The sequence below is a fragment of the Flavobacterium sp. 28YEA47A genome, assembly GCF_041262125.1.
GTDB lineage: Bacteria > Bacteroidota > Bacteroidia > Flavobacteriales > Flavobacteriaceae > Flavobacterium.
Genome location: NZ_JBGCCI010000008.1, coordinates 173,015 through 221,243, shown reverse-complemented (window position 1 = coordinate 221,243; position 48,229 = coordinate 173,015). Strand labels below are relative to the sequence as shown.

The window sequence follows — 48,229 nt, the reverse complement described above, 5'->3', positions numbered from 1 at the left end:
TGCCAGTCAAGTTCTCCTTTCTCGTCCATCTTCCATACCCAGTAGTCGAGGTCACCTGCGGCCTCCTCGGTCTTGTTTCCTGTCTTTTGGGATAAGGAACTTCCCGCGAGTATGAACCCGTAGTCGGGAGTTGGCTGTGCATCAAATAAATATTCGGAGTGCTTTCCCCCGTAGGATTTCTCCCAGAGGATGTCTTGTGCATGAAGAAATACATTAAAAAGTAATGTACAGGGCAATGTTAGGCAAAGTCTTGTTTGCATTATATGTGTAATTAAAAGTTAGAACGAAATTAATATCTGATGTGTAGCCAGATGCATTTTTAGTGGAATGCCATGCCGCTGGGAGTATAATGTACCAGTCATAGATGTACGAAAAATAGTAAACTTTTCCTTAGCCTCTCTGCTGGCTATGAGAATTTTATTAACAATTGGACTGTGCGATCCTGTTGGTATCTGTCACCAACAGACTGCCAACAGGGGGCTTCCATTGATATTAATATCTTGTTGGAGGATTTCAAACATATTACGGCTTGATGTGCTGTATGAACAGAGGTACCATAATACAGCGGATAAAGATAATCGGTTCGATGTTTCCCGAAAAACTGACATTTGACGGGTTTGGATATTGAACCACAAGAGTGTACGAAGCGCTAAGGCTTATGTTGTTATTTGATAAGAGATTGCGAAATAAAAAAGGACAAACCAAAATTTTGATTTGTCCTTTTAAAGTGACCTCGACTGGATTCAAACCAGTAACCTTCTGAGCCGTAATCAGATGCGCTATTCAGTTGCGCCACGAGGCCTTAATGCGGGTGCAAATATAGGAAATTATGTTTATCTTGCAAATCAATTTTTAAATTAAATGTAAATAAAATGTCAATAGAAAAGTACATCCGTGATATTCAGGACTTTCCAAAACCCGGAATTGTTTTTAAAGATATAACACCACTTTTAGCCAATCCGGAAGCCTCAAAAGTGTTTTTGGAACTGTTACTCAATGGTTTGCCTGATGTGAAAATCGATAAAGTGGTAGGAGTAGAGAGCAGGGGATTCTTTTTCGCCACACTTTTGGCTTATAAATTAAATGCAGGTTTTGTTCCGGTAAGAAAACCAAAAAAGCTTCCGTTTACGACTATTTCAGCTACCTATGACTTGGAATATGGGCAGGATACGTTAGAAATCCATACGGATGCCATACAAAAAGGCGACAAAGTATTAATACATGACGACGTATTAGCCACAGGTGGAACTGCAAAAGCAGTATGTGAATTGGTAGAAAAATTAGGAGGAGAGATTGTGCAATGTAATTTCCTGATGGAGCTTACATTCCTTAACGGACGAGAAAAAATCAAGCAATACGATATTTTTTCTCCTTTAAAATATTAATCCAATGCATGAATGGTAACATAATATTTCCATGCTACTATCGCTTTTTGGAATTTTGTTGCTTTAGCCAAATCCAAACCTTGCTTGGTATAATTAGGCAATAGCCATTTATTTAGTTTTGCTAATATCTTAAACATTACTTTTTATCTTAAAGATACAAAAAAAGCTGTCTATTGACAGCTTTTTTTATTTGTTCTTTGATTATCTGTTTCTAGAATCTTTTTCCATTTGTTCTTCAAATTGTTTGGCATACACCTCCATTTGCTGCTCAAAAACTTCCATTTTTTTCTCAAACTCTTCCATTTGCTTTTCAACATCTTTTGTATAGGTGGCTTCAACTTGTGCGGCAAATTTTTCCATAGCTTCTTCAAATTTTGCTATTTCACCTTCTTTTGAATTCATTTCCGCTTCGAATTTTTTTATCTGCTCGTCAAATTTTTTCCAGGCAGCGCTATTTTCGTCATAAGGCGTGGTTGGAGGTGTTGGAGGTGTAGGTAATTGTGGAAATGTTGGCGCATTTGGTAATGTTGGTATATTTGGCATTACTGGAGGAGTAGGAGGTGTTGGCATTACCGGCATTCCAGTCTTATATGTCATAGCTACTGGCGATGAATTATTTTTGAATTTTCCGTAAACAGTTGGCGTATTAAAACTTCCGTAAACAGCCGGCACATTTGAAACAACAACTTTATCGTCTTCTTTGCTTAAAAGGAAGGGTTGTATTGGCTCATCGCTTTTTAAGTATGAATTGCCCGAGTTTCCGCTTTTATCCTTGTAAGTTGTTTTGATGGCAATAATCTCCTTGTCTGAATTTCTTTTGATTCTGGAAAATTTCAAGTCGATTCCGTGATTGTTCTTAAAGATTTTTGATTGTGCTTTTAGATAATCATCAGTAGAGTTTTTATCTACTCTGACTTCATAATTGTTTCTTTGTTGAGCCTGAACTTGTTCGTCTTCTTTTTCCTGCGCAACGGTTTCTACCTGGAATTGAAGCATAAAAATAGTTAGCAAAGGCAATACGATTGCATACTTCCAGGAATTCCTCTTTTTGGATTGATCTGTGTTTAACATAACGATTCGTTTTTTGATTAATGATTGAAAGAAATGATTAGTAATTGGAATGCATTGATGAGGTGCACTTACTTTTAATAATGTTTTTTGATAAATTATACGATCTGGAACGGCTTTTAGTGCTATTGAATCGGCAATAAATTCTAAATTCTGTGCTATGGCTTTTTTATGCAGCCAGGCAAAAGGATTAAACCAAAATATAACACAGAATAGCTGGCTGATAATCATATCCACAGAATGCTTTTGCGAACTGTGTACTTTTTCATGTTCTAATATATTTTCCAGTTCTTCTTTTCTAAAGCGTTTCGAGTTATAGACAATGTAGTTGAAAAAGGAAAAAGGGGATTGTATTTTATCGGTATCCAAAAATTTAAAACCTCCATTAAGCTCTACCGCCTGGTTTCGGATGATTTTTCGCAAGGCCCTAAAATCCCGGATAAATTTCCCTAAAAAGAAAAGCATTCCTATAAGATATATGCCGATTATAACATACATCCAATTGATTTCAAAGGCCGGTTCTTCAACCATAAGAGGTTCAGTAGTTATAACAGAATTTTCAGCTTCAGTAAAAGAAGGAGAACTTAATTCTTCACCAGCATTTGGAATCGTTTCAAAAGCAATCGGCGCTTTTGCTGTTTCAATTGGAATATAGCGTGCTGTAACTGCTGGTTCAATCGATACTGTTTTTACCAAAATCACCTTAGGCAAAAACAAAGAAGTTGCTATTCCAGCCAAAAGAAACCATCTGTTGGCAGTAAAGAATGTTTCTTTCCTGAGCAGAAAATAATAGGCCAGGAAAAAAATGGCCAACAAGGCAGATGTTTTAGCAAAATAGAAGATGAAACTTTCCATACTTATTTCTTTTTTTCGATCATATCTAAGATCTCGCGTAGCTCGTCAGCAGAAATTTTTTCTTCTTCAGCAAAAAACGAGACCAGGTTTTTATAGGAGCTGTCAAAATAATTAGTAATTGCTGTTGTCATAAAACGCTTTCTGTAATCTTCCAATGCTACGATTGGATAATACTGGTGTGAATTTCCAAAAGCAGTATGCCCAACAAATCCTTTTTCTTCTAAAATTCTCACAATAGTAGAAAGTGTATTATAGTGTGGCTGATCTTCTTTGATTTCAGCCATTATCTCTTTTACAAAAGCCTTTTCCAGCTTCCATAATATTTGCATTACTTCTTCTTCTTTGTTTGTCAATTTCTGCATCTCATTTTGTTTTTATGGCTTTCTCCTGAATATTTTTTTTGATTTTATTCAGGAGATAATCCAATTCCTAACTCTAACAAGACAAACGTACAACTAATTTTTTAGTTTGCAAACTATTTTATTAGTTAATTAACGTAATTTTTAGTTTTTTATTGTAGGACTATAAAAAGATACTCACGAAAATAATGATTTTTTGTGAGTTATGTGCTTGAAAAACAGAAGAATAATTTAAAATTGATTGATTGCCAAAAAACTCCATGTTCATGCTTTGCGCCTCCGCGCCTTTGCGTGAAATAGTTGCTCGCAAAGGCGCAGAGCCGCAAAATTCCTAATAATAGAAATAAGAACTTACCTATCAGGTATAAGTTTCCAGATAGTGATTAAAATTAATTTATTTGGTTTTTGCGACTATTCTTTTCAGATACAATATGCTAACGCAGGAGAGAAGGCCTAAAATTCCCATTACCAACCAGTTTGTAGTATAGCTATAACGGGAAATGATTCCTAATCCCAATTTGGCACTCGTAATATGTGCCAGACTAAAACTCATCGTGAATAGGGCCATATATCTGCCTTCATGCCCTTTTGGTGCCCGGCTCATAGCAAATGAATTTGTAAACGGGAAGTTTAGCATTTCTCCAAATGTCATAAAAATCATGCTGACAATCAGTATACCGGCCCAATTATCAAAAAGAAGTACAAAAAAGCTCAGGCTTAACAGAAAAGTTCCCCACAGTATGAGTTTTAGGCGGTTGACCTGTTTTCTTTCGAGAAAAGTCACCATTGGCATTTCCAAAAAGAAGATAAGCAGCCCGTTTAACGACATTAACAATCCGGTTTGGAATTCTGTAATATGATACCATTCAGAATGATAAAGTGGCAATGTAGAGAACAGCTGTAAGAAAATCAAGGCTGTCAAATAACTTCCGAAAAGGAATATCCAAAAAGGGCCATCCCAAAATACAGATTTTACAACAGCTTTTTCAGCATCATGATGGTCTTCATGGCTAGCTAGTTTCTTTTCTTTTACCAATGTCGCAAAAATCAAGATGGAAATAATACAGGAAGCGCCATCAACCCAAAACAAGCCTTTATAGCCAATTCCCATGATAATCAGTCCTCCTAATGCCGGGCCGGCAGCAAAACCTAAATTAACGGCAAGACGCACCAGCGAAAATGCCCGGGTTCTGTTTTCAGGCTTGGCATAAGCTCCTAAAGACACATACATGGCGGGACGAAACATATCTGCGATGAGCATGATTCCAAACATGGCAAAGCACATTCCTATAAATGAGGTAACAAACTGTACGAAAATTAATAACAACCCACTGGTAAGCAAGCTGAAAATCATTATTTTGTAAAAACCAATCTTGTCGGAGAGCTTACCGCCAATCCAGGAACCAATCATGGAACCCAAACCAAAAAATACCATAACCGTCCCTATATGGTCATAATCAAAATGAAGATCTTCTTTCATGTATTTCGAAAGGAACGGAAGAACCATTGTTCCCGTCCTGTTGATAAAAGTAATGAGGGCCAGTATCCAGATTTCTTTAGAAAAACCTCTAAAGGAATCAATGTAGCGCTTGAAGGCTTTTTGGAGCATCAGATTGTGAGTTTTCGACACAAAGTTACAAAGTTTGCTTCCCTTTTTTTGGAAAGCGCAATCGATAATTTTGCTTATTTTTGCATAAAAATTGAAATTTATGAAAAGCTTCCTGAGCCTGCTATTTTTATTAGTATCGACAATTTTGTTTGCGCAAAAAAGTTTTGATAAAGAAGCTGTTGTTAACTTTCAGAAAGAGTTAAATGCTGAATATGCCGACTCTGTAAAAAGTCCGCTACTTAAGAAAGATTTGAAAACCTTCAAAGCGTTGGATTTTTACCCGATAAACGGAAAGTTCTTTGTTAATGCAAAATTCATAAGGACACCGGATGAAAAGCCTTTTGAAATGCCTACGTCTACTTCAAGAAAACCAATGTATGTAAAGTATGGTGAAGCTCATTTCGTAATAGATGGGAAAAAATTCAAGGTGAATCTATACCAGAGCCTGGATTTGAAAAAAATAGAAGAATATAAAGATGCGCTTTTTCTGCCTTTTACTGACCTGACTTCAGGAGTTGACAGTTATGGTGGCGGAAAGTATATCGATTTGAAAATACCGCAAGGCGATACTATCACAATTGATTTTAATATGGCCTATAATCCCTATTGCGCATACAACCATAAATATTCATGCCCGATTCCTCCACAAGAAAATGATCTTGCAATAGAAATCAGGGCAGGAGTGAAAAAATTTAAAAAATAAGCTTTGTTATACAATCTTCACACGCATAAATTCTCAAACCATCCCGATTGCCTGGAGCTGGTCAATCAATATCCTCAGGAATTTGATGCCGCAATTCCATTCTATTCAATAGGAATACATCCGTGGTATATTGTAGAAGATAGGATAGAAGAAGATCTTGCGATTATAGAAGATAAAATACAAGCTGCGAATTGTCTGGCTGTTGGCGAATGCGGATTGGACAAAAGAATTGAAATTCCGTTTAGCTTGCAGGAACAGGTATTCCGGAAACAATTGGCTTTAGCTGAAAAATACCAAAAGCCTGTCGTAATCCATTGCGTAGCTTCGTTTCAGGAATTAATGGCAATCAAGAATGATATAAAGAGTACGGTTCCGATGATTATCCACGGGTTCTCAAAAAACGAGCAGCTGGCAAAACAACTTTTAGACAATGGGTTTTATCTTTCTTTTGGGAAATATCTGCTGAGAAATCCCGAATTGGAATTGGTTTTCAAAAGCGTTCCAGATAATCGTTTTTTCTTAGAAACAGATACGATTGAAGAAACTATTGAAGAAGTATATGCCTTAGCTTCAAAATATAAAGCTATAAACGAGGAAGATTTGCAGAAAATCGTACAACGGAATTTTAAAAACGTTTTTAAAAAATAAATACAAAATAAATTATAGAAAATGGCGCAGTGGACAGAAAGAGCCGAATTGTTGTTCAAAAAAGAAGGTCTTGAAAAATTAAAAAATTCAAATGTATTGATTGTTGGAGTAGGTGGTGTAGGATCTTTTGCAGCAGAATTTATTGCCAGAGCAGGCGTTGGAAAAATGACGATTGTTGATGGTGACGTTGTTGATATTACAAACATTAATCGCCAGCTTCCTGCATTGCATTCTACCGTTGGCAAAGCGAAAATAGATGTTGTAGGCGATCGTTTGATGGATATTAATCCGGAATTACAGCTTACGAAAATAAAAGAATTCCTTTCGCCTGAACGAGCTTTTGAAATTGTTACCAATGAATTTGACTATGTCATGGACTGCATCGACAGCGTGACACCAAAGCTAAACCTGATTATCGCTTCCAAGCGTAAGAGAGTAAAAATCGTCAGCAGTATGGGAGCCGGAGGAAAAATGGAAGCTGCCAAAGTAAAAGTATCCGATATCAGCAGGACTGAAAACTGCTTTTTGGCAAAAACGATCAAAAGAAGGCTAAAAGAAGCAGGAATCGATAAAGGTGTAAAAGCTGTGTATTCTTCTGAAATTCAGGACCCGAATAGTTTACGAATTACGGATGGTTCTAACTTCAAAAAATCATTTTACGGAACTAATAGCTATATGCCGGGATTGTTCGGACTTCATGCAGCAGAAACAGTTATCCGATATCTATTGAAAAAGGAAGACTAAACTCCTAAACCTACAACACAACACACAATGATAAAAACTGTAATTTTTGACATGGACGGAGTTATCGTTGATACGGAACCCGTTCACAGATATGCCTATTTCCAACATTTTGATGAACTAGAAATTTCTGTAACCGATGATCTGTTTGCTACTTTTACCGGAAATTCCACACGTAATGTTTTCCAGAAATTAAAGCATGCTTTTGACCTGGACCACGATGTGGAGGATTTGATACAGAGAAAAAGGAATATTTTTAACGATGCCTTTGATACCAAAAAAGACCTGCATCTTATAGAAGGTGTTGAAGATTTGATAAAAGACCTTTACCAAAACGGCATACAGCTAATAGTAGCTTCATCAGCTTCGAAGGTAACAATAGAACGTGTTTTTAATCGTTTTAAGCTACATCAGTATTTTTCGGATATTGTGAGTGGTGAAGATTTTCCAAAGTCAAAACCTCATCCGGCTATTTTTGAGTATGCAGCTTCTTTAGCAATAGGAAAGAAAGACGAATGTATTGTTATAGAAGACAGTACCAACGGTATTGAAGCATCCTACGCGGCCGGAATTTTTTGTGTAGGTTACAGAAGCGCGAATACCAAGCTTCAGGATTTGTCAAAAGCAGATGTGATTATCAATCATTTTAACGAGCTAAACGCCGAAAAGATTAAGAATTTAAAGTAAAATAAAAAATGGTTAAGACCGTAATTTTTGACATGGATGGTGTTTTAGTCGACACTGAACCTGTTCATTATGATGTGAGTTTATTGCAATTTAAAGATTTGGATATTGCAGTTCCGGATGAAATGTACCACACCTTCACAGGAAACTCAAATAAAATGATTTATCAGAAAATCAAAGATAATTTCCAATTAGCACATGAAGTAGAAGAACTGATTGAAGCTAAAAACAAGCTTTTCCTGGACGCTTTTGATAAGAAGGAAGATTTGTACCTGATGCCGGGAGTAAAAGAACTTATTATTGATTTATATAATAACGGAATACAGCTGATTGTGGCTTCTTCTTCGGAAATGGCTATTATCAATAAGGTTTTTGAGCGTTTTGGACTGAATCCGTATTTCACGCACAAAGTCAGCGGTGAAGATTTTCCTGAATCCAAGCCAAACCCGGCTATATTCTTGAAAGCAGCATCCTATTCAAAAGCGCCAATCAATGAGTGTATTGTCATAGAAGACAGTACTAACGGAATTACGGCTGCCAAAGCCGCAGGGATTTTTTGCATTGCCTATAAAGGTGAAAGTGGAAAAGGACAGGATCAATCGAAAGCAGATATTGTCATAACCGATTTCCGGGATTTGAATTTTGAGAAAATCAAAAACATAAATGCATAAAACAAAAACAGTCGGGTAATTTTATCCGACTGCTTTTTTATATACTTCAAGGCATCTTTCGCGTGCTTCTTTATGGTCGACTATAGGTCTGTAGTCTAGCTGTTCGAATTCAGGAACCCATTTTCGGATGTATTTAAAATCGGTGTCAAATTTTTTGACCTGTTCGCTTGGGTTAAAAATCCGGAAATAAGGAGCAGCATCAACACCACTGCCGGCCGCCCATTGCCAGTTTCCTATATTGCTGGATTGTTCATAATCCAATAATTTTTCTGCGAAATAAGCTTCGCCCCAACGCCAGTCAATCAGGAGATGCTTGCACAGAAAGCTGGCAACAATCATCCGTACGCGATTGTGCATGGTTCCTGTGGTATTCAATTGGCGCATTCCGGCATCGACTATCGGATAACCGGTAGTTCCTTCGCACCAGCTTTTAAACTCGGCTTCATTGTTGCGCCATTGGATATGGTCGTATTTTGGACGGAAACTTTCTGTAACAGTATTTGGAAAATGCCAAAGAATCTGCATAAAAAATTCCCGCCAAATCAGCTCATTCAAAAAGGTTTCTTTTCGGTGATTGAGTGCTGTCTTTACAATTTTTCGGATACTGACAGCGCCAAACCGCAAATGAGGACTTAAATGAGAAGTGCCATCCAAACCGGGAAAATCACGTGTTTCAGCATAATTCTCAATTAGCGTACCCGAAACATCATAATTATCGACCTTTATCTTTGATTTTTCAAATCCGATTTCTTTCAGTGACAGGAAAGGATAAGAATGTTGGGCTATCTGATCTAGCTTTTTTTCTGAAGCATAAGATTCGACAAGTTTTTGATTAAAATTTTCTTTCCATTTTTTAGAATAGGGCGTAAACACCACATAAGGTTTTCCATCGTCTTTGATTACCTCATCTTTTTCAAAAATAACCTGATCCTTAAACGTATGAAAAGCGATGTTTTTGGATTTTAAAAATGCGCCAATTTCTGCATCTCGTTTTCGGGCATAAGGCTCATAATCGTGATTGGCGTATAGGGCAGTGATTTCAGCGTTTTCCAAAATCAGTTTTTTAAAAACCTCTAACGGATCATCATGAAACACAGCCAGTGATTTATGATTTTGTTTTAGGTTGGCCTGTATGTTTTCGAGCAATTCAGAGATAAATGTCACACGAGCATCATCTTTAGGAAGCTCGGAAAGAATATTTTTGTCAAATATAAAAACAGGAAGCGTAGTAGCATCTGATAATGCTTCAAACAGTGCCTTGTTATCCTCTAATCGCAAATCGCGTCTGAACCAGAATATATTCATGATTTAAGATTTAAATTCGCCAAAAAGTTCTATGAGTTTATTTCGTCGGAACGCAAAGATTTCATCCAGTTTAGGTTTGACCAGAAAAGGATGTGCCAGTCTGCCCAAAATACCCATAGGCAATTTATAATGTACGATATCTTCCATTTCAACACCACCAGGGATCGCTTTTAGGAAATGCTTATGATGCCAAAAAGCATAAGGACCAAAGCGTTGTTCATCAACAAAAAACTTCTGGTCCTGTACATGGGTGATTTCGGTAACCCATTGCATAGAAATCCCAAAAAGCGGAGTAATTTTATAATGAATTATCTGGCCGGCAAACATCGCTTTTTCATCACCTGAAAGTGTATGGAATCCCATAGATATGGGAGTAATAAGTTCCAGATTTTTTGGATTGGCAATGAATTCCCAGGCTTCTTCAACCGAAATAGGAAGTTTTTGTGTTGTATGTATCACATATAATTTCATGCTACAAAAATACAATATTGTTTAATTGAAATTAAAATAAGTTAAACAAAATGAAGTTTTTTCTTAGTTTTATTTAACATTTAAATGACTTGAAATTCTTAAATTCGCAAAAATCAAATCTATAATTTATATGAAAAAGATAATTATTGCCGCCGGATTGCTTTTAATTACTTTGACGGCTGAAGCCCAGGTAAAAACTCCACAGGCAAGTCCAAAGTCTGACATTACTCAAGTTGTCGGATTAACAGATGTACATATTGAATATTCTCGCCCTAGTGCTAAAGGCAGAGCTGTTTTTGGAGACTTGGTTCCTTTTGGAAAAACATGGAGAACCGGTGCTAATGCCAATACTGTTATTACATTTAGCGAAGATGTAAAAATAGGAGGGAAAGACCTTCCAAAAGGAAGCTATAGCTTATTTACAGTTCCAAGAGCTGACTCATGGGATGTTATTTTCTACAAAGACACAAACAACTGGGGATTGCCGGCAGAGTGGAATGAAAATAAAGTAGCGTTAAGAACAACGGTAAAATCAGAAAACCTGAACAGAAATGTTGAAACTCTTACGATTGCAGTAAATGGAATCGGCAATGATTCAGCAAACCTTGAAATTTCTTGGGAAAAGACGCTTGTAGCTGTTAAATTCGATGTTCCTACACAAAAAACAGCAATGGCAAGTATTGAGTCTACTTTGGCAGGACCATCAGCAGATGATTATTTTGCTTCAGCACAGTATTTTTATCAGTCAAACGGCGACATGAACAAAGCCTTGACTTGGGTAAATGCAGCAATCGAGAAAACAAAAGGGGAAGCTCCTTTTTGGTTCCTAAGACAAAAATCATTGATCCAGTCAAAATTAGGAGATAAGAAAGGTGCTATCGAAACGGCTAAATTATCATTGGCAGCTGCTGAAAAAGCAAACAATGCTGATTATGTAAAAATGAACAAAGACAGCATCAACGAGTGGAGCAAAAAATAATCCCATAAAAATAATGAAGAATTTTATGTAAGTTGAGTAAATAGTATTTATTGGTCTTCAAATTGTTTTTTTTAAACATATAATTATGTAGATTATAGAGAATATATAAACAGTTGATAATTAAATTCTTGACAAAATTTGGTATATTTGAAGTACTAACAAACTTAAAAAAATATACATCATGAAAAAAGGATTAGTTTTTGTCGCATTTGCCCTGTCTTTTTCTATGTTTGCACAACAAAAACCAAGCAAACAATATAGAAGTGCTGAAACTGGAAAATATGTTACTAAAAAAGAAGCAACGAAAAGTCCAAAAACAACTTACAGTACTGATAGAAAAACTTCAAGTAAAAAATCAAAAAACTAAAAAAAAAGCCACTTAAAGTGGCTTTTTTTATGCTTTGATCTCTTTAGAATTTTTGAAATACTGTATACTTACTGAAATGATGATCGTAATCAGAACTCCGATAAAGTTGAGCCATAAGTAGCTTAATTTTTCCTTACCCGGAGGGAAAATGTATATCGCAAAATAATAGATTACAAATATCGCGATCTGGCTGAATACAGCTGCCCAGAACACGGCTTGTGCCTTGACGTATTTCACATAGAACGCAACCAGGAAAATACCCAGTATAGTACCGTAAAATATAGAACCAATAATGTTTACAAACTGGATCAGGTTTTCGAATAAGGTTCCGAAACAGGCAAACATAATGGCTATTGCGCCCCAAAGTAGTGTAAAGCCTTTTGAAGCTCTCACAAAATGAGCTTCGGATTTCTCTGTTTTTATGTTTCTTTTATAGATATCGATTACAGTTGTTGAAGCCAATGAATTGATTCCGGCAGCGGTCGATGACATGGCTGCACAAATAATCACGGCTAATAATAACCCGACAAATCCTTTTGGCAGGTAATGTATTATGAAATGAATAAAGACATAATCACTATCTGTAGTTTTATTCTTTTTATTCGCTTTACTGATTAGAACTTTGGCTTGTTCACGAATCGTTTTTTCTTTTTCTCCTAAAGCAATAATCCTGTTTTTAAGTACCTTATTGTCTGTTTCTATATTCAGCTGGTTGACATAAGCCAGGGTTACTTCTTTTTTCTCAGCGGCTATATCGACCAATTGGTTTTCCAGCTGCTTGTAATCGCCTGCGTATACGGATTTTTCGATGCTTGCCTTGCTGTTCGGGTTAAAGTTAATCGGAACCGACTGGAATTGGAAAAAGACATATACCATAACACCGACCAAGAGAATAAAAAACTGCATTGGTACTTTAAGAAGTGCATTAAAAACAAGTCCCATCTGGCTTTCTTTCACCGATTTTCCAGATAAATAGCGTTGTGCTTGTGATTGGTCTGTTCCAAAATAAGAGAGGGCTAAAAACAAACCGCCTGTGATTCCCGTCCAAACCGTATATCTTTTTTCCTTATCTAACGAAAAATCAAGAATATTCATCTTATCGTTTACGCCTGCAATCTGCAACGCATTATTGAACGAAACTTCTTTTGGAAGAAGGCTCAAGATGATGAAAAAAGCAATGAACATTCCTGACATGATGATAAACATCTGCTGTTTTTGGGTAACGTTAACGGCTTTTGTACCGCCTGTCATCGTATAAATAATAATTAGTATACCAATGACAATATTCATTAGATTCAGGTTCCATCCTAGTATGGAGGATAATACTATGGCAGGTGCATAAATTGTGATTCCTGTTGAAAAACCTCTCTGTATCAGGAATAATATGGCAGCTAGCGAACGGGTTTTAAGGTCAAAACGCTGTTCCAAAAACTCATAAACCGTATATACTTTGAGTCTGTGATAAATAGGGATAAAGGTAATACAGATGATAATCATCGCCAACGGCAGTCCAAAATAGAACTGTACGAAGCCCATACCATCATTAAAAGCCTGTCCTGGCGTAGAAAGAAAGGTAATAGCGCTGGCCTGGGTTGCCATTACAGAAATCCCTACGGTATACCACGGAGTTTCGTTGTTGCCCAGAATATAATCTTGTACGTTTTTACTGCCTCGCGTTTTCCAGGCACCATAAAAAACGATGAAAAAAAGCGTAATGATTAAAACTACCCAGTCAATTGCCTGCATTTATGAAAAATATTGCATTATAAAATAAAAAATTAGAATGTACAGAGCATTCATTACAAGCACCAGAGTGTAATTTCTTTTCCAGCTTCTTAATTTCTTTTCTTTCATTAATTTATGATTTGTCCTTTTTTCCTATTGAAATAAGATTGGTAAACAGCTTAAATGCTCCCGGAACTCCTGCCGGAAGTTCGCGGAAAAAGCTTAATCCTGTGTAAATATAATATCCTTTTCCGTAATTTGCGACTAAAAGGCTTCCTTGTTTTTCAGTTTCCCCTAAATCTTTCATGCCCAATATAGGCGTAAATTCAGAAGCCCATTTGTCAGGAAAATACAATCCTCTTTCCTGAACCCAACCCTGAAAATCAGTTTCTGTTATTTTATTAGGATGGTTTAAAACCGAATGCGTTGCGTTCAAAAAAGAAACTTTTGCATTTTCGTCGGTTACCCTGTCGCTGGAAATGTTCAGTTCATAAGGAGAAAAATCCGGAACATTAAATCCATTAAATCCGCGTCTGCCAGAAGTATTGTACTGTACGACCATTGTTCCTCCGTTTTTGACATAATCCAAAAGATAACGCTGTTTAAATTGAAGATCAGTAATAACATTATACGCCCTGATTCCCATAACTATGGCATCAAATCCACTCAAAGTTGTTTCTGTGATTTCGCTAGGTTTTATAATCCTTACATCATAGCCAATCTGTTTCAGGCTTTGCGGAATTTCGTCTCCGGCTCCTTCAATATAACCTATAAGTTGTCCGCTTCTTTTAATGTTTAATCTAACAACCGATGCTTCAGATGGCATCAATACCGATTGTTTTGGGATATGGTCATATTGGATGGTAGTCAGTTTTTGTGTATATTTTTGTCCATCAACAGTAATTACCGGAGCAATAATACCTTTATTTTCATACGAAGGCGGCGTTACGTTAAATACGACAATCTTTTCGTCGTTTTTCATAACAATATCAAAGTCGATTTTGTCAGGAGAAACATTCCAACCTTGCGGAACCTGTAGGCTGATAGTTCCTTTTAAATTGGTTTTACCTGATTTTACCTTTACCGAAATTGGTTTTGTTTTGGAATCAGAAAAAATAGTCACATCATCAATTACTGTAGCTGTAGCTTCGGGCAATACTTCAAAAGGCTGGTAGATTTCGCCTTTTTCAGGATCGGAAATTTTATAGACAATTTCTCTATAGATATCCAGAGGCTGTCCGGCAATTTTCAGACTCCATTTTAATTTTAATTTTTCGGAGTCCGGTCTGCCTATCATGGCCATATCTTTAACGGTATACATTCCCAAAGTTCCTTTTTCATTCAGCCAATATGGAGAAGTGTAAGGAGTAGAAGCAAGGGTATGCAATCTTTTTTCAGTTTTGAACGGTTTGTTCTTATCCAGTTTTTTTCCTAGGATTATTCCATTTTCAGGATTATTAAGGAAAGTAACATTAATTAGCTCGATATCCTGCCCACCTTGATTTACAGCTTCAAGTTTTAAAGTAAAATCACTGTCGGGATTGGTGCTTTGTTCTGACGAAACGCCTTCAAAGAATAATCCTGCTGAAGCCAGGATAATGTTTTCTAATTCTTGTTTTTTGATCGCTCTCCAATGTTCATCTTCGAGTTTGCTTACCAATTGGTAGGCCTCAATTAATTTTGGAATATGGACAGACGGATCTTTAAAGTTGAAGTGGGCTTCAATTTCGTTCAGGATTTTTCCAATAGCTTCGCCACCTTTTACTCTTGACCAGGTGGTATTGATGCCTTCAAACAAGTTGTTTTTATCTTTAGCGAAGTCGCCTTTTAGAAATTCAAGATATTCCATTTCATCACCACGTGTTCCTATAGTTCCAAAACCCTGGCATTTGTGCTGGCTTCGACTTAGGGCGGCTATTTCGCCATTGCTTTTGCCTTTTATTCCAAAATAGACACCGGCATTGATGGTAGCCATTTTGCTTTTATCAGCCTGTTCAAATTTTTCTTCAGAGCCGTAAAACCACCATGAAGTATTAAAGAATATTCGCTTTGGTTGCCAGGTTTTTAAGGAAGAAAGCTGCTCAGGAAAGCTATTTTTGTTTCCCGCCAGGTCAAAAGCTTCCATACTGAGCATAGCAGAAGCCGTATGGTGTCCGTGAGTGGTTCCCGGACTTCTGTGGTCAAAACGGTTGATGATAATGTCGGGTTGGAATTTTCGGATGGCAAGGACTACATCGCTTAGTACCTGGTTTTTATCCCAAATAGAGAAAGTTTCGTTAGGTTCTTTAGAAAAGCCAAAATCGTTGGCACGGGAAAATAACTGTTCTCCGCCGTCAATTCTTCTCGCTGCTAATAGCTCCTGCGTTCTTAAAACGCCAAGTAATTCTCTAAGCTCAGAACCAATCAAATTTTGCCCGCCATCTCCTCGCGTCAATGATAAATATGCGGTTCTCGCTTTTACTTCATTGGAGAAATACGAAATCAGTTTGGTATTTTCATCATCAGGATGTGCGGCTACGTATAAAACCGATCCTAAAAAGTTTAGTTTCTGTACCTGTTCGTATATTTCGCCGGAACTTAATTTTTGCGGCTTCTGTGCACTTAATGTACAGAATGAAAGGAGAAAAAGGATAAGGGAGTGGTAAGCAGTTTTTGGTATCATTTTGATTTTATGGAACTAACTTTCAAATATAATAATTAATTTTTCGGATGTGTTTTTCTAGCCAAGACTTTAACAATAAAGGAGAGCTGTTTGGCTCTCCTTATCATTTAGTCATCATGGTGATGCCTGTGATGCTTTTTAGGTTTTTTGTAATGTTTACGGTCGTCATGATAGTGGTGGACTTCTCTTACTACAACCGTTTGTGGCCTTGGGCCTCGATAATATTTTACCTTATGAGTATTGAATAAGGCATAAGGTCTTGAACCATGATAATCTGTCAATACTACTTTGTAGCCATTGTACAAATCATAATTTCGGTATCGGTTTGGTAAATATCGGGCTCTGACCCAATTTCCATTGTTGATATAGATGAAATTTGCGGCTCTAACATCATAATAAGATTCAATGTCAGGAAGATAATAATAATTAGCTTCTGTATATCCTACCGGTCCCCAGTCCGGACGACCTCCGATACTTACATTAACGGATACTTGAGCTTCAAGCGTGCCGGCCATCAAGAGGCCCAATCCTGCAATTAATACTTTTAGAGTTTTCATAGCGCTGTATTTTTAGGTTCTTTTCTAGTGTACAAAACCAATAATAATGCCAGCGGGATTTTTTTAAGAAATATTTAACTAATTGTAAGGTACGGTTTGCGGTTTTCCGAACTCAAAATTGGGCATTCCGAAGTCGGTTGTTTTTAATGAATTGGTTTGCGTATTGCCACTACCATCAATAGGAACGCTAGGATAATAGGAAAAAGAAAACTGAAAAGAGTTGAACACAAGGAAGTCATTGCTGATAAGAACACCAATCCCGATTTGTGAGTATGCTTTTCCTTTATAAAGGTTGTCATTTTCATTACTTAATACGCCAACCGTATAGGTTAGGAAAGGATTAAAACGGAATCCTCCCAAATTCCAAGGCGAATAGGATTGGGTTTGCAGCATGAGCAATGCTTTTTTAGTGCCTCGCAACTTATAGCTGTTAAAACCGGGTATGCCATTTTCTTCATTAAGATTCACTCTGTCGGCAACGGTAGGAAAACGGTTGTTGCCTATTACCAATTTTGGTTTTACGAACTGCCTCAGTTTCCAATCGCCCAGGTCGATAAGGTTCGTAAAATAGTTGGCTTCAACAGAAAAAACGGTCTGTTGCGTGATAGGACCTCTAAAAAACGTACCATATTCGACATTGGTGCTAAAATAGCCCCATTTGAAATATTGCCCAAAAGAGAAGCGGCCGCCCAGATACAGTCGGTTGATATGGTTTTTATTCTGATGGCCAACCGTCAGGGCATAGACCTTTCCAATAGCAACGTCTTCCGTAATACCATAATTAAACAGGTATTTATCCTGGATAAACTTTCGGGAAGTGATACCAAACCCTGCCAGAAAAAAATTCTCATCAGAGAAAAACTTTAGGCTGTCGTATGCCGGAGTAGGAAACTCGCTGTAGTTTTTTCTCAAGAACCGGAAAGAAGTGATAAAATTGGTGGTTCGGTCTTCTTCAGAGTTTCCTTTGAATATTTGGGTCGATTTTCCTACCCAGGCATCCTGGGTTCCTACTTTAAAGTTTTGTGCGGCATAACGTCCGCTAGCATCCGGCAACGAGTCTACCATAAAATCCTGTCCGATATAAACTCCGGCTCCCCATTTGGCATAAGGAGAGAAGAAAGGACGGTCAACCGAAATGCTTTTTGAGTAATTATTATGTTCATCGACACGGTAAGCAAACGATGTCCTGATATACGTATTGAGGATATTGGGAATCGTATATCGGGTACTGACAGCACTTCTTCCATTGTCGAATCGCTGCCTGTACGTATTGTCTAATTCATGTCCGGTTCCTAAAAAATTTCGTTCCGTAAGCTCAAAAGTAGTCTTGGAAGTCGATCCGGAAGCATTAGGTATCAAACTCCAGGAATCCAATACCCTGATATAGATGTCGACAGAATCAGTGCTTGTTCCTACAATTTTGGTCGTAAAGTCAACACTACGCACATATCTTTGGCTTCTGATTAAACGTTCTGATTCTCTTACAAGAAGCGAATCCAGAGGTTTGTTTTTTCGAATAAGCAGTAAGTTTTTTATCGTAAGTCGGTTGGATCTGATATGTATTCTATTTCCAAACCTTTCAAATCCGTTACGGGCTTTTTTGGTCGAATCTTTTTCCGAAAAGCCAAATGGATCTAATGTCGTAATATGAATATTTCGGATGATTTTCCCTTCGTATTCGCTATAACTTTTAAGAACAACCTTGTCTTTCTGCCTGTTTTTCGGTTTTTTTGAATCGACCGGCTTAAAAATAAGCTTGTGTATAAATTTAGTAAAGCCTCTTTTTTTAGAATAACGCTCAAGGTCACGGTAGCCTTTTAGGGAATCTTTTTTTTTCACAGGTTGATCCTGCGCTTGCGAAAGTTGGCAGCAGCAGACAGTCAATAAGAGTAAAAAGAATCTGATTTTTTTTGGCATTGGCAATTTTTACTGTTTGAAAGTACCTTGGTTAGCGTGAAGTTACAAAATAGCATCCAGATTATGCTTATCTCAAAGCAAAGTGGGATGCTAATCCATGAATTCCCGTTCCTCCCGTGTCGTATTCACAATAGAAACGCCTTTTTGTAGCAGAAGATTGTTTGGATAAGTTACGAGTTCTCCTTCTTTGGTTCTCAAATACGTATGGAAAGCCTTGATATCGTCAATCTCGCCTTCAAGTGGGAAATCTTTGTCATGAATCCGAATCGTATCTCCAATTTTGAATGGAAACGAGAAAAATAATATTATTCCTGCGGTTATATTACTAAGAATAGACCATTGGGCAAAGAAAGCAACACCAATAATAGTGATAACAGAAGTAAAGGCAATATAGATATCGTTTGTTCGGACACCCCAAATCATAAAGACTCCGGCTAATGTCATCGCCATAATTACTATGCTGATGTATTTGCTAACCAGAATCGCACGGTGCTCATTAATTTCTGCATGCTTGGCGTAGCGTTTTATCAGGGCAGTAATAATAAAACGAATAATTGTCACGCAAACTAGCAGTATGATCGTGCTTACGATCTTTGGCGTATTTTCTTGAAAAAAGGACATTCTCTAGCGGTTTTTCCCAAAGGTAGTGAAATATTCATAAACTTTTTGGACGGGAAGCCCCACCACATTGGAGTAGGAGCCCTCAATTTTGCTGATGCCTATGATGCCGATCCATTCCTGAATACCATAAGCTCCGGCCTTATCATAAGGCTTGAAATTGTCAATATAGTAAGCAATAGTTTCGTCTGATAAATAGGTAAAAGTGACTTTTGTAATCTCGTTAATGATATCCGTCTTTCCATTATGCCTGAAACATACAGAAGTATAGACCTCATGGGTAGAATCAGACAACGATCTTAATATTTGAAATGCATCGTCATAATCCTTAGGTTTTCCCAAAGCCTTTCCGTTATGCCAGACAATAGTGTCGCTGGTTACCAAAATATCATTCGGGGCTAATTCTTCCTGAAAAGCATCGGCTTTTAGTTTGGCCAGAAAGTCGGTGATTTCAGAAGCCTTCAGATGATCGGGATAAATTTCCTCTACTTCCTTTAAACGCACCTCAAAATCCAAATGCATGTCCTTAAAGAACTGCTGTCTTCTTGGCGATCCTGATGCCAAAAGAATAGTATAATCTTTTAAATGAGAATTAAGCATATTTGATATTGAGATTGATAACTGCAATAGAAAGAATTCCGAAGAAAATAACAAATTTTAATACATTGCTCAGGTGATGGAAATCTTTTTGTTTTTTGGCTGAAAACATCTTTATTGTAAAATAAAGCAATGGAGCCAATATAAACAGAAAGCCATAACCTGAAGCATAGAACAGGTCGTTAGCAAACAGGTTTTCGTTTATGTAATAAACAATCAGTCCGATAGGAATAAAGCTCAATCCGAAAACTACTTTGCCAGTTCTGGCGATACCCAAGACAATCGGAAGCGTATTCATTCCCAGATTATAATCGCCGTTGACATCTTCCATGTCCTTAACGATTTCCCGGATAAAGTTGATGATAAAGGCAAATATCGCATAGTCAATGAGTATGTTAAAAATAATACCCATTCCGGCTTGGGTTTCTGGTACCACCATTGGCAGAAGGTCAAAAATCCCAATAATAAGAATGCTTAACGAAAGCAGCAGGGCAATGATGATATTGCCAATCAGAAGAGTCTGCTTTAAGCCATTGGCATAGACATATAATGTAGCGGCAATAATGACAAATATGGCAGCAAAATTTGGTTTGTGGATAGCATTTGCCAAATAAAAACCAACACCGACACCGATAATATTCAGGGCGATATAAATATTATATCCCATAGCTTCCGAAATCTGCTTTCCGATTACGACATTGTCAGGTTTGTTGATTTCGTCCGTAGCCTTGTCGAATATGTTGTTTATGAGATAGCCGCCGGCCGCAATACATACGGTTGAAAATACCAGAAGCGCAAACTGCCAATCATTTAAAGCAAGAGGAATAGACTGTGATTCTAAAAATCCGTATCGGAAAACCAATTGCATTATGGCAAGCATAATCAGGTTCTGGTAGCGTATTAGTTTTAAAAAAGACATAAGTTAGTGGTTAGTTCAGCAGATTATTAATCGTGTTTTCCGTTAAAATACTGCATCCATTTTCCCTGGACACGCATTACTTGTTCAATAACATCGCGTACGGCCCCACGGCCTCCATTTTTATGCGAAATATAAGAACAGATTTCTTTAATTTCAGGGCTTGAGTCCAGCGGACAAGTAGGAAGTCCTACCAATTTCATTACATGATAATCAGGAATGTCATCACCCATATAAAGCACCTGCTCCGGTTTTATATTATAAATATCGGTATACTCTTTAAAAGTCTCGACTTTATCAGGACAGGCCAAATGAATATCCGTGATGCCCAGATTTCTAAGTCGGATTCGGACGCCTTCATTACTGCCGCCAGAAATAATGCAGACATGGTAGCCGCTTTCTACGGCTGCTTTCATGGCAAAACCATCGCGAATATTCATAACGCGGAGCATTTCGCCTGTAGGTGTAATATGGACAGAACTATCAGTTAGAACGCCATCGACATCAAAAATAAAAGTCGTGATGTCGTTCATGATTTCTTTATAACTTTTTGACATTAGATTGTTGAATGGAATGTGTTAGTATTTTATAAATTTCTTTTTGTGTATTGTCAGTAAGTAACGCCAAATGGGCCTGTATCGTATTAAGGTCGTTTCTTTTCGCAGGTCCGGTTTGGGCTTCTAGTGGTGAAAGGCGCTGTACTTTGTTTGCAGTCTCCGCAATTAGTGGCTTAAGAATTTCAAATGGCAGTTGATTTTCTGCACAAATCTCTTTTCCAATCTGGTAGAGATGGTTGGTGAAATTATTTACAAAAACAGCGGCAACATGAAGCGATTTTCTTTGGTCAGAACTGATAAGATAATGTTTGGAGCCTATAGCTTCGGCAACATTTTCTAAAACAATATAATCGTCATCAAATTCGCTTTCCAGACATATCGGAATTGCAGCAAAGTCGACTTCCTTGTTTTTAGTAAAAGTTTGGAGCGGATAAAAAACACCTCTGCGGTTTTTCGGATTTAATTCTTCCAACGGTACGCTTCCGGAAGTATGGACTACCAATCGGTTTTCAAACGGTAGGCTTGAAGAAACCTCAGCAATAGCACTATCAGAAACGGCAATAATATAGATATCGGCTTCTAAAAACTGAGCTCGGTCATTAATGATTTTTGAATCTTCAACCAGATGTGAAAGACTTTCCTTTTGCCTTGAAAAGACCTGTGACAATTGAATTCCGCTGCTTTTTTTAAAAGCATGGATAAGATGCTGTGCCACATTTCCGGAACCGATTATAGTCGCTGTAATCATGGCGCTAATTTAGGGATTAGTTATGAAATATAGGAAAGGTTTTCTTCCAATAATTTAAGCAGGTTTAACAGACCCTTACAATAAAGAGGACAATTAAATCACTACATTTATAATAGCCAAAAATAAAAGGATTTATAAAGTTTTAATGAAAGAGAGTATGAAAAAGTTTAAACTGGCAGTTGATGCCTGCCTGGCTTGTTTTGGCGCCTGTGAGGTTTGCGCGGCCAATTGTATCGAAATGAACGATAAAAATCACCTCAATTGTATTTTGCTTTGTCGCGATTGTGCAGAAATTTGCATCCTTTGTGTCAAGTTCTGTTCCAGAAACTCCGGTTTTTCTACCGCCTTGATGAAACTATGTGCCAAAATATGTACGGCTTGTGCGGTGGAATGCGAAAAATTTGCCCATCATGCCCATTGCAGAGAATGTGCCGAGTCTTGTAGGAAATGTGCTGCGGCCTGTAGCTTTAAATGGTAAGGACAAAAAACAGATTAATTTATCATCTATCAGGTTTTTTGATGCATGATAAAAATATGTATAAAATATTTAGAAAAAATTAACAAGGAATTACGAAAAACGCAGGAGTAGGATTAACGGTTTCATCAAACATTTTTCCTTATTTTTGTGGCACTTTTTAAACTATAGTAATTCCAATCTTATGGATAAGATTTTTTCCTTCCTGTTTTCCACCCGCTTAATGGCTGTTTTGTTTATTGTTTTTGCAGCTGCAATGGGAATAGGAACCTTTATTGAAGATGCCTACAATACCGATGTTGCTCGAATTCTAATTTACAACAGCTGGTGGTTTGAAGCAATCATGTTTCTCTTTCTGATTAACTTTTTAGGAAATATCAAGAAATACCAATTATACAAAAAGGAAAAATGGAGCACGTTATTACTCCATCTTTCCTTTATTTTTATTTTAGTAGGAGCTTTTGTGACCCGTTATATCAGCTATGAAGGTATGATGTCGATTGCCGAAGGCGCTTCCGAAAATCAGATTTACTCTGAAAAGACATTCCTGAATGTTTTTGTTGACGGTGAATATAAAGGCGAAATGAAACGTCGCGTTGAAGAAAAAGAACTGTTGCTTTCTCCGGTTACCAATAATCACTTTTCAATCAAGGGTAAATTTGCTGAAACTCCTTATGAAATAGAGTATAAGGACTTTATCATGAATGCCAAAGAGGTTATCAAAGAAGACCCGAACGGAACACTATATTTAAAAATGGTAGAATCTGGTGACGGATCACGTCATGAGCATTACCTCAAAGCAGGTGAAGTGCAGAATATCCATAATGTACTTTTTGCTTTCAATAAGCCAACAGATGGTGCAGTCAATGTTACCAAAGAAGGTGATAAATATACTTTCAAAGCTCCGTTTGGCGGACAGTTTATGCGTATGGCAGATAAACTACAAGGCACGGTTGTAAAAGATTCAGTTCAGGATTTGATGTTCCGTTCCTTATATAATGTTGGTGGAGCGCAATTTGTTTTCCCGGATGCAGCTATTAATGGAAAAGTAGGTTACGAATCGAATAATGACTATAAAGACAAAGCTAGTGACGATGCTTTGATTGTTACAATTAAGGCAGGAGGAAAGACGCAGGATGTAACATTAATCGGTTCTAAGGGGAAAATGGGCGAGCCTCAATCTTTTAAGGTTGGAGGTCTTGATTTTACATTATTCTACGGAAGTAAAGTGTATACATTGCCTTTCAAAATTAAGCTGAATGATTTTATCGCAGAAAAATATCCTGGAACTTTGAAAAGTTTCTCGGCTTTCAGAAGTAAAATTACCGTTGAAGACGAAAAACCTTTTGATTATGAAATTTTCATGAACAATGTTTTGGATCATGGCGGTTACCGTTTCTTCCAGGCATCCTACGATTATACAGACAATCATTTAAGAGATACGTATGAGCCTAATATTACTGTACTTTCCGCAAACCATGATTTCTGGGGAACCTGGATTACCTATATAGGTTATTTCCTTTTATACATTGGGATGATGGCTATCTTATTTGACAAAAATTCGAGATTTGGAATTGTGAAGAAGAAATTAGACAAGATTAAGGCGAGAAAAGCCAAACTAATTACGATACTGTTATTGTTTGTCAGTGTAGGAAGTTTTGCCCAACATGACCACGACCATAATGCTCCCGGACACAATCATGCTAAAGGAAATGCGGCTCCTTTGAAGAGAGCTATGCCAACAGAACAGCAGATTGATTCATTATTGAAAATTATTGAAGTAAAGCCGGAACATGCTGCAAAATTCGGAAGGATCGTAATTCAGGATGATGGCGGAAGAATGAAGCCTATCAATACGTTTTCTTCAGAATTATTGCGAAAAGTAAGCAAGAGCGACCACTATAAAGGATATAATTCCGATCAGGTATTTTTGTCAATGTCACAATATCCGGAAGTCTGGTTTAATGTGCCTTTCGTTTATCTGAAAAAAGACAATGATAGCTTGCATAAGATTTTAGGTGTTGACCTGAAAGCAAAACATATTCCATTTATTAGCTTTTTTGACGAACAAGGAAACTACAAATTATCACCTTATTTGGATGAAGCCTATAAAGCAGCTATTCCAAACCAATTCCAAAAGGATTTCATTGAAATTGATAAGAAAGTAGTACTGTTGAATGCTGCCTTGAGCGGAAAAATCCTGAGAATTTTTCCTATTCCTTATAACAAGGCCAATAAATGGGTTTCGTATCTGGAACTGAATGAAACGGGCATTAAAGGTGTCGATTCTACTTACACTAAAAACGTACTTCCTGCCTATATGGGATTCCTGAATGAAGCGAGAAAATCAGGCGGGTATAAGCAGGCAGATGAAATTCTGGAAAGTATTACGCTTTTCCAAAAGAAATATGGCAAGGCTGTACGTCCAAGCGATGATAAAATCAATTCTGAAATCCTTTACAACAAATACGATATCTTTAAAAAATTGTACTATTTGTATATGATGGCGGGCGTTTTCATGCTGCTGTTTACCATCGTAAAAATATTCAATAACAGAAAAGCGATTCGTGTTATCGTAAAAGCTTTTCATGTCCTGATTGGTTTCTTCTTTGTACTGCATACGGCTGGATTGATTATGAGATGGTACATTTCCGGACACGCACCATGGAGTGATGCTTATGAGTCGATGATTTATGTTGGTTGGGCTACGATGTTCTTCGGGCTTGCTTTTGGAAGAAAATCAGAATTGACGGTAGCTTCAACAGCTTTTGTCGCTTCGATGATTCTGATGATTGCACACTGGAACTGGATGGATCCTGCTATTGCGAACCTACAGCCTGTATTAAATTCGTATTGGTTGATGATTCACGTAGCCGTGATTGTGGCAAGTTACGGACCATTCACATTAGGGATGATACTCGGACTGGTTTCGCTGTTCCTGATGATTTTTGCCAATAAAAAGAACAGTAAGAAACTGGAATTAAGCATCAAAGAAATTACTTATATCACAGAATTGTCATTGACAGTTGGTTTGGTTATGCTTACGATAGGAAACTTCCTGGGAGGTCAGTGGGCTAACGAAAGTTGGGGACGTTATTGGGGCTGGGACCCGAAAGAAACTTGGGCATTAATCAGTATCATGGTATATGCATTTGTAATTCACGCAAGATTGGTTCCGGGATTAAAAGGAACCTGGATTTTTAACGTGTTTAGCGTTTTTGCTTTCTATTCCATCATGATGACTTATTTTGGAGTGAACTTTTACTTAACCGGTTTGCATTCTTATGCCAGCGGAGAAAAAGTAGTAACACCTAATTTTGTCTTTGTTTCTATTGGAATTGTAACATTGATTTCGATTCTGGCTTATTTCAAGCAGAAAAAATATTTAAGAAGCTAAATCATCTTAAGTTTATTTTCCTGCAATGGTTTTAAAACAATCTGGAATACTGCTGATTGCTCTTTTATTGGTTTCTTGTCACACTCAAATGGTGCAGATTCAAAAAGAGGGTTATACAGAAGCAGGAAAGGTTAAGAATAACAAGAAAATCGGAAAATGGAAATATAGCTATGAAAATGGAAAGCTATATCAAGTAGGAAGATTCAAAAATAATTTGGAAACCGGAAGTTGGAAAGTTTTCCATCCCAATGGTTCTTTAAGACAGATCGGAAAATTTAAAAATGGGAAGATTGATGGTCTTTGGAAGTTTTACCATGAAAATGGCACTTTATACGGATCAGGTAGGGTAGAAGATGGAAATTTTAAAGGCGTTTGGAAGTGGTTTTTCCCGAACAGGCAAATCCACACCATCAGGAATTATGAAAACGGGAAACTGATTTCAGTAGATTTTGCTAAAAATTTCGACGGGCATGATATAGATAAAGGAACGATTGAAAATGGAAATGGTACTTTAATCATATATGAAACCCAAATTCTAAAAGATTCCATCCTTGAAGTTTTAAACTATAAAGACGGACAAATAAAATAATAATATAAAAAAGACTCTGATATATCAGGGTCTTTTTTATTTAACAAAAGTTTAAACGAAAACAGCTGCCTAATTTTCTAATTTTATAAAAAATAAAAAGATGAAAAAACTAGCCTTCGCCTTTGCTTTACTAAGCTGTCTGGCGTGCCAGCAGAATCAGGCACAGGAGAAAAATGCAAAAACGGCAACACAAAAAAATAAGACAATGACTAAAGAAACAATCTACCAGTTTAAGGTAAAAGATTTGGAAGGAAACGATTTTGATTTTGCTTCTCTAAAAGGAAAGAAAATACTAGTCGTCAATACGGCTTCAAAATGTGGACTAACACCACAATACAAAGACTTACAGGCAATTTATGACCAATACAAAGGCAAGAATTTTGTAATCGTTGGATTTCCGGCAAATAATTTTGCTTCTCAGGAACCGGGAACGAATGAAGAAATCGGAGCTTTTTGTGAACGAAATTATGGAGTGACTTTTCCTATGATGTCTAAGATTTCTGTCAAAGGCGATGATATGGATGCCGTTTACAAATTCCTGACCCAAAAATCTAAAAATGGTTTGCAAGACTCAGAAGTAGAATGGAATTTCCAAAAATACCTCATTAATGAAAAAGGAGAATTGGTAAAAGTAATCTCTCCGAAAACACTGCCAACCGATCCTGAAATTGTAAATTGGATTAAAGCATAAGATAGTTTAAAACTTAAATAATAAAAACTTTCAAAGTCAGCGATTTTGGAAGTTTTTTTATTTTAAAATCAATTGCATAAGCTGTACATCCAGCCATCTTTCAAATTTATATCCGGCTTCTCTGAGAACGCCTGCTTTTTCAAAACCTAGTTTTTCATGAAAGGCAATACTTCCGGCATTATCAGTATCAATCAGCCCGATTATAGTGTGCAGTTTTTGCTTTTTAGCAATCTCAATTAATTCGGATAAGATTTGCCTGCCAATTCCTTTTCCCGAAAAGCCTTCTTTGACATAAACGGAATGCTCCACCGTAAATTTATAGCCTATTTTTAGGCGGAAAGTGCCATACGTTCCAAATCCCAATACACTGTCATTTTCATCCACAGCAACAATAATAGGGAAGCTCTGTTCTTGTTTTTCGGTAAACCAATCGATTTGGTCGTTCAAGGTTCTGACATCATAATCATAAATGGCCGTTGTGTTCAATATGGCGTCATTTACAACTTCTAAAATAGCTCCTATGTCTTCAATTCTGGCAGCTCTGATATGGATTTCCATTTCTTAATATTTTCATTTCCAAAGATAGAAAAACTTGGCAAGAATGCGCAGAAAGCCTTACTAACTTCGTATCTTTGAGGCATTGATACTATAAAGAATGATTTACCCAAAAATACCTTTAGCACAAAGTATACTTGAAATTTGCAAGGCTAAAGGACTCACCGATATTGTAATCTCTCCAGGTTCCCGAAATGCCCCGCTAACTATTGGTTTTGCCAACAATCCAGACTTTAAATGTTATAGCATAGCTGATGAAAGATGTGCTGCTTTTTTTGCATTGGGAATAGCACAGCAGACTAAAAAACCGGTGGCTGTTGTTTGTACATCAGGATCTGCTCTGCTCAATTATTATCCGGCTATTGCGGAGGCTTTTTACAGCCAGATTCCTTTAGTTGTGATTTCGGCGGACAGACCTTCTAGCAAGATTGATATAGGCGATGGGCAGACCATCAGGCAAGAGAATGTCTATGCCAATCATATCATCTATACTGCAAACCTGACGGAAGATGCGTCTCAGGAAAACGATCTTAAAATTGCAGATGCAATAACTTTAGCTTCTACGAAAAAAGGGCCGGTTCATATCAACGCTCCTTTTGAAGAACCTTTGTATGAAACTGTTTCTGAATTAGAAGTAAGTTCGGTTATTTCTCAAACCACTTTTGAAGATGCATATTTTGATGAAGATTTAGCACCGTTTATCTCGCAATGGAATACAGCAAAAAAGAAGCTGGTTTTAGTAGGAGTAAATGACCCGAATTCGATTGATGAAGCGGTAATAAATCATCTGGCGCAAGATCCGTCGGTAGTAGTGATGACCGAAACAACATCGAATCTGCACCATCCTAATTTTATAAACAATATCGATACCATAATTACGCCTTTTACCGATAAAGATTTTAAAGATTTTCAACCGGAAATCCTAGTGACTTTTGGCGGAATGGTCGTATCAAAAAGAATCAAGGCGTTTTTAAGGAAATACAGACCAAAAGCCCATTGGCATATTGATACTTTGCGGGCTTATGATACATTTGGAGCGTTAACGAAACATTTTATCGCGCAGCCAAATGATTTCCTAAACCGGTTTTTGTCTGAAACTGTTGTAGTATCCGATTATAATGAGAAAGCACAACAACTGAAAGCAATCAGAAAAGAAAAACACGATTTGTATCTTTCCAAAATACCATTCTCAGATTTTACGGTCTTTGATAAGGTAATTCCAAGTTTGCCAAAGAATAGCCAGTTGCAAATCAGTAACAGTTCTGCGATCCGTTATGCCCAATTGGTCGATATTGATCCAAGCATAGCCGTTTTCTGCAACCGGGGAACTAGCGGTATTGATGGAAGTACCTCAACAGCAGTAGGTGCTGCATTGGCAAGCGCACAGGAAACGATCCTGATTACTGGCGATGTTAGTTTCTTCTATGACAGTAACGCGCTTTGGAACAATTATATTCCGAAAAATTTCAAAATTATCCTGCTTAATAATGGAGGTGGAGGAATTTTCAGAATTCTTCCGGGACATCAGGAAACGCCTGTTTTCAACACTTATTTTGAAACTTCACATTGCCTGACCGGAGAACATTTGGCAAAAATGTACTTTTTTGATTATTTCTCAGCAAGCAATGAAACGGCTCTGGAGAATGGACTTAAAGAATTTTATGAAAGCAAAAAACCTTCAATCCTGGAGATTTTTACGCCTACATTAGAAAATGATAAGATATTGCTCCAGTATTTTAAAGAATTGGTTTAAGAATAGCCATAATTTAACAGGTTCAATATTATTTGCATATAAGATTGTACCTTTGCTCTTTGCAACTTAGAAACTTTGCAACCGAAAAGAAATGATTGAAATAGGAAAATACAATACGCTGACAATTGACAGGGACACGCAAGTCGGACTGTTTTTAACCGATGGTAAAGATGATGTCTTACTGCCCAATAAATATGTCCCGAAAGTATTTGAAATAGGAGAAGAAATTGAAGTTTTCGTATATCTTGACCACGAAGAAAGACCCGTAGCCACAACTTTAAGACCCTACATCCAACTTAATGAATTTGCGCTTTTAAGAGTCAATTATATTAATAATGTGGGAGCTTTTATGGATTGGGGACTGGAAAAAGATGTCCTGGTTCCGTTTAAAGAACAGGCACGTCCAATGGAAAAAGGAAAACGCTACCTGGTGTTCCTTTATATGGACGAAAAGACAAACCGACTGGTTGCTTCCAGCAAGACGAACCAATTCCTGAATAATGAAGAACTTACTGTAGAAGTAGGGGAAGAAGTGGATCTTATTGTTTCACATATTACTGATTTGGGAATCAATGTCATCATCAACGAACAGCATAAAGGATTGATCTATAAGGATGAAGTATATGATGACCGCATCAGAACCGGTGACCGTTTGAGAGGTTATATCAAAGCCATTCGTCCGGGTAACAAAATCGATGTGGCTTTACAGAAACAAGGTTTTGAAGCAGTAGAACCCAATGCTGAAAAAATTATGGATGAGCTTCGTGCCAGCCGAGGTTTTCTTCGTCTGAACGATAATAGCCATCCGGAAGACATCAAAACGGTGTTGAAAATGAGTAAAAAAACGTTTAAAAAGGCAATAGGAGTGCTATATAAGCAAAAATTGATTGAAATAAAAGAAGACGGGATTTACCTTGTAAAGTAATAGGATTTTAAATAGGAAAGGAAAGTTTTTTACTACTTTTGCCGACTAAATAAATTCAAATCCAAAATGAAAAAAATTTACATTCTATTTCTTCTCTCTGCCCACACAATTTTTGCCCAGGATTATTCTGTTGAAAAATCAACATTTTCATTCCAGACCGGACTTGTCGGTTTTTGGTTGAATAATGAAAGCAGGCTTTCTGATAAATTTACGCTAAGGACTGAGATAGGACTCGATGTCTTTACACAGAAGGATAATGAAAAGAGCGCCGATTTTGATGCCCTGGTACCTGTAATTACTTTTGAACCACGTTGGTATTATAATCTTGAAAAAAGAGGAACTGCCGGAAAGAACATACATAATAATGGAGCAAACTTCGTAACTCTTATGGTAAGCTACCGACCGGATTGGTTTGTTATTACAGGAATTGAAAATGCGTATTTGAATCATCAGGTAGCTATTGTCCCAAAATGGGGAATCAAAAGAAACATAGGAAAAAGTGATTTTACCTATGAGCTTGGTGCAGGTTTAGGCTATAATTTTATGCTAAACAAAAAACATTCTTTTGATGATTCTGGTGAAGTTTGGCTCGATCTTCATGCAAGAATAGGATATACCTTTAAAAGTTCAAGAAAAAAATAATAAAAAAGGCTTTCTCAGTTAGAGGGAGCTTTTTTTTAGGTACTAAGTGGCTAAGGTTCTGAGGTGCTGAGTTTGTAGATTTCTCAAATCTGTGCTAATTTCTTTAATCCGCGTTAATCAGTGTTTTTAAAATAAGGTACTTAGATGCTAAGGTTCTGAGGCGCTAAGGTTGTAGACTTCTCAAATCCGCGTTAATTTCTTTAATCCGAGACAATCCGTGTTCTAAAAAAGGTACTAAGGTTCTGAGTTTGCTTTTGCTGTGCGAAAAGAGCGTTATTTAACAAATACTTTTTGTGTTTCGCTTATCTGATACTAACTTCCTGATCGTCATTGAATTTTATAAAGAATATTTCATACATTTGTATATACAAATATTATAGAGTTGAAACGTTCGCATTTTTTACAAACGATAACAGGAGGAATAGCTATGGCATCACTACAGCCTTTTTATAATTGGACACAGGACTTAAACGAAGAAGATATAAAACATCCGGTATTATTTATTGGACATGGTTCACCCATGAATGGAATACAAGACAATGAGTTTTCTCAAAACTGGGCAAAAATGGGAAGAGAAATTCCCAAGCCCAAAGCAGTTCTGGTCATTTCTGCCCATTGGCTCACGCGAGGCACACACATTACGGCCATGAACAATCCAAAAACAATCCATGATTTTGGAGGTTTTCCGCAAGCGCTGTTTGACGTGCAATATCCGGCAAAAGGCAATCCGGAACTAGCAGCAGAAACAGCCAAATTGATTCATTCTACAGATGTTGGCCTAGACCATGATTGGGGACTAGATCACGGAACATGGACAGTAGTAAGGCATATGTATCCTGATGCGGATATCCCGGTACTGCAATTGAGCATTGATTATAACAAACCTGCCCAATACCATTACGATCTCGCAAAACAGATAGCCCAGCTTCGAAAAAAAGGCGTATTGATTATCGGAAGCGGGAATATGGTACACAATCTCCGAATGGTTGACTGGAAAAAATTACGTGAACCCGAATTTGGTTTTGATTGGGCTATAGAAATGAATGACGTCTTTAAGCAGAAAATCGAAAACCGCGACCACAAAGCCCTGATTGATTACGAAAACTTAAGTAAATCAGCAAAATTGGCCGTGCCAACACCAGATCATTATTATCCGATGCTGTATTCGCTTGCACTGCAAGATAATCAGGAAGATACCGTTTTCTTTAACGATAAGCTGGTAGGAGGTTCGCTAAATATGACATCCGTAAAAATAGGTTGATTATCTTTTAGCGGTTTCCATTTGTAATACCAAATTTTGATATTTTCGGCTTAAAGAGAACATTTTCTCTGCTGCTACCATGATAATTACAGGAACCAGGAAATATTCCGCAAGATTTTCAATATAAAGTAAATAAGTAGAAAGGATAAAAAGCCTTGAGTATTCCAGATAATAAATCCATTTGCGCTGTTCTAACAAAGCTCCGCAGTTGATTAGCGTAATAATGATAAAAGAAAGTCCGAAAATCTTGTCATAGAAACCAAGACCATTAAAATAGTACGTAAAAACAGTCAGGATAAGCGTACTGACGGCTAGCTGTATGTATAAATAATTTCGGAACTTAAGTCGGTGGCTACGATCGGTCTTGTCTTGCAGGAAGCGTTTCTCCAACATTGGCCTAATATCTTGATCCATTGCCGCAGGACTGCCAAAAACAGCATTCCATCTTGCCTTGAACCCTTTGGAGCGTTTCCAAAGCTCATATATTTCAAAATAATAATGGAAATGTTGCCATAAGAAACTGTAGCTTTTCAGCGGATGGGTTAGTCCGTATTTTGGTTTTTCTTCTTCTTCCTGAAAAGTTCCAAACATTCGGTCCCAAAAAGTAAACATATCGCCATAATTCTTATCCAGATATTTTTCATCCGAAGCATGGTGTACGCCATGTACAGATGGAGTAACAAAGATATATTCCAGCCATTTTATACGTCCTATAACCTGCGTATGTGTGAAAAAGGAGTAAGCTCCGTGAACAATCAACATCGTGATTACCATTTTCGGGTGGAATCCGATAAAAGGCAGTATGCACCAAAATCCTGTCCTGATAATAGCCTGAAAAGTCGTAATCCTGGCTGCGGCCGTAAAATTGAACTCCTCGCTATGATGATGGACAATATGTGCGGCCCAAAAAAAGTTTACTTCGTGCCCAAGCCTATGATACCAATACCATACAAAATCGGTGGCCAAAATAAGTCCAACCCAAATCCAGAAATTGCTCGGGATATCAAAAATTCGATAATGTTCATAGATATAGTAGAAAAGCTGGTAGAAACTTGCTGCTATAAAAAGGTTGATAAGCCGTTCTGCCAGACCAATACTGATGTTTGAAACAGAACTTTCGTAATTGAAGATTTCCGGACGCTTCCTACGCTGTGCTAATTTATATTCTAAATAGACGAAAAGGAAAAAAGCAGGCATTGCAAAGGCCAGAAAATTAATGTTTTCCATATCCCATTATATTTTAGTGGTACTTTATAAAAGGCTCATTTTTAGAGCCTTTGTAGGATAAAGTTATCAAAAATAAGTTGAGGACAGGATAAGTAACTTATCAACCGCTGTTCATAAATTTCCGAAATTCGGTCACATTTTATCGAAAGGGAAACAATACGAAACATTTTCTGAAGACTCAGCAAAATAAACTTTTTAAAATTACAGATTGTATAATTTTAAAAGAGCAAACTTTAACAGTTTTTCTATTCGATTTCGATGTGCGGATTGATTTCTAACAGCGCATCGATGAATTCCTGCTTGCGTTTAGGCGAAATATAAATGTCGTCAAATTTGCCATATTTAATAACAAGACCTTTGCTTCCCAGGGCAGGCTTAAGCGAAGATTGTACAAACCATTTCTTTTGGTGTACTATCGCATTGATTTTATAAATATCAATTTTTCCACGTATAGGGCCTGATGTATAATGAAGAAAAGAGTTTTTAATTACATACTTGGTATCCAAAAGAATCCATAGGATAAAAATAGCGCAGAGTGCTACGATGATAATAGGAATAAACATTTCACCCCAAATTTGATTAGGTGTAAAAAAAGGCGTTGCGATTAAAAATACGACAATCAGCCACAGCATAGTGACAGTAGGGATATGATGGTCCGAATAAAATTTTTTCATCTTTAAATTTAAGAAAATAGATCAAACAAAAAAATCGGGATTAAAAAATCCCGACTCTTTTTTTAGAATTAAAAGAATTAGACTCCTAGTTCTTTTTTAGTTTTTTTCAAAAGCCCGTCTTTATGCAGTAATACGGAAATAGCTTTTAATCTCAAATAAGGAACGCTCATGTAAATATAACCGTCATTTCCAAGGTTTTTAGTACCCCATGAATTTTTCACCTTATAGTAAATGTTGCCTTTTTGGTCTTTTACTTTTCCGACAATATGCATCAAATGGTCGTCTGTCGTATTGTAGTTTTCGAATTCTTGTTGGCGGAATTCAGGAGTAACCTTCTTTTCAGGTTTGATTTCAGTAAGAATCGTTTTTTCGTCAGCTTCGTTTTCCGGAATTACGGCAATTCCGTTTTTTCCAGAAAAAGTCTTTTCGCTTACATCGGCATCCAAAGCTAGCGTATAACCTTTATCCAAAGCATTATCTACATTTTGTACAAACTCGTCAAGCGGCATATTGTAAAAGCTACCGTTAGAAAAATTATCAGGAATATCCAGGATAAAAGTCTTGTAGTAAGGCTCGTTAGTAAAAGAAGTAATAGTAACGTAGTCTTTCAAATTTAGTTTGGTCATTTCAAGGAAACTCTTTGGAGTATATTTTTTTCCATCGTAAGTAAACTCAGTTACTGTAGCACCCATATATTTATCCAGTATAGCTTCTACATCAGTTTTCCATTTAGGATCTAGCTTCTTGGAAGGATCAGCATATTTTTTTAGCAAATCCTCCAATTCTTTTGCCATTTTTGAATGGTCATGCTTGGTAGCATTTCCTACTAATCCAGAGTAAGCCGTCAAAGGCACAATACCAAATTCTTTGGCACTATTGATAACATCATGATTAAGTCCACCTTCGCCAAATTGCGCTTTTCCTTGACGCATCACATAATTCCATGCCTTTTTTGGATAGGTATTACGAACATTATACATCTCAGAAAGGTCAATTTTCCTGCCGGTTGTTCTGATAATTTCAGCTTCCAGAAAAGAAGTAGACGAAAAGCTCCAGCAGGTTCCGGTAATATCCTGAGAAATCACGGGTGTCGCTTCAATGTCCTTAACGGTTTGGAATTCATACTTTTGAGAATATGCTGAAAAAGCAAATGCAAGCAAAGCAATAGGTAAGAAAGTCTGTCTCATTTATATTTTAATTTTTGTTATTCGTAGTCTGTAAAAAATGATTTATTTTTACGCTAAAATAGTATAAAAATGAGTTCAATAAACTGGGAAACTGTTAAAGATTTTGAAGATATAACCTATAAGAAGTCCAATGGCGTTGCAAGAATCGCTTTTAACCGTCCGGATGTAAGGAATGCTTTCCGTCCAAAAACGACAAGCGAACTGTATCAGGCTTTTTATGATGCACAGGAAGATACGTCAATTGGCGTGGTCCTGCTTTCTGCTGAAGGACCGTCCTCAAAAGACGGTGTTTATTCTTTTTGTAGCGGTGGAGATCAAAAGGCGAGAGGACACCAAGGATATGTAGGCGATGACGGAATGCACCGTCTGAATATTTTAGAAGTACAACGCCTGATTCGTTTTATGCCTAAAGTTGTTATAGCAGTAGTTCCAGGATGGGCTGTTGGAGGCGGACATAGTCTTCATGTAGTCTGCGATTTGACATTGGCAAGCAAAGAACATGCTATTTTTAAGCAGACTGATGCTGACGTAACAAGTTTTGACGGAGGTTACGGTTCTGCCTATCTGGCAAAAATGGTAGGACAGAAAAAAGCCAGGGAAATTTTCTTTTTAGGGAGAAATTATTCCGCTCAGGACGCTTTTGATATGGGAATGGTTAATGCCGTAATTCCTCATGCGGAATTAGAAGATACGGCTTACGAATGGGCTCAGGAAATTTTGGCAAAATCGCCTACTTCTATAAAAATGCTCAAGTTCGCTATGAACCTTACAGACGACGGTATGGTTGGACAGCAGGTTTTTGCAGGTGAGGCAACTCGTTTGGCGTATATGACAGAGGAAGCCAAAGAAGGAAGAAATGCCTTTTTGGAAAAAAGAAAGCCTAACTTCGAGAAAAAATATTTGCCATAACATACAATTATCAGAAAACCCCCAAACGAGATGGAGTTTACGAATGAAACCATTGACATCGATCAGCTTCCAAAATTTGAAGAAGTACTTTTTTCTTCATTGAATAAAAACTATATCAAGGTCGTTTATATCAATATTGTGATTGTTTTATTGATTTTGGCTATTGGAATAGGTGCGTTGATTTATTTTAATGAAGAATTTCAGGATACTCAAACCTATTTGGTTTTTGGGATTTCGTATGTGGTTTTTGCTTTGTTTTTGTATTTCAGCTCGGTTATGGCAGTAAAAAGGCGTGCTTTTGCTATAAGGGAAAAAGATATCCTTTATAAAAGAGGTATACTTTCAACTACAACTACTATAATGCCTTTCAATAGAATTCAGCATGTAGCCATGCATGAAGGCGCTTTTTCCAGAATATACAATCTGGCGCAAATTCAGATATTTACGGCAGGAGGTAGTACCAGTGATATAAAAATTTCTGGAATTGAAAAAGAAAAAGCAGAAAGCATCAAGGAAATGTTGATGCAGAAAATTCAAAATCAGATTTGATGAGGCTTGATTTTACGACCCCACAGCGGCAATCGGTTACGGGAATAATCATCATGTTTGCCGATACTTTCCAGAGCATTGTCCGTGCAATGTGGGTTCCTTTATTGCTTATTCTATTCAAGATTAAAGAAGACCAGTATCTGGTTGTGGGGCTTGGCTTTTTCGGATTGGTGCTGCTTACCTTGGTGATTGGCTACTTGAAATACAGAAATTTTACTTTCTATCTGGATGAAGAAAAGCAGGAATTTGTATTGAGTAAAGGCGTTATCAATAAAAGTAAGATTAGCATTCAGCTCTCAAAAATCCAACAGGTTGACATCAATCAATCCATAATCCAAAAAATAATTGGCGTTTATAGCCTGGATATTGATACTGCTGGTACCGATAAAAAAGAAATCAGCATTCGCGCAATCGATCAGAAATTGGCATTGTTGCTCAAAGAAAGATTATTGGATTATGGCGATAAAGAATCAGAAATCCTGGATGAAAATCAAGAAGTAAAATCAGAACCAAAAACCTTTCTTAAAATAAGTTACAGTACTTTATTTAAAGTAGGTATTACATCAAATTACGGACGAACCATAGCGCTTCTGATAACCTTTGTTATTACACTTTATCAGAGTTTTAAAGATGCGATTAGTACGTTTGAAATCGACGAGAAACAGGTGGATACTGTTTTTGAAAGAGGAGCCGGTTTCTTTTCTGCCGGGATATTGATTTTCGTATTGCTGGTTTTGGTATTGCTTATCAATATTGTCAGAACCTTTATAAAGCACTTTGATTTTATAATGATTAAGCAAAAACAGTCGCTGGTTATTACAGCCGGACTATTTGCAAAGAAAAATACGCTTCTAAATCCTGATAAGGTTCAAATCACATCCTATAGCCAGAATTATTTTCAGAAAAAATTCCAGATTTTGGATATGAACATGAAGCAGGCATCGAGCGATGAAGTAAAAGAACAGAAGAAAAAAAGCAATGCAATTGAAGTTCCGGGCTGCAATATAGAAGAAAGGGATGAAATTCTTAAAATTATACTTGGAAAAATCCCGGAAAAAGGAACTCAATACCGCTCCAATTTCCGCTATCTGATTTTCAGGACATTTTCTGCGGTTGCCTTTCTGGCTGCTATTTTAAGCCTGTTGCACTACACAGAAATTGGAAATATGACGCTATATATTCCGCTTGTTTTTGTATATTTATGTCTTATAAGCAGCCTGATTTATTTCAGATATAAAAATCATGCATTGTATGTAAATCAGGACTTTATCATAAAAAGACACGGTGCCTGGGATGTAGAACATGAAATCATTGAACCTCATAAAATCCAGTCGATTACTGCTAAACAGTATTTTTGGCATAGAAGTTCAGATGTAGGGCATTTGATTTTGCACACGGCAGCCGGTGATCTGGATTTTAGATTTGGAAATTTCACACATATAAAACAATTGGCCAATTATTGGCTGTATCAGGTGGAGACATCTAAAGAAAATTGGATGTAACTTTGCCGGTAAAAAGAAACACTATTTACGAATAAACACTAAAAATGAGACATTGGGTTGAAGCAGCGCGTCTGCGAACATTGCCACTTTCGGTATCAGGAATAATTGTGGGAAGTATGTATGCTTTGGCATATCCAACAGCGAATGTGCTGACACCGACCGAAGTTTTCAACTGGCAGTTATTTGGTTTTGCCATCCTAACAACACTGGGACTTCAGGTGCTTTCCAATTTTGCAAATGACTACGGAGACGGTGTCAAAGGTACTGATAATGAAGATCGTATTGGCCCGAAACGAGCCATTCAGAGCGGTGTTATTTCTCCGCAAGCCATGAAGCGTGCCATCATCATTACTTCTGTGCTGACGTTTATTTCGGCTGTTTTACTGATTTATTTCGCTTTTGGAGAAAATAATATAGGCTATTCAATTTTCTTTCTGATATTAGGACTTCTGGCTATTGCTTCAGCGATTCGATATACGGTAGGGAATACTGCATACGGCTATCGTGGTTATGGTGACCTTTTTGTCTTTGTGTTTTTCGGATTGGTAAGTACGCTAGGCGTTAACTTCTTATATTCAAAAGAATTGGATTATAAGCTCTTTCTTCCGGCAATTGCTATAGGCTTTTTGAGTGTTGGAGTGCTTAACCTCAACAATATGAGAGACGAGGAATCCGATAGAAAATCAGGAAAAAACACTATCGTTGTAAAGATTGGTGGAGCAAAAGCAAAAAAATACCATTACTTTTTGGTGATTTCGGCTATGGTTTTGGTACTGGTTTTTGCAATATTGAATAATTTCCAGTTTGACCAGTATATTTTCGTAGTGGCTTATTTTCCCTTAATCAGCCATCTGATTACGGTTTATAAAAATAAAAACCCTAAAGAATTAGATCCGGAATTAAAAAAGCTGGCTATCAGTACGTTCCTTTTGTCTGTATTGCTTTCGCTATGCCTTATCTTCTTCCTTTCTGACATTATTGTAAATAATTAAAATAAAAAATTATGAAAATTACATTCTACGGACACGCAAGCCTTGGTATTGAAGTAGGAGGCAAAAACATCATTGTAGATCCTTATATCACGGCAAATGAATTGGCAAGCCATATCAATATTGATGAACTTAAAGCCGATTATATCTTAGTAACGCATGCTCATGGCGATCACGTCCTGGATGTTGAGGCTATTGCTAAGCGTACCGGAGCGACTGTAGTTTCCAATGCGGAAATTGCAGGATATTTTGCTGCAAAAGGGCTAAAAAGCCATCCTATGAATCACGGCGGAAGCTGGAAGTTTGATTTTGGAACCGTAAAATATGTAAATGCGATTCATTCCAGTTCTTTTAATGATGGTGCTTACGGAGGAAATCCAGGTGGTTTTGTCATAGAAGGCGAACATAAGAATATCTATATTGCCGGTGATACTGCCCTGACTTACGACATGAAATTGATTCCGCTAAGAACTAAACTTGATTTGGCTATTTTCCCAATAGGGAACAATTTCACGATGGATGTAGAAGATGCTATCATTGCTTCTGATTTTGTAGAATGTGATAAGATTTTAGGCTGCCACTATGATACTTTCGGGTATATTAAGATTGACAAAGAAGAAGCCAAAAAGAAATTTTTTGACAAAGGAAAAGACCTGATGCTGCTGGAAATCGGGGATTCAATCGATATCTAAGTAGAATTAAACAATAAGGAAAAAGGATTTCAAAAATCCTTTTTCTTTTTTTATGCTCTAAATACGGAGCTATTAATGAATTATTTGAAATGCTTACACGGAAAATTACGCTTCTTTTACTGTTGTTTTTAGCTCAATCTGCTTTTTCGCAGCAAGACGGCTATTGGGACAAAGATCGCGCTACTACAAAAGAAATTATTGTCTCGGCAGGAGAAAAGATAGCGGTAAAAACGGAAGACCTGCCAATAGGTACAACAGAAATTGTTTATAGGATTACCATTCTGGATGAAAACCAGCAGATGGCGAGCAGTCTTAGTTCGCTGCTAAAAGCAATACCTGATCCAAGTGGTATTAGCCAGGGTGCTGCCGGTGCTGTGTTCCTGACTTCTAAGATTTCCGGCGACGATAAATGCAAATACGGAATATTTTCAAGCAACGCCTTTGCTAAGGAATATAAGGAAAAAGGAAAAACAGATAACGCCTGCCTTTTTCAGAATACTGCTGTAAACAAGGAAGCCCGACGCCTTTCGATAGATAAATCGTCCTGCCTAAAAACAGGACAGGAATACTTATGGTTCGGTTTTGAAAGTATGAACTGGATTATGAAACAGAAAATAGTCCTTGAAATTGTGCCTTGGGTAGACAATAGGCTAAGCCGTGGCTGGACATTAGAAAACAGGCAAACAATTATCAAGCAGATCAAAACTTCTGATTTGGCTAAGAAAATGCTCAATTCGGATGATTTTTCGCTCTGTATCCTTGAAAAAATGCAGAAACGCTATAAGTTTCAGGAATTCCAAAACCTTATGGCAATCGAAAAAGCAAAAGCATTAAAAGATTTTGGCAATACCTGCCTTTCTGAAAAACCGGCCAACAAATCAATCCTGACTTCGATAAGACTGGATGCGATGCAATACTTTAAAAACAAAAAATACGAACAGGCGATAGATTTGCTACAAACCGGAGTTATTGAGAACGGAAATGCGACCGTATTGGATTATAATGCCTTAGGACAGTATTATTTGTACTCCAAACAATTTGACAAGGCACTAAAGGCTTTAAAAGAGGGAGAAAGCAGAGATGAGTCGGAATTGCTTATTCAATTGAATATGGCGCATGTATACCTGCTGAAAGGCGATTACAAAAAAGCAAAGGAAATCCATAAAAAATATAAAGGGCAGAATGTTACAACAACCCTATCATGGAAAGCCAAGACGCAATTTGATTTTGAGGACCTTAAAAAGGCGGGATTTGTAAATGATGATTTTGACAGGATTTTGAAACTGCTTGAAGATTAAATTAAAAGACAATGCTAAAAGCATCTTATAAAAAGTATATACTCGATTTTAAGCGTCCTTCAGGTACATCGCGAGGTATTTTAACCCAAAAGGAAACATGGTTCCTTATTCTTGAGGAAAACGGCAAATTCGGGATAGGAGAGTGCGGTATACTGAGAACGTTAAGCGCAGATGATAGGCCGGATTATGAAGAAAAGCTAAAATGGGTTTGCGAAAACATTCATCTTGGAAAAGAAAAACTTTGGGAAATGCTTCTTGAATTTCCTTCTTTGCAGTTTGGTGTTGAAATGGCTTTCCAATCCTTAAAAAGTGAAACGCCCTTTTTGTTGTTTCCTTCAGATTTTACAAATGGCAAAAAAAACATCCCGATTAATGGTTTGGTCTGGATGGGAGAGCCGGCTTTTATGAAGTCCCAAATTGAAGAAAAACTATCGGAAGGATTTCATTGTATAAAACTTAAAATTGGAGCGATAGATTTTGAAAAAGAACTTGAATTATTGCGTTTAATTCGTGAAAATTATGATGCTTCTACCATTGAAATACGTGTTGATGCTAACGGAGGATTTACTTCAAGTGAAGCTTTGTTTAAATTAAATCAATTGTCTGAATTTAAAATACATAGTATAGAGCAACCTATACAAAAAAAACAGCATGACAGTATGTCAGAGCTGTGTGAAAACGCTCCTTTTCCTATTGCTTTGGACGAAGAGCTTATAGGTGTTTTTGATTATGCTGAAAAGGAAGCCATGTTGCAAAAAATTAAGCCTCAATATATCATTTTAAAGCCAAGTCTTGTAGGTGGTTTTCGAGGCTCAAAAGAGTGGATTGAATTAGCCGAAAAATACAATATTGGTTGGTGGGTTACCTCAGCTTTAGAAAGTAATATCGGATTGAATGCAATTGCCCAATGGACATTCCTACAGCAAAATCCAATGCCGCAAGGTTTGGGCACAGGAAGTCTTTATACAAACAATTTTGATTGCCCGCTTGAAGTAAAAAATGGCGAATTGGTTTATAATCCCAATTTAGATTGGAATATTGACCTGCTTCAGATTTTGTGATTTATTGCTTTGTGATAATTGGCGCACTCAGGCAGCTCTCCGGAATATTGAAAGCATTCACAAGAGGTACGGCATTTTGCCTGATTTCCCAACATAATTGGTTTACTTCCTTTCGTATGGCTTTTGTCTTTACGCCTTCCATATAGCCTTGTTCCAGATACCAGCTGGCATTCTTTTCAAGTGTTGAAAGCGCATAAAGCTGACAGAGTTTTTTCAAAATAGCCTTACAGCCTTCATCTTTTGTATTTTCAACCTGAAGCTGAAATTGTTCCAATACAATTCTTTCCAAATAGGCCTGGCTTACATTGATCAGATGATGTTGTGCAATATTAAAAGCATCAAAAGAGTCCAGTCCGCTGTCTAACAGCTTTTTGATACGTTTTGCTGCAGAAGCCTGTATTTCTTTTTCCCGGAAGGTAAATGCATGGATGTGGAATTCGCTGTCAATCAGGTGGTTTTCGTCAGTATTCCTTGTGGCAAAAGGATTTTTATACGTAATGGAAGTTTTAGCCTGGTCGACTACATAATTGAAAAGACTCAGGACGTTCATTTCTCCAAACTGATTTCGGAACTCTGAAAGTCGGTTTTTAGCTACCAGATTCATCAGGACGGTATTGTCACCTTCAAAAGTAGTATAGACTTCCGTATCGTTTTTCAGTGCATCAAATCTATTTTCTGACAAATATCCTTTTCCGCCGCAGGCTTCCCTGCATTCTTGTATGGTATCGCGCGTATTCCAGGTCGAATACGCTTTCATTCCGGCAGCCAGCGCTTCGATTTCCTGCATTTCAGATTCTTGTCTTTTCACAAAACGCTGCGTGACGTATTGCAGTGCAAAGTGAACAGCGTATGACTTAGCCAGATAGGGCATAAGCCTGCGCTGGTGTATCCTGTAATTCAATATGGGCACTTCAGAGCCTCCCTGCGGTCCAAACTGTCGTCTTTGGTCACCATAACGTATGGCAATCGTTAAAGCTGATTTAGCGGCAGCTAATGCAGAGCGTGGAACTCCGATTCTTCCTCCGACTAAAGTGCCTAACATGGTGAAAAAGCGACGGTTATCGCTGGCAATCGGACTTGTAAATTGTCCTTTGCTGTTGATGGATGCAAATCGATCGAGCATATTTTCTTTTGGGATAACGACATTGTTGAAATAAATGATCCCGTTATCTACGCCATTTAGCCCCATTTTATGGCCGCAATCTTCAATCGTAACTCCTTCGAGTACGTTGTTTTTTGAATCGCGTATAGGCACTATAAAAGCATTTACGCCATGATCTTTACCATCAATAATCAGTTTTGCAAATACGGTAGCCATTTGTCCGTCACGTGCCGCATTGCCAATGTATTCTTTTCTGGCGAGCTTATGCGGCGTGTTTATTGTGATTTTTTTAGTTGTATGATCGTAAGTGGCAGTTGTTTCAAGCGACTTTACATTAGAACCATGATTGGTTTCGGTCATGGCAAAACAGCCGGGAAGCTTAAGGGAACCTACGTTTTTCAGGTATTTTGCATAATGTTTTTCTGTTCCAAGTGATTGGATGCTCATTCCCCAAAGTCCGAACTGCACACCAAATTTGATAACAAGGCTTAAGTCGTGGTAGCTCAAGGTTTCCATAATAGAAAAATAGGCTTCAACATCGTCTTGCCCTCCGTGTTCTTTGGGATAGGCTGTAGCTCCGAGTCCTTCTTTGGCTAGTATTTTGCACCATTCCAGGACTTTTTTGCGATACACCTCAATATCAGTAGACGTTTCATATTTGAAAGTAGGGCGGCTGATTATCTTTTTGACGGTATTGATAGTTTCGGCTTGGTTTCCATCTAGTATTTCAGTTAGTTTTTCGATTGAAAAAGTAGCTTCCGTACTATATTTGGAAGTAATAGTATCGTGTTTTTCCTTAAATGCATAAACAGCCTCAAGGCTTATGATTCCTAATGATCTTTCTATGTTTTGCAGATAGAAATAAAGCGGTTTTAGCTTTTCATTGCTGATTTTTGGGTCGTCCAGTAACGCAAGTTTTATAGCGACATCTGTAAGTAGTTCCTCATCGTTTTCTTCATTTACGGCTTTTTGTATAGATTCTTTCCACTCCAGTAGTTCTGTCCGTGTTGGCGGATTGTCAATATTTATTTTAGACAATAGTTCTTTTTTGTCCGCTTTTGTCAGCCAATCTTGAGAATTAATTGATTCTTTGAGCAGGGTAGCTTCTTTTTCTGTGAGCACATCATCAGACCAAGCGATATAAAATAAGGGTAAGAAAGACTTTAGGATAGGGTTTGCCATAATGTAAATTCTAAGGAAATGTTATTTCTTTAAAATTAAGCAATTACAGTGGCTTAGGATTTTAAATGTTTGTTAATTGTATGTCTTTTATGCTAATAAAATTTGCGTCTCTGCGGCTTTGCGAGCAATTTTCACGCAAAGCCGCAGAGACGCAAAGGATATAGCTTATCGGGATGGTTGGTTTTAATTGTTTACGCTATTCTTTTGTTGGTATTTTCTCAATGCTTCCAGGGCCTGATGTTGTACTTTTTTGTGAAGGAATGAGGACCAGCCTAGTAATAAACCGGTTGTTCCTAGTGCCTGTTTAGACCAGTTCCAAAAGTTAAAACTATCAGTGTGTTTAATAATAAGCCCGTCTTTAAATTCGAAAGAAGCATTTATTTTGTTGATTACCTTACGGTTGGTCTTTGCGAAATGATAAATAGCCGTCCATTTTGCTGTACCGGTATGACCGTCAGTATGTATTTCAGAGAATTCTATTTTAAGATTTCCTTTTGCCCGTTCGATAAGCATATGCCACATATCTGAGACATCTTTTCCGTGCAGTTTTCCAAAAGCAGGATCTTCAAAAACAATATCCGGATGATAGCAGCTGGACATGGTTTCCGGGTTTTGGGCTGCAAAAGCACCATAAAATTCTTCTATAATCTGTTCGTTGGTGTTCATGTTCCGGGTTTTGATAGTCTAAAAATAGGAAAATATTTCCTACGGTGCATATACATCAGACCAATCTGTAGATCGTATGGCGGCTACTTTGTTTTCCTTATTCATGGTGACCTGTAGTTCTTTTTGTATAAATTTCCTTTGGTAATCGGCTTTGTAGCGGAAAATAAGCGACTCATCGGCGTTATTTTTAATCACTTCAACCAGTCGGATATCTTCAAATTTTCCATATTTGATTGAGAATTTCCTGCAGGTACTAGAGAGTTTTTCTATAGTGGTATTCTGTATTACTTTTTCTGTCGCTTCTTCTTTTGTGAATTGCTTGAACTTTGACGTGTTGCAGGCATTCAATACTCTTTTTCCGAGTTCATAGGCTTTATTTTTTTGTGACGGACTCACTTGCGAAAGTTCTAATTTTATCATTTTTGGAGCTGACGGTTTTGATTTACAGGCTCCGAGAATAATAATGCCCAACAATAGTAAGGATAGCTTTTTCATAATAATATTTTAAAATATTTTTATTTTTTAATTTCTTAATTTACAGTTTAATAAGCTGTTTTATGTAAAGTTAAAATGTAAATTTTAAAAAATAGAAGTATTGGAGTATAAGGAATTGTCTTTTTGGTAAAATTCAAATAAACCGACTAACTAGCCGGCTTATTTTTTTAGTTTTTAGATTTCTTGATTTCGACAGAAGCATCGTTTTTTGAAACACTAATGTCTGTTTTATTTTTACCGTCTTTGGTTTCAATTGCAGCACCATCTTTCTGTATTGAAATACTGGTCCCATTTTCTTCAGGTGTGCCTGTTTTTGGAGTAGGCGGTGGAGTAGGATTGTCTACCGGTGGTGTTTTAGGAGCCGGATCAGGAATTTTTTTATCTTCTCTGCAAGAGGCAAATGCAAATAGTGCTAGTATGCCTGTTATGATGATTGATTTTTTCATCGGGATAAGAATTTGAAGGTTTGTAGTTTGAATTTACTCAATTTTATTTAAAAACCCTAAAATAGATAGCCCAAATCCCCAATTTTATGAAGATATTATGAATTGCTTCGCTAACAGTTCGTAGGATTTTTTTCGGTCTTCGAAATTTTCTGTTATTGTAGCAATCATTATTTCATCCGTTTCATACTCGTTAGCGATTTTTTCGATAGCCGCTTTGAGTTTTTCCGGAGTGCCTGCTATATAACGTCCTTTGTTATAGGCTATTCTAGCTTTTTGCTGCAGGGTGTAACCCATATTCTTGATTTCCTCAAAAGAAGGCAGCTCGCCTGTCGCTCCGGCTTCAATATAAAGCATTCTGTAATCGAATTCCGTAATCCAATCGGCTATTTTCTGTTCGTCTTCAGAGCAGAAAGCAAAAATACCAACGTTTACTTTTGGCTGCTTTAATTCTACCGAAGGTTTAAAATTTTGGCGATAAAAAGCAGCGACTTCTGGGCCACCATCCGGATTAATAAACTGTGCAAAAGACAATGCCATTCCAAAATGAGCTGCAAATTGTGCACTGCCACCACTGGAAGTCAAAATCCACAGGTTAGGAATTTCATCCGGACATGGATATGATTTTACTTTTTCGTGTACGGAATCGGGCATGCTTTCATTTCTAAGAAAAGCCCGGACGTCTATTAACTGTTGGAAAAATTCTTTTTCACTAAAGGTATTCGATGGATTGAGCAGATGAGAAGAAACCCTATCGCCTCCGGGAGCACGTCCAATCCCCAAATCAATTCTTTTTGGAAAAAGCGTTTCCAGCAGTCCAAAGTTTTCTGCTACCTTGAAAGCGCTATGATTGGGCAGCATGACGCCGCCGGAACCAATCGTTATAGTTGATGTTTTGGATGCTAAATAGGGAATTAATATTTCAGGGGCCGTTCCGGCTACCATTTTGAAGTTATGATGCTCTGAAACCCAATATCGTGTATAGCCTAATTTTTCTGCTAGTTGTACTAATTCTCCAGATTCCAGCAGAGCTTGTCTTGCGGTTCCGTTTCTCCTGATCTGGGACTGATCGAGAATGCTTAATTTGATATTATTCATATTTGTAAAGATAAGAAACTAATCACTTTTGAGGATTTATGGCAATCATGCAAACGTGTTATTTTTTTCCTAAAAATTTCCAATGTTAAGTTTTTGCCTTAAGTGAAAACTTAACATTGGCGTATCTGTTTAAGTAGTAATTTTGTTAACGTTAAATTTACAATGAATTAACTTTAACTAAATGCAGGTAGAAACCTCAGCAAATTTCTAATTATATAAACAAATAGTAAATCCAATAATATGAGTCAGATAGGTGAAACCAATCCAGGAAGCGCACCGGAAATAAACCAGGATGCTCCAAAAGCAACTCCGGCCGCAGCCAAACCAGCGAGTCCAAAACCAGCTTCAACAGCTAGAACAGCAAGACCAGCCAGTACAGCAGCTAAAACCGTAGCGGCAAAACCAACCGCAACAAGAACAACTGCAGCAAAACCTGCAACAGCAAGACCGGCTGCTGCAAGAACAACGGCGACTAAACCAGTAACTGCTAGACCAGCGGCAACAAGAACAGCATCTGTTGCAAAAACGACTGCTACAAACAAAGCTGTCCCTGCGGCAGAACCTAAAGAAAATGCACAAGCAGCTTCACCAGAGGCAAAAAAGCCTGTAGTAGCACAAGCAGCTCAAGAAAATACTGAAGAAGTAAAAAAGGATAAGAAAAAATCAAAGAAGGCTAAGAAAGAGAAAGAGAAAGCCAAAAAAGATAAGAAGAAAAAGAAAGAAAA

48 protein-coding genes, 1 tRNA gene and 1 pseudogene (1 of these 50 only partly in view) are annotated in these 48,229 nt (G+C 37.3%); 24 read left to right on the top strand and 26 right to left on the bottom strand.

The window, feature by feature from the left end:
• Window positions 1–260 (bottom strand): annotated as a pseudogene (locus ABH942_RS13215) (T9SS C-terminal target domain-containing protein); the annotation flags it as partial.
• A gap of 468 nt (window positions 261–728) precedes the next feature.
• Window positions 729–802 (bottom strand) — tRNA-Arg (locus ABH942_RS13210).
• Window positions 803–872: 70 nt separating this feature from the next.
• Here ABH942_RS13210 and ABH942_RS13205 point away from each other — a divergent pair.
• Complete coding sequence (locus ABH942_RS13205; protein WP_370032715.1) at window positions 873–1,385, top strand: adenine phosphoribosyltransferase; 513 nt, start codon at window positions 873–875, stop codon at window positions 1,383–1,385.
• On the opposite strand, the gene ABH942_RS13200 is transcribed toward ABH942_RS13205, so the two are convergent.
• The 4 genes from ABH942_RS13200 to ABH942_RS13185 form a co-directional block, all read right to left on the bottom strand.
• Window positions 1,382–1,522, bottom strand: coding sequence for an SsrA-binding protein (locus ABH942_RS13200; RefSeq protein WP_139999207.1), 141 nt, complete (start codon window positions 1,520–1,522; stop codon window positions 1,382–1,384). The two genes, ABH942_RS13205 and ABH942_RS13200, sit on opposite strands and share 4 nt — an antisense overlap.
• Before the next feature lie 64 nt (window positions 1,523–1,586).
• Window positions 1,587–3,308: a M56 family metallopeptidase gene (locus tag ABH942_RS13195; protein WP_370032713.1), complete on the bottom strand. Its 1,722-nt coding sequence runs from the start codon at window positions 3,306–3,308 to the stop codon at window positions 1,587–1,589.
• A 2-nt stretch (window positions 3,309–3,310) separates the two neighbouring features.
• A complete protein-coding gene (locus ABH942_RS13190) occupies window positions 3,311–3,670 on the bottom strand; it encodes a BlaI/MecI/CopY family transcriptional regulator (RefSeq protein WP_370032711.1) in 360 nt (119 codons plus the stop codon).
• 391 nt (window positions 3,671–4,061) lie between these two features.
• Entirely contained in the window at window positions 4,062–5,276 is a 1,215-nt protein-coding gene (locus ABH942_RS13185; protein ID WP_370032720.1) for an MDR family MFS transporter, read from the bottom strand.
• Window positions 5,277–5,376: 100 nt separating this feature from the next.
• On the opposite strand from ABH942_RS13185, the gene ABH942_RS13180 reads away from it, so the two are divergent.
• The 5 genes from ABH942_RS13180 to ABH942_RS13160 are packed head-to-tail and all read left to right on the top strand — an operon-like array spanning window position 5,377 to window position 8,723.
• Complete coding sequence (locus ABH942_RS13180) at window positions 5,377–5,979, top strand: DUF1684 domain-containing protein (protein WP_370032709.1); 603 nt, start codon at window positions 5,377–5,379, stop codon at window positions 5,977–5,979.
• Between the two features lie 3 nt (window positions 5,980–5,982).
• The gene (locus tag ABH942_RS13175; protein ID WP_370032707.1) at window positions 5,983–6,627 is read left to right on the top strand and encodes a TatD family hydrolase; all 645 of its coding nucleotides are present in this window, start codon (window positions 5,983–5,985) and stop codon (window positions 6,625–6,627) included.
• Window positions 6,628–6,648: 21 nt separating this feature from the next.
• A complete protein-coding gene (locus tag ABH942_RS13170) occupies window positions 6,649–7,371 on the top strand; it encodes a ThiF family adenylyltransferase (protein WP_370032705.1) in 723 nt (240 codons plus the stop codon).
• A 27-nt stretch (window positions 7,372–7,398) separates the two neighbouring features.
• Window positions 7,399–8,055 carry an HAD family hydrolase gene (locus tag ABH942_RS13165; protein ID WP_370032703.1) on the top strand — a complete coding sequence of 219 codons (657 nt, stop codon included), beginning with the start codon at window positions 7,399–7,401 and terminating at the stop codon, window positions 8,053–8,055.
• Window positions 8,056–8,063: 8 nt separating this feature from the next.
• On the top strand, window positions 8,064–8,723 hold the full coding sequence (locus ABH942_RS13160) for an HAD family hydrolase (RefSeq protein WP_370032702.1): 660 nt from the start codon (window positions 8,064–8,066) through the stop codon (window positions 8,721–8,723).
• A gap of 21 nt (window positions 8,724–8,744) precedes the next feature.
• Here ABH942_RS13160 and ABH942_RS13155 read toward each other — a convergent pair whose 3' ends face one another.
• A complete protein-coding gene (locus ABH942_RS13155) occupies window positions 8,745–10,028 on the bottom strand; it encodes a deoxyribodipyrimidine photo-lyase (RefSeq protein WP_370032700.1) in 1,284 nt (427 codons plus the stop codon).
• Between the two features lie 3 nt (window positions 10,029–10,031).
• On the bottom strand, window positions 10,032–10,499 hold the full coding sequence (locus ABH942_RS13150; protein ID WP_370032698.1) for a cell division inhibitor: 468 nt from the start codon (window positions 10,497–10,499) through the stop codon (window positions 10,032–10,034).
• A 130-nt stretch (window positions 10,500–10,629) separates the two neighbouring features.
• Between ABH942_RS13150 and ABH942_RS13145 the strand changes: the two genes are divergently transcribed.
• Both ABH942_RS13145 and ABH942_RS13140 read left to right on the top strand, forming a co-directional pair.
• Complete coding sequence (locus tag ABH942_RS13145; RefSeq protein ID WP_370032697.1) at window positions 10,630–11,478, top strand: DUF2911 domain-containing protein; 849 nt, start codon at window positions 10,630–10,632, stop codon at window positions 11,476–11,478.
• Between the two features lie 181 nt (window positions 11,479–11,659).
• Entirely contained in the window at window positions 11,660–11,845 is a 186-nt protein-coding gene (locus tag ABH942_RS13140; protein WP_370032695.1) for a hypothetical protein, read from the top strand.
• 27 nt (window positions 11,846–11,872) lie between these two features.
• Here the strand turns inward: ABH942_RS13140 and ABH942_RS13135 are convergent, their stop codons facing one another.
• From ABH942_RS13135 to ABH942_RS13095, 9 genes are all read right to left on the bottom strand, one after another.
• Window positions 11,873–13,591 carry a sodium:solute symporter gene (locus tag ABH942_RS13135; protein WP_370032693.1) on the bottom strand — a complete coding sequence of 573 codons (1,719 nt, stop codon included), beginning with the start codon at window positions 13,589–13,591 and terminating at the stop codon, window positions 11,873–11,875.
• A 112-nt stretch (window positions 13,592–13,703) separates the two neighbouring features.
• Window positions 13,704–16,232: a PIG-L family deacetylase gene (locus ABH942_RS13130; RefSeq protein WP_370032691.1), complete on the bottom strand. Its 2,529-nt coding sequence runs from the start codon at window positions 16,230–16,232 to the stop codon at window positions 13,704–13,706.
• A 107-nt stretch (window positions 16,233–16,339) separates the two neighbouring features.
• Window positions 16,340–16,789, bottom strand: coding sequence for a hypothetical protein (locus ABH942_RS13125; protein ID WP_370032689.1), 450 nt, complete (start codon window positions 16,787–16,789; stop codon window positions 16,340–16,342).
• A 78-nt stretch (window positions 16,790–16,867) separates the two neighbouring features.
• Window positions 16,868–18,628, bottom strand: a complete 1,761-nt coding sequence (locus ABH942_RS13120) for a hypothetical protein (RefSeq protein WP_370032687.1) — start codon at window positions 18,626–18,628, stop codon at window positions 16,868–16,870.
• A 168-nt stretch (window positions 18,629–18,796) separates the two neighbouring features.
• Window positions 18,797–19,327 carry a mechanosensitive ion channel domain-containing protein gene (locus ABH942_RS13115; protein WP_370032685.1) on the bottom strand — a complete coding sequence of 177 codons (531 nt, stop codon included), beginning with the start codon at window positions 19,325–19,327 and terminating at the stop codon, window positions 18,797–18,799.
• Window positions 19,328–19,330: 3 nt separating this feature from the next.
• Window positions 19,331–19,924: a Maf-like protein gene (locus ABH942_RS13110; protein WP_370032683.1), complete on the bottom strand. Its 594-nt coding sequence runs from the start codon at window positions 19,922–19,924 to the stop codon at window positions 19,331–19,333.
• Entirely contained in the window at window positions 19,917–20,840 is a 924-nt protein-coding gene (locus ABH942_RS13105) for a geranylgeranylglycerol-phosphate geranylgeranyltransferase (protein WP_370032681.1), read from the bottom strand. The genes ABH942_RS13110 and ABH942_RS13105 overlap by 8 nt, the downstream gene beginning before the upstream one ends.
• A gap of 26 nt (window positions 20,841–20,866) precedes the next feature.
• Entirely contained in the window at window positions 20,867–21,394 is a 528-nt protein-coding gene (locus tag ABH942_RS13100) for a KdsC family phosphatase (protein ID WP_370032679.1), read from the bottom strand.
• Window positions 21,378–22,142, bottom strand: coding sequence for a Rossmann-like and DUF2520 domain-containing protein (locus tag ABH942_RS13095; RefSeq protein WP_370032677.1), 765 nt, complete (start codon window positions 22,140–22,142; stop codon window positions 21,378–21,380). The genes ABH942_RS13100 and ABH942_RS13095 overlap by 17 nt, the downstream gene beginning before the upstream one ends.
• Before the next feature lie 157 nt (window positions 22,143–22,299).
• Between ABH942_RS13095 and ABH942_RS13090 the strand changes: the two genes are divergently transcribed.
• From ABH942_RS13090 to ABH942_RS13075, 4 genes are all read left to right on the top strand, one after another.
• Window positions 22,300–22,620 carry a four-helix bundle copper-binding protein gene (locus ABH942_RS13090; RefSeq protein WP_370032675.1) on the top strand — a complete coding sequence of 107 codons (321 nt, stop codon included), beginning with the start codon at window positions 22,300–22,302 and terminating at the stop codon, window positions 22,618–22,620.
• A gap of 181 nt (window positions 22,621–22,801) precedes the next feature.
• Window positions 22,802–26,014, top strand: coding sequence for a cytochrome c biogenesis protein CcsA (ccsA, locus tag ABH942_RS13085; protein ID WP_370032674.1), 3,213 nt, complete (start codon window positions 22,802–22,804; stop codon window positions 26,012–26,014).
• A 25-nt stretch (window positions 26,015–26,039) separates the two neighbouring features.
• Window positions 26,040–26,603, top strand: a complete 564-nt coding sequence (locus tag ABH942_RS13080; RefSeq protein WP_370032671.1) for a toxin-antitoxin system YwqK family antitoxin — start codon at window positions 26,040–26,042, stop codon at window positions 26,601–26,603.
• Window positions 26,604–26,703: 100 nt separating this feature from the next.
• On the top strand, window positions 26,704–27,294 hold the full coding sequence (locus tag ABH942_RS13075) for a glutathione peroxidase (RefSeq protein WP_370032669.1): 591 nt from the start codon (window positions 26,704–26,706) through the stop codon (window positions 27,292–27,294).
• Window positions 27,295–27,351: 57 nt separating this feature from the next.
• Here the strand turns inward: ABH942_RS13075 and ABH942_RS13070 are convergent, their stop codons facing one another.
• The gene (locus ABH942_RS13070) at window positions 27,352–27,852 is read right to left on the bottom strand and encodes an N-acetyltransferase family protein (RefSeq protein ID WP_370032666.1); all 501 of its coding nucleotides are present in this window, start codon (window positions 27,850–27,852) and stop codon (window positions 27,352–27,354) included.
• A 97-nt stretch (window positions 27,853–27,949) separates the two neighbouring features.
• Here ABH942_RS13070 and menD point away from each other — a divergent pair, with 97 nt between their 5' ends.
• The 4 genes from menD (at window position 27,950) to ygiD (ending at window position 32,430) form a co-directional block, all read left to right on the top strand.
• On the top strand, window positions 27,950–29,602 hold the full coding sequence (gene menD / locus ABH942_RS13065) for a 2-succinyl-5-enolpyruvyl-6-hydroxy-3-cyclohexene-1-carboxylic-acid synthase (RefSeq protein ID WP_370032664.1): 1,653 nt from the start codon (window positions 27,950–27,952) through the stop codon (window positions 29,600–29,602).
• Between the two features lie 91 nt (window positions 29,603–29,693).
• The gene (locus ABH942_RS13060; protein ID WP_370032662.1) at window positions 29,694–30,527 is read left to right on the top strand and encodes a S1 RNA-binding domain-containing protein; all 834 of its coding nucleotides are present in this window, start codon (window positions 29,694–29,696) and stop codon (window positions 30,525–30,527) included.
• A gap of 66 nt (window positions 30,528–30,593) precedes the next feature.
• Entirely contained in the window at window positions 30,594–31,169 is a 576-nt protein-coding gene (locus ABH942_RS13055) for a hypothetical protein (protein WP_370032660.1), read from the top strand.
• A gap of 427 nt (window positions 31,170–31,596) precedes the next feature.
• Window positions 31,597–32,430, top strand: coding sequence for a 4,5-DOPA dioxygenase extradiol (gene ygiD, locus ABH942_RS13050; RefSeq protein WP_370032719.1), 834 nt, complete (start codon window positions 31,597–31,599; stop codon window positions 32,428–32,430).
• On the opposite strand, the gene ABH942_RS13045 is transcribed toward ygiD, so the two are convergent.
• The 3 genes from ABH942_RS13045 to ABH942_RS13035 all read right to left on the bottom strand — a co-directional run bounded on the left by ABH942_RS13045 (window position 32,431) and on the right by ABH942_RS13035 (window position 35,518).
• Complete coding sequence (locus ABH942_RS13045) at window positions 32,431–33,657, bottom strand: sterol desaturase family protein (RefSeq protein ID WP_370032658.1); 1,227 nt, start codon at window positions 33,655–33,657, stop codon at window positions 32,431–32,433.
• Between the two features lie 245 nt (window positions 33,658–33,902).
• The gene (locus ABH942_RS13040) at window positions 33,903–34,331 is read right to left on the bottom strand and encodes a PH domain-containing protein (protein WP_370032655.1); all 429 of its coding nucleotides are present in this window, start codon (window positions 34,329–34,331) and stop codon (window positions 33,903–33,905) included.
• A gap of 77 nt (window positions 34,332–34,408) precedes the next feature.
• Complete coding sequence (locus tag ABH942_RS13035) at window positions 34,409–35,518, bottom strand: C1 family peptidase (RefSeq protein ID WP_370032653.1); 1,110 nt, start codon at window positions 35,516–35,518, stop codon at window positions 34,409–34,411.
• Window positions 35,519–35,587: 69 nt separating this feature from the next.
• Between ABH942_RS13035 and ABH942_RS13030 the strand changes: the two genes are divergently transcribed.
• From ABH942_RS13030 to ABH942_RS13000, 7 genes are all read left to right on the top strand, one after another.
• Window positions 35,588–36,427 carry a 1,4-dihydroxy-2-naphthoyl-CoA synthase gene (locus ABH942_RS13030; RefSeq protein ID WP_370032650.1) on the top strand — a complete coding sequence of 280 codons (840 nt, stop codon included), beginning with the start codon at window positions 35,588–35,590 and terminating at the stop codon, window positions 36,425–36,427.
• A gap of 30 nt (window positions 36,428–36,457) precedes the next feature.
• Complete coding sequence (locus tag ABH942_RS13025) at window positions 36,458–36,976, top strand: PH domain-containing protein (RefSeq protein ID WP_370032648.1); 519 nt, start codon at window positions 36,458–36,460, stop codon at window positions 36,974–36,976.
• The gene (locus ABH942_RS13020; protein WP_370032646.1) at window positions 36,976–38,478 is read left to right on the top strand and encodes a PH domain-containing protein; all 1,503 of its coding nucleotides are present in this window, start codon (window positions 36,976–36,978) and stop codon (window positions 38,476–38,478) included. The genes ABH942_RS13025 and ABH942_RS13020 overlap by 1 nt, the downstream gene beginning before the upstream one ends.
• Before the next feature lie 44 nt (window positions 38,479–38,522).
• On the top strand, window positions 38,523–39,470 hold the full coding sequence (gene menA / locus ABH942_RS13015) for a 1,4-dihydroxy-2-naphthoate octaprenyltransferase (protein WP_370032644.1): 948 nt from the start codon (window positions 38,523–38,525) through the stop codon (window positions 39,468–39,470).
• Window positions 39,471–39,481: 11 nt separating this feature from the next.
• Complete coding sequence (locus ABH942_RS13010) at window positions 39,482–40,159, top strand: metal-dependent hydrolase (protein WP_370032642.1); 678 nt, start codon at window positions 39,482–39,484, stop codon at window positions 40,157–40,159.
• 89 nt (window positions 40,160–40,248) lie between these two features.
• Window positions 40,249–41,457, top strand: coding sequence for a tetratricopeptide repeat protein (locus tag ABH942_RS13005; protein ID WP_370032640.1), 1,209 nt, complete (start codon window positions 40,249–40,251; stop codon window positions 41,455–41,457).
• 11 nt (window positions 41,458–41,468) lie between these two features.
• The gene (locus ABH942_RS13000) at window positions 41,469–42,518 is read left to right on the top strand and encodes an o-succinylbenzoate synthase (RefSeq protein ID WP_370032638.1); all 1,050 of its coding nucleotides are present in this window, start codon (window positions 41,469–41,471) and stop codon (window positions 42,516–42,518) included.
• A gap of 1 nt (window position 42,519) precedes the next feature.
• On the opposite strand, the gene ABH942_RS12995 is transcribed toward ABH942_RS13000, so the two are convergent.
• The 5 genes from ABH942_RS12995 to ABH942_RS12975 form a co-directional block, all read right to left on the bottom strand.
• On the bottom strand, window positions 42,520–44,802 hold the full coding sequence (locus ABH942_RS12995; protein WP_370032636.1) for an acyl-CoA dehydrogenase: 2,283 nt from the start codon (window positions 44,800–44,802) through the stop codon (window positions 42,520–42,522).
• Window positions 44,803–44,985: 183 nt separating this feature from the next.
• A complete protein-coding gene (locus ABH942_RS12990) occupies window positions 44,986–45,468 on the bottom strand; it encodes a nuclear transport factor 2 family protein (protein ID WP_370032634.1) in 483 nt (160 codons plus the stop codon).
• A gap of 39 nt (window positions 45,469–45,507) precedes the next feature.
• Window positions 45,508–45,963: a hypothetical protein gene (locus tag ABH942_RS12985; protein ID WP_370032632.1), complete on the bottom strand. Its 456-nt coding sequence runs from the start codon at window positions 45,961–45,963 to the stop codon at window positions 45,508–45,510.
• Window positions 45,964–46,130: 167 nt separating this feature from the next.
• Window positions 46,131–46,409, bottom strand: coding sequence for a hypothetical protein (locus ABH942_RS12980; protein WP_370032630.1), 279 nt, complete (start codon window positions 46,407–46,409; stop codon window positions 46,131–46,133).
• 84 nt (window positions 46,410–46,493) lie between these two features.
• Window positions 46,494–47,504, bottom strand: coding sequence for an LLM class flavin-dependent oxidoreductase (locus ABH942_RS12975; protein WP_370032628.1), 1,011 nt, complete (start codon window positions 47,502–47,504; stop codon window positions 46,494–46,496).
• 240 nt (window positions 47,505–47,744) lie between these two features.
• Here ABH942_RS12975 and ABH942_RS12970 point away from each other — a divergent pair, with 240 nt between their 5' ends.
• Window positions 47,745–48,229, top strand: partial view of a hypothetical protein gene (locus tag ABH942_RS12970; protein WP_370032626.1) — the 5' portion only. Its footprint extends 121 nt past the window's final position; the window shows 485 of its 606 coding nt (coding positions 1–485); its start codon is at window positions 47,745–47,747; its stop codon lies off the right edge, out of view.

Bases quoted from the DNA above. Each gene is read 5' to 3' on its own strand.
- ABH942_RS13205 (WP_370032715.1), top strand. From the start codon at position 873: ATGTCAATAGAAAAGTACATCCGTGATATTCAGGACTTTCCAAAACCC.
- ABH942_RS13200 (WP_139999207.1), bottom strand. From the start codon at position 1,522: ATGTTTAAGATATTAGCAAAACTAAATAAATGGCTATTGCCTAATTAT.
- ABH942_RS13195 (WP_370032713.1), bottom strand. From the start codon at position 3,308: ATGGAAAGTTTCATCTTCTATTTTGCTAAAACATCTGCCTTGTTGGCC.
- ABH942_RS13190 (WP_370032711.1), bottom strand. From the start codon at position 3,670: ATGCAGAAATTGACAAACAAAGAAGAAGAAGTAATGCAAATATTATGG.
- ABH942_RS13185 (WP_370032720.1), bottom strand. From the start codon at position 5,276: ATGCTCCAAAAAGCCTTCAAGCGCTACATTGATTCCTTTAGAGGTTTT.
- ABH942_RS13180 (WP_370032709.1), top strand. From the start codon at position 5,377: ATGAAAAGCTTCCTGAGCCTGCTATTTTTATTAGTATCGACAATTTTG.
- ABH942_RS13170 (WP_370032705.1), top strand. From the start codon at position 6,649: ATGGCGCAGTGGACAGAAAGAGCCGAATTGTTGTTCAAAAAAGAAGGT.
- ABH942_RS13165 (WP_370032703.1), top strand. From the start codon at position 7,399: ATGATAAAAACTGTAATTTTTGACATGGACGGAGTTATCGTTGATACG.
- ABH942_RS13160 (WP_370032702.1), top strand. From the start codon at position 8,064: ATGGTTAAGACCGTAATTTTTGACATGGATGGTGTTTTAGTCGACACT.
- ABH942_RS13155 (WP_370032700.1), bottom strand. From the start codon at position 10,028: ATGAATATATTCTGGTTCAGACGCGATTTGCGATTAGAGGATAACAAG.
- ABH942_RS13150 (WP_370032698.1), bottom strand. From the start codon at position 10,499: ATGAAATTATATGTGATACATACAACACAAAAACTTCCTATTTCGGTT.
- ABH942_RS13145 (WP_370032697.1), top strand. From the start codon at position 10,630: ATGAAAAAGATAATTATTGCCGCCGGATTGCTTTTAATTACTTTGACG.
- ABH942_RS13140 (WP_370032695.1), top strand. From the start codon at position 11,660: ATGAAAAAAGGATTAGTTTTTGTCGCATTTGCCCTGTCTTTTTCTATG.
- ABH942_RS13135 (WP_370032693.1), bottom strand. From the start codon at position 13,591: ATGCAGGCAATTGACTGGGTAGTTTTAATCATTACGCTTTTTTTCATC.
- ABH942_RS13130 (WP_370032691.1), bottom strand. From the start codon at position 16,232: ATGATACCAAAAACTGCTTACCACTCCCTTATCCTTTTTCTCCTTTCA.
- ABH942_RS13125 (WP_370032689.1), bottom strand. From the start codon at position 16,789: ATGAAAACTCTAAAAGTATTAATTGCAGGATTGGGCCTCTTGATGGCC.
- ABH942_RS13115 (WP_370032685.1), bottom strand. From the start codon at position 19,327: ATGTCCTTTTTTCAAGAAAATACGCCAAAGATCGTAAGCACGATCATA.
- ABH942_RS13110 (WP_370032683.1), bottom strand. From the start codon at position 19,924: ATGCTTAATTCTCATTTAAAAGATTATACTATTCTTTTGGCATCAGGA.
- ABH942_RS13105 (WP_370032681.1), bottom strand. From the start codon at position 20,840: ATGTCTTTTTTAAAACTAATACGCTACCAGAACCTGATTATGCTTGCC.
- ABH942_RS13100 (WP_370032679.1), bottom strand. From the start codon at position 21,394: ATGTCAAAAAGTTATAAAGAAATCATGAACGACATCACGACTTTTATT.
- ABH942_RS13095 (WP_370032677.1), bottom strand. From the start codon at position 22,142: ATGATTACAGCGACTATAATCGGTTCCGGAAATGTGGCACAGCATCTT.
- ABH942_RS13090 (WP_370032675.1), top strand. From the start codon at position 22,300: ATGAAAAAGTTTAAACTGGCAGTTGATGCCTGCCTGGCTTGTTTTGGC.
- ccsA (WP_370032674.1), top strand. From the start codon at position 22,802: ATGGATAAGATTTTTTCCTTCCTGTTTTCCACCCGCTTAATGGCTGTT.
- ABH942_RS13080 (WP_370032671.1), top strand. From the start codon at position 26,040: ATGGTTTTAAAACAATCTGGAATACTGCTGATTGCTCTTTTATTGGTT.
- ABH942_RS13075 (WP_370032669.1), top strand. From the start codon at position 26,704: ATGAAAAAACTAGCCTTCGCCTTTGCTTTACTAAGCTGTCTGGCGTGC.
- ABH942_RS13070 (WP_370032666.1), bottom strand. From the start codon at position 27,852: ATGGAAATCCATATCAGAGCTGCCAGAATTGAAGACATAGGAGCTATT.
- menD (WP_370032664.1), top strand. From the start codon at position 27,950: ATGATTTACCCAAAAATACCTTTAGCACAAAGTATACTTGAAATTTGC.
- ABH942_RS13060 (WP_370032662.1), top strand. From the start codon at position 29,694: ATGATTGAAATAGGAAAATACAATACGCTGACAATTGACAGGGACACG.
- ABH942_RS13055 (WP_370032660.1), top strand. From the start codon at position 30,594: ATGAAAAAAATTTACATTCTATTTCTTCTCTCTGCCCACACAATTTTT.
- ygiD (WP_370032719.1), top strand. From the start codon at position 31,597: ATGGCATCACTACAGCCTTTTTATAATTGGACACAGGACTTAAACGAA.
- ABH942_RS13045 (WP_370032658.1), bottom strand. From the start codon at position 33,657: ATGGAAAACATTAATTTTCTGGCCTTTGCAATGCCTGCTTTTTTCCTT.
- ABH942_RS13040 (WP_370032655.1), bottom strand. From the start codon at position 34,331: ATGAAAAAATTTTATTCGGACCATCATATCCCTACTGTCACTATGCTG.
- ABH942_RS13035 (WP_370032653.1), bottom strand. From the start codon at position 35,518: ATGAGACAGACTTTCTTACCTATTGCTTTGCTTGCATTTGCTTTTTCA.
- ABH942_RS13030 (WP_370032650.1), top strand. From the start codon at position 35,588: ATGAGTTCAATAAACTGGGAAACTGTTAAAGATTTTGAAGATATAACC.
- ABH942_RS13025 (WP_370032648.1), top strand. From the start codon at position 36,458: ATGGAGTTTACGAATGAAACCATTGACATCGATCAGCTTCCAAAATTT.
- ABH942_RS13020 (WP_370032646.1), top strand. From the start codon at position 36,976: ATGAGGCTTGATTTTACGACCCCACAGCGGCAATCGGTTACGGGAATA.
- menA (WP_370032644.1), top strand. From the start codon at position 38,523: ATGAGACATTGGGTTGAAGCAGCGCGTCTGCGAACATTGCCACTTTCG.
- ABH942_RS13010 (WP_370032642.1), top strand. From the start codon at position 39,482: ATGAAAATTACATTCTACGGACACGCAAGCCTTGGTATTGAAGTAGGA.
- ABH942_RS13005 (WP_370032640.1), top strand. From the start codon at position 40,249: ATGCTTACACGGAAAATTACGCTTCTTTTACTGTTGTTTTTAGCTCAA.
- ABH942_RS13000 (WP_370032638.1), top strand. From the start codon at position 41,469: ATGCTAAAAGCATCTTATAAAAAGTATATACTCGATTTTAAGCGTCCT.
- ABH942_RS12995 (WP_370032636.1), bottom strand. From the start codon at position 44,802: ATGGCAAACCCTATCCTAAAGTCTTTCTTACCCTTATTTTATATCGCT.
- ABH942_RS12990 (WP_370032634.1), bottom strand. From the start codon at position 45,468: ATGAACACCAACGAACAGATTATAGAAGAATTTTATGGTGCTTTTGCA.
- ABH942_RS12985 (WP_370032632.1), bottom strand. From the start codon at position 45,963: ATGAAAAAGCTATCCTTACTATTGTTGGGCATTATTATTCTCGGAGCC.
- ABH942_RS12980 (WP_370032630.1), bottom strand. From the start codon at position 46,409: ATGAAAAAATCAATCATCATAACAGGCATACTAGCACTATTTGCATTT.
- ABH942_RS12975 (WP_370032628.1), bottom strand. From the start codon at position 47,504: ATGAATAATATCAAATTAAGCATTCTCGATCAGTCCCAGATCAGGAGA.